This is a genomic window from Pantoea sp. Ap-967 (assembly GCF_011752565.1).
Lineage (GTDB): Bacteria > Pseudomonadota > Gammaproteobacteria > Pseudomonadales > Pseudomonadaceae > Aquipseudomonas.
Map to the genome: position 1 here is coordinate 1 of NZ_VWXK01000045.1, position 44563 is coordinate 44563.

41 protein-coding genes are annotated in these 44563 nt (G+C 64.9%); 22 read left to right on the forward strand and 19 right to left on the reverse strand.

Annotated features, from left to right (window positions below):
- Positions 1-267: 267 nt before the first annotated feature.
- The 5 genes from F3J45_RS27755 to F3J45_RS27775 all read right to left on the reverse strand — a co-directional run bounded on the left by F3J45_RS27755 (position 268) and on the right by F3J45_RS27775 (position 4620).
- Positions 268-2712: a penicillin acylase family protein gene (locus F3J45_RS27755; protein ID WP_167070541.1), complete on the reverse strand. Its 2445-nt coding sequence runs from the start codon at positions 2710-2712 to the stop codon at positions 268-270.
- Between the two features lie 244 nt (positions 2713-2956).
- Positions 2957-3160 carry an SEC-C metal-binding domain-containing protein gene (locus F3J45_RS27760; RefSeq protein WP_012313055.1) on the reverse strand — a complete coding sequence of 68 codons (204 nt, stop codon included), beginning with the start codon at positions 3158-3160 and terminating at the stop codon, positions 2957-2959.
- A gap of 7 nt (positions 3161-3167) precedes the next feature.
- Positions 3168-3644 (reverse strand): LEA type 2 family protein, encoded by a 477-nt coding sequence (locus F3J45_RS27765; protein ID WP_167070543.1) that lies wholly within the window; start codon positions 3642-3644, stop codon positions 3168-3170.
- A gap of 2 nt (positions 3645-3646) precedes the next feature.
- Positions 3647-4123, reverse strand: a complete 477-nt coding sequence (locus tag F3J45_RS27770; protein WP_167070545.1) for a YchJ family protein — start codon at positions 4121-4123, stop codon at positions 3647-3649.
- Positions 4124-4125: 2 nt separating this feature from the next.
- On the reverse strand, positions 4126-4620 hold the full coding sequence (locus tag F3J45_RS27775; RefSeq protein ID WP_167070547.1) for a DUF6231 family protein: 495 nt from the start codon (positions 4618-4620) through the stop codon (positions 4126-4128).
- A gap of 159 nt (positions 4621-4779) precedes the next feature.
- Here F3J45_RS27775 and F3J45_RS27780 point away from each other — a divergent pair, with 159 nt between their 5' ends.
- The 4 genes from F3J45_RS27780 (at position 4780) to F3J45_RS27795 (ending at position 7407) form a co-directional block, all read left to right on the forward strand.
- On the forward strand, positions 4780-5475 hold the full coding sequence (locus F3J45_RS27780) for an OmpA family protein (protein WP_167070549.1): 696 nt from the start codon (positions 4780-4782) through the stop codon (positions 5473-5475).
- 525 nt (positions 5476-6000) lie between these two features.
- Positions 6001-6282 (forward strand): OmpA family protein, encoded by a 282-nt coding sequence (locus tag F3J45_RS30645; protein WP_370526495.1) that lies wholly within the window; start codon positions 6001-6003, stop codon positions 6280-6282.
- Between the two features lie 98 nt (positions 6283-6380).
- Positions 6381-6656, forward strand: coding sequence for a DUF1145 domain-containing protein (locus F3J45_RS27790; protein ID WP_167070553.1), 276 nt, complete (start codon positions 6381-6383; stop codon positions 6654-6656).
- Entirely contained in the window at positions 6649-7407 is a 759-nt protein-coding gene (locus tag F3J45_RS27795; RefSeq protein ID WP_167070555.1) for a collagen-like protein, read from the forward strand. The genes F3J45_RS27790 and F3J45_RS27795 overlap by 8 nt, the downstream gene beginning before the upstream one ends.
- A 111-nt stretch (positions 7408-7518) precedes the next feature.
- Here F3J45_RS27795 and F3J45_RS27800 read toward each other — a convergent pair whose 3' ends face one another.
- Positions 7519-7983, reverse strand: coding sequence for a CopD family protein (locus F3J45_RS27800; protein ID WP_167070557.1), 465 nt, complete (start codon positions 7981-7983; stop codon positions 7519-7521).
- 98 nt (positions 7984-8081) lie between these two features.
- On the opposite strand from F3J45_RS27800, the gene dinG reads away from it, so the two are divergent.
- From dinG to F3J45_RS27830, 6 genes are all read left to right on the forward strand, one after another.
- Positions 8082-10226, forward strand: coding sequence for an ATP-dependent DNA helicase DinG (dinG, locus tag F3J45_RS27805; RefSeq protein ID WP_167070559.1), 2145 nt, complete (start codon positions 8082-8084; stop codon positions 10224-10226).
- Positions 10227-10307: 81 nt separating this feature from the next.
- Positions 10308-12551 (forward strand): beta-agarase, encoded by a 2244-nt coding sequence (locus F3J45_RS27810; RefSeq protein ID WP_167070561.1) that lies wholly within the window; start codon positions 10308-10310, stop codon positions 12549-12551.
- Between the two features lie 167 nt (positions 12552-12718).
- Positions 12719-13864, forward strand: coding sequence for a serine hydrolase domain-containing protein (locus F3J45_RS27815; RefSeq protein ID WP_167070563.1), 1146 nt, complete (start codon positions 12719-12721; stop codon positions 13862-13864).
- A gap of 99 nt (positions 13865-13963) precedes the next feature.
- Positions 13964-14938, forward strand: a complete 975-nt coding sequence (locus tag F3J45_RS27820) for an OmpA family protein (protein ID WP_167070565.1) — start codon at positions 13964-13966, stop codon at positions 14936-14938.
- 19 nt (positions 14939-14957) lie between these two features.
- Positions 14958-15605, forward strand: a complete 648-nt coding sequence (gene pdxH, locus F3J45_RS27825; RefSeq protein WP_167070567.1) for a pyridoxamine 5'-phosphate oxidase — start codon at positions 14958-14960, stop codon at positions 15603-15605.
- A gap of 225 nt (positions 15606-15830) precedes the next feature.
- Positions 15831-16295, forward strand: coding sequence for a glycine zipper 2TM domain-containing protein (locus F3J45_RS27830; protein WP_167070569.1), 465 nt, complete (start codon positions 15831-15833; stop codon positions 16293-16295).
- Between the two features lie 222 nt (positions 16296-16517).
- Here F3J45_RS27830 and F3J45_RS27835 read toward each other — a convergent pair whose 3' ends face one another.
- From F3J45_RS27835 to F3J45_RS27865, 7 genes are all read right to left on the reverse strand, one after another.
- Entirely contained in the window at positions 16518-18125 is a 1608-nt protein-coding gene (locus tag F3J45_RS27835) for an NAD(P)/FAD-dependent oxidoreductase (protein WP_167070570.1), read from the reverse strand.
- Positions 18126-18228: 103 nt separating this feature from the next.
- Entirely contained in the window at positions 18229-18903 is a 675-nt protein-coding gene (locus F3J45_RS27840; protein WP_167070571.1) for a COG3650 family protein, read from the reverse strand.
- A 203-nt stretch (positions 18904-19106) separates the two neighbouring features.
- The gene (locus F3J45_RS27845; RefSeq protein WP_054899483.1) at positions 19107-19808 is read right to left on the reverse strand and encodes an ABC transporter ATP-binding protein; all 702 of its coding nucleotides are present in this window, start codon (positions 19806-19808) and stop codon (positions 19107-19109) included.
- The gene (gene livG, locus F3J45_RS27850) at positions 19809-20576 is read right to left on the reverse strand and encodes a high-affinity branched-chain amino acid ABC transporter ATP-binding protein LivG (RefSeq protein ID WP_008097486.1); all 768 of its coding nucleotides are present in this window, start codon (positions 20574-20576) and stop codon (positions 19809-19811) included.
- On the reverse strand, positions 20573-21829 hold the full coding sequence (locus F3J45_RS27855; RefSeq protein ID WP_167070572.1) for a high-affinity branched-chain amino acid ABC transporter permease LivM: 1257 nt from the start codon (positions 21827-21829) through the stop codon (positions 20573-20575). The genes livG and F3J45_RS27855 overlap by 4 nt, the downstream gene beginning before the upstream one ends.
- A complete protein-coding gene (gene livH / locus F3J45_RS27860) occupies positions 21826-22749 on the reverse strand; it encodes a high-affinity branched-chain amino acid ABC transporter permease LivH (protein ID WP_167070573.1) in 924 nt (307 codons plus the stop codon). The genes F3J45_RS27855 and livH overlap by 4 nt, the downstream gene beginning before the upstream one ends.
- 187 nt (positions 22750-22936) lie before the next feature.
- Positions 22937-24049 (reverse strand): branched-chain amino acid ABC transporter substrate-binding protein, encoded by a 1113-nt coding sequence (locus F3J45_RS27865; protein ID WP_370526496.1) that lies wholly within the window; start codon positions 24047-24049, stop codon positions 22937-22939.
- A gap of 361 nt (positions 24050-24410) precedes the next feature.
- Here F3J45_RS27865 and F3J45_RS27870 point away from each other — a divergent pair, with 361 nt between their 5' ends.
- Both F3J45_RS27870 and F3J45_RS27875 read left to right on the forward strand, forming a co-directional pair.
- Positions 24411-24716 (forward strand): DUF2288 domain-containing protein, encoded by a 306-nt coding sequence (locus F3J45_RS27870; RefSeq protein WP_167070575.1) that lies wholly within the window; start codon positions 24411-24413, stop codon positions 24714-24716.
- A 169-nt stretch (positions 24717-24885) separates the two neighbouring features.
- Complete coding sequence (locus F3J45_RS27875) at positions 24886-25773, forward strand: NAD(P)-dependent oxidoreductase (RefSeq protein ID WP_167070576.1); 888 nt, start codon at positions 24886-24888, stop codon at positions 25771-25773.
- A 115-nt stretch (positions 25774-25888) separates the two neighbouring features.
- Here F3J45_RS27875 and F3J45_RS27880 read toward each other — a convergent pair whose 3' ends face one another.
- Both F3J45_RS27880 and rapA read right to left on the reverse strand, forming a co-directional pair.
- Positions 25889-27937, reverse strand: coding sequence for a bifunctional diguanylate cyclase/phosphodiesterase (locus tag F3J45_RS27880; RefSeq protein ID WP_205300712.1), 2049 nt, complete (start codon positions 27935-27937; stop codon positions 25889-25891).
- Between the two features lie 215 nt (positions 27938-28152).
- The gene (gene rapA / locus F3J45_RS27885; protein WP_167070577.1) at positions 28153-30999 is read right to left on the reverse strand and encodes an RNA polymerase-associated protein RapA; all 2847 of its coding nucleotides are present in this window, start codon (positions 30997-30999) and stop codon (positions 28153-28155) included.
- A gap of 132 nt (positions 31000-31131) precedes the next feature.
- Here rapA and F3J45_RS27890 point away from each other — a divergent pair, with 132 nt between their 5' ends.
- The 7 genes from F3J45_RS27890 to F3J45_RS27915 all read left to right on the forward strand — a co-directional run bounded on the left by F3J45_RS27890 (position 31132) and on the right by F3J45_RS27915 (position 36061).
- Positions 31132-31824 carry a M949_RS01915 family surface polysaccharide biosynthesis protein gene (locus F3J45_RS27890; protein ID WP_167070578.1) on the forward strand — a complete coding sequence of 231 codons (693 nt, stop codon included), beginning with the start codon at positions 31132-31134 and terminating at the stop codon, positions 31822-31824.
- A 100-nt stretch (positions 31825-31924) separates the two neighbouring features.
- Positions 31925-32257 (forward strand): aspartate-semialdehyde dehydrogenase, encoded by a 333-nt coding sequence (locus F3J45_RS27895; RefSeq protein WP_167070579.1) that lies wholly within the window; start codon positions 31925-31927, stop codon positions 32255-32257.
- Positions 32258-32324: 67 nt separating this feature from the next.
- Positions 32325-32486: a hypothetical protein gene (locus F3J45_RS27900; protein WP_165837386.1), complete on the forward strand. Its 162-nt coding sequence runs from the start codon at positions 32325-32327 to the stop codon at positions 32484-32486.
- A 135-nt stretch (positions 32487-32621) separates the two neighbouring features.
- A complete protein-coding gene (gene ccoM, locus F3J45_RS30425; protein ID WP_027918924.1) occupies positions 32622-32738 on the forward strand; it encodes a cytochrome c oxidase subunit CcoM in 117 nt (38 codons plus the stop codon).
- Positions 32739-33007: 269 nt separating this feature from the next.
- The gene (locus tag F3J45_RS27905; RefSeq protein ID WP_167070580.1) at positions 33008-34996 is read left to right on the forward strand and encodes an FUSC family protein; all 1989 of its coding nucleotides are present in this window, start codon (positions 33008-33010) and stop codon (positions 34994-34996) included.
- Entirely contained in the window at positions 34983-35189 is a 207-nt protein-coding gene (locus F3J45_RS27910) for a DUF1656 domain-containing protein (protein WP_167070581.1), read from the forward strand. The genes F3J45_RS27905 and F3J45_RS27910 overlap by 14 nt, the downstream gene beginning before the upstream one ends.
- An 11-nt stretch (positions 35190-35200) precedes the next feature.
- Positions 35201-36061, forward strand: a complete 861-nt coding sequence (locus F3J45_RS27915; protein ID WP_167070582.1) for an HlyD family secretion protein — start codon at positions 35201-35203, stop codon at positions 36059-36061.
- Positions 36062-36092: 31 nt separating this feature from the next.
- Here the strand turns inward: F3J45_RS27915 and F3J45_RS27920 are convergent, their stop codons facing one another.
- On the reverse strand, positions 36093-36851 hold the full coding sequence (locus F3J45_RS27920; protein WP_167070583.1) for an SDR family NAD(P)-dependent oxidoreductase: 759 nt from the start codon (positions 36849-36851) through the stop codon (positions 36093-36095).
- A gap of 113 nt (positions 36852-36964) precedes the next feature.
- On the opposite strand from F3J45_RS27920, the gene F3J45_RS27925 reads away from it, so the two are divergent.
- Together F3J45_RS27925 and F3J45_RS27930 are read left to right on the forward strand one after the other, a co-directional pair.
- Complete coding sequence (locus tag F3J45_RS27925) at positions 36965-37912, forward strand: LysR family transcriptional regulator (protein ID WP_167070584.1); 948 nt, start codon at positions 36965-36967, stop codon at positions 37910-37912.
- Positions 37913-37993: 81 nt separating this feature from the next.
- Positions 37994-38314: a DUF2025 family protein gene (locus tag F3J45_RS27930; RefSeq protein WP_167070585.1), complete on the forward strand. Its 321-nt coding sequence runs from the start codon at positions 37994-37996 to the stop codon at positions 38312-38314.
- Positions 38315-38363: 49 nt separating this feature from the next.
- Here the strand turns inward: F3J45_RS27930 and F3J45_RS27935 are convergent, their stop codons facing one another.
- Positions 38364-40952 (reverse strand): EAL domain-containing protein, encoded by a 2589-nt coding sequence (locus F3J45_RS27935; protein ID WP_167070586.1) that lies wholly within the window; start codon positions 40950-40952, stop codon positions 38364-38366.
- A gap of 55 nt (positions 40953-41007) precedes the next feature.
- On the reverse strand, positions 41008-42084 hold the full coding sequence (locus F3J45_RS27940; RefSeq protein ID WP_205300713.1) for a diguanylate cyclase: 1077 nt from the start codon (positions 42082-42084) through the stop codon (positions 41008-41010).
- Between the two features lie 127 nt (positions 42085-42211).
- Between F3J45_RS27940 and F3J45_RS27945 the strand changes: the two genes are divergently transcribed.
- Positions 42212-43306 carry an MBL fold metallo-hydrolase gene (locus F3J45_RS27945; protein ID WP_167070587.1) on the forward strand — a complete coding sequence of 365 codons (1095 nt, stop codon included), beginning with the start codon at positions 42212-42214 and terminating at the stop codon, positions 43304-43306.
- 3 nt (positions 43307-43309) lie between these two features.
- On the opposite strand, the gene F3J45_RS27950 is transcribed toward F3J45_RS27945, so the two are convergent.
- Positions 43310-44185 carry a formate/nitrite transporter family protein gene (locus tag F3J45_RS27950; RefSeq protein ID WP_167070588.1) on the reverse strand — a complete coding sequence of 292 codons (876 nt, stop codon included), beginning with the start codon at positions 44183-44185 and terminating at the stop codon, positions 43310-43312.
- Positions 44186-44563: the final 378 nt, after the last annotated feature.

Below are 44563 nucleotides of genomic sequence, written 5' to 3' on the forward strand. Positions count from 1 at the left end.
TGCGCAAGTATCTGACAGGCATCTGGGCGTGCATGCGTGGGGATGAGCCATTTGATACGGCCAAGCTTTTCAGCTCTGAACACCTCAGAAAAGCTTGACCATCAACAGAGTATCTACATCTGTTTCGATATCGAGGCATGCGCCAAGGGGCCGCGTGCGCAGGCAACATGAACACTGGCCCGAAACAAACGTAGGAGCGAGCGCAGCTCGCGAAGCGCCGCGCGGGCGGCGCTCGATCTCACAGGCGCCAAACACCCCAAACCGTACCTACCGCCCCGGCACCAATGTCAACCGCTGGCTACCGTAAGCCCGGGCAAAATTCTGCGGCTGCAACGGCAAGCTCATGAAGCGCCCCTTGAACCAGGCATCCAGCCCGTCGCTGTAATGCCCGCTGGCCGGGTTGCCCGATTGGCCGGAGCTGGTCAGCACCTGCAGCGGCTCGGCCTGGCCGAAATCGACGATCATCCGCGCCGAGGCCGGCAGGCGGGTGTCGAAGTCGCTGCCCCAGGCATACGGGGTCAGGGCCAGGGTGGTGAAGTCGCCACCGGCGGCCATCGGCGAATGGCTCAGTGCATCGCCCAGGCCGTGGTAGGCCGGTGCCGGCCAGCGGTACTGGTGCAGCTTGCCCCACTGCCAGGCGCGCATGTCACCGCCCAACTGCGCGGTGCCGGCATCCACGGCGGCAGCCAGGCTGCGGGCGAGGATGGCGGGCTTGTCTTCCTTCTGCGGCGTGGTGCGGTCATCCCAGAACGGGCTGTCCTCGCGGCCGAGCAGGTGGTCGGCCTGGGCCGAGTACGACAACCGGGCATTGCTGACGAAGGCCTGCCAGGCCGGGCTGGACTCGGGGCCCAGTTCGTCAAGGAAGGTCTGTTTGGCAAAGGCCTGGAGGAACAGCTCGTACAGCGCCGCATCCGCCGACACCGGGCTCAGGCGGCCATCGAAAGCCTTGAGCCGGGCCAGGGCGTCACGCGCCTTGTCGCGCTGTCCGGCGGGCAGCGCATCGATGGCCTGCTTGAGCGGCTGGGCCATGCCCGGGGCGTCGAACATTTGCTTGAGCTTGCCGGCCAGCAGGGTCACCTGGTCATTTTGAAGGGCCATCAGGCTGCGGCTGTCGTGGCGGCCGTTGCCGGCCAGCTGGCCCAGGCGTTCGGCACGCTCGGGGTAGTACCAGGTGTTGGACAGCTGCATGCCATAACCGCGTGGCAGGCTGCGCTGGTTGGCGTGGCCGATCCAGCCCGAGGGCGGGTCCTGGTCGTAGGGGTGCAGCATCGCATCGGCGAAACCGTCCCAGTCATAGCGCCCGTCCCAGCCCGGCGAGGGCAGCAGGCCCTGGCCTTCGCGGCGGTTGGGGTAGCGGCCGCTGACCTGCCAGCCGATGTGCTCGGGTTCGGCGAACACGAAGTTCAACGCGGCGGCGCCGATTTCGCGGGTGGTGTCGAAGGCCCGCTCCACGTTCTGCGCACGGGTCAGGTCGAACAGGGCGTCCAGGCTGCGGTCACCCTTGAGTTGCGGCAGGTTCAGGGCCAGGCCAAGGCTGGGGTTGCCGGGCTGGGGCAGCAACGTGCCATGGCGGGTGTCGTACATCACCTCGCGCAGGGGGCGCTGGCCGCGCACGAAGAAGGTTTCGCTGCGCGCGCGCGCCGCTTGCCACTTGCCATCGGCCAGGTAGCTGACTTGGCTGCCGCTGTGGCGCAGTTGTTCCAGGTACAGGTCCTGGTTGTCGGCCATCACCGCGCTGCTGCTCCAGGCCAGCTTGCCGTTGTAGCCGGCCAGCACGATGGGCAGGCCCGGCAACGACAGGCCGGCAACCTGATACTTGCCGGTGTGGATCTGCACCGGGCTCAGGGCCCAGGCGGCGCGGCTGTCGCTGGCCAGCAGGCTTTTGCCGCTGCGGCTGCGCTGTGGGCCCAGGGCCAGGTTGGCCGAGCCTGGGCTGCCGAGCAGGTCCAGGTCGGCAAGCTTCTGGCTGGCGGCGGCCAGGGCGGCCAGGCCCGGCAGTTGGCTGTTCAGATTCAGGCCCTTGAGCTTTTCAGCTTCGCCTTCGGCCAGCGGCTCGTCCGGTGCGCCGGGCAGCAGCCAGGCGAGTTTGTCGCTGCCGGCTTTCTGCGCCAGGGTCAGGGCGCTGAGTTCTTCCTGCAGGTTTACCGACTGGCTGAAGGCATACAGGCTGAAGATCAGCGCCGAGTCCTCGGGCTTCCAGTATTCCGGGCGGTAGCCACTGCTGGCGAGGTCGGCGGGCAGTTTGTCGCGGTAGCGGAACAGGTAGGCGTTGACCCCACGGGCATACACCTCGAAGAAGCGCTTGAGCCGCGGCGAGGCGTCGGCGTACTGCTGGGCGGCGGTTTGCTTGAGGTTGGCGGCGCGCATCAGCCGGTCGATGTCCAGCGCTTCGCTGCCGGCCAGCTCCGCCAGGCGGCCCTGGGCGAGCAGGCGCATGGCGAGCATCTGCTCGATGCGATCGCCCGCATGCACGTAGCCGAGGCTGAACAGGGCGTCGTGGAAGCTGCTGCTTTCGATCAGCGGCGCACCCATGGCATTGCGCCGCACCGACACGTTCTGCGCCAGGCCCTTGAGCGGCTGCACGCCGGTGGTCGGCGGCACGCTGTCCTGGTAACCGCCCATCTGGCAGCCGGCGAGCCCGAGCATGCCGAGCAACGTGGCGGCGGCGGTGGCGAACCGCGGGCGGAAGGGAGGAAGGACGGGGGCGGCCATGACAGGGGCTCCTGCGAGATGTGGCGGGGTTGGAAGGCGGTAAAGGTAGCATGCCGGTGTGGGGGGCGGCGTGCTTGGCGTGAGGGTTGTGTGAGGCGCAAATCGAACGCCGCCTGCGCGGCGTATCGCAGGCAAGTCGGGTCGCCGCACCGTTGCTCCTACAGCGAAACAGATGTAGGAGCGAGCGCAGCTCGCGATGCGCCGCACGCGCGGCGCTCGATCTCCCAGGCGCTACAGGGCGCCCTCAGGCGCCGTGGCACTTCTTGAATTTCTTCTCGCTGCCGCACGGGCATGGGTCGTTGCGGCCAACGTCCTTCAGGGCGTTGCGCACCGGCTCCTGGTGGCCGTGGTTGCAGTGCGGGCCGTGTACATGGCCGTGGTCGTGATCGTGGTGGTGATCGTGACCGTGGTTGCAGTCAGGGCCATGAACATGGGGTTGTTGGGTCATTGCAGGGTTACTCCGGTATGAAATCGCCGGGGATTATCTCACCACTGCGCGACAAGTGCAGGTCCCGATGGATGAGCAGCCCGGTTTCCAGCTCGCCCTGCAGCCGGTACTGCAGCGGTTGCCCACTCTTGAGCAGCTTGGCCAGTGGCTTGAGGTGCTGCCACAGGTTGGTCCGCGCGGTGACCTTGAAGGTGCGCCGGGCATGCCCGCCGACACTGCGCCAGACGCTGACCTCGTCCTCGGCCAGGCGCAGGTCGTTGAGCCACAGGGTGTAGTTCAGGCTGCGGATGAACAGGCGGCTGTCGTTGGGGTTGTCGATGCGCAGGTGCAGCACGAACTCTTGTTGCAGCAGGCGCGCCTTGACCGTTTCGATTTCTACCAGGTGCACCTGGGGCTCGCGCCAGTTGTCGCTGCCCCAGCTCGCGCAGCCCGCCAGCAGTGCCAGCAGGGCGCTGAGCAGGAGCAGGCGGGGGGCGCTTGGCATGTTCAGTTACCGACGTAGCTGGCGCAGCATTTCTTGAACTTCTGCCCGCTGGCGCAGGGGCACGGGTCGTTGCGGCCGGCCTTGAGCCCTACGGTGGGGTCGATGAAGTACCAGCGCTGGCCGTGCTGGACGAACGCCGAGCGCTCGCGGTGCTGGTGGTCGCCCTCCTGGTCGTGCCAGCGTGCGGTGAAGGTGACGAACGCATGTTCGGGCTGGCCGCCCAGCACCTCGGCGCCTTCCACTTCAAGGCCGAGCCAAGTGCTCTGCGCGCTCCAGGCCGCCATGGCGGCGCGGTCCAGGCCTTGCTGCTGGGCGGGCAGGGTGGTGACCACCAGGTAGTCGACCAGGCCCAATACATAGGCGCTGTAGCGCGAGCGCATCAGCGTTTGCGCGTCTGGCGCCGGGGTGCCGGCGTGGTAGTGCCCGCAGCAGGCGTCGAGCAGGTTGCCGCTGCCACAAGGGCAGACCGAGACACTCATCATCACCACCAATACTTGCCAAAGTTTTCAGGGTTGGCCCAGAACCTGGCGTTGAGCCAGTCCGGGACTTGCTTGTAGTCATGTAGATCATAGGTGAACAGGCTCAACACCTGCTCGTCGCGGCGGAATTTCTCGCTGGCCGACAGGGCCAGGGCGAAGAAGTCGGTGTCCTGCCAGCCGCTGGCCGCCAAGTCGGCCAGCACCGCGACACGGCTGGCATTGAGGTTGCGGATGCCACCGAGCAATTCAAGGCCGCTGCGCTTGGGCAGGTGCTCCAGGCAGTCGACCAGCAACGCCAGGTCGAAGCGCTGGGCCGCCAACGCTGGCGGCAGCGGCCCTGGCTCGCAGGTTTCGAGGGTGGCCTGGGGGTGCGCCTGGGCAAAGGCCTCCAGGGCGGGAAAACGGGTGCCTACCAGCAACAGGCGTTGCGGGGCGAAGCGGTCGAGCAGGGCCGCCAGGGCCTGCTGCGGGGTGCGTTGGGAAAAACCGTCGGTCATTGCCAGTCCTCGTTCAGGTCTTCCAAGACTAGCGGGCCGGCGCGCGCGGGCAAAGGGGCACGTGGCCCCGTCATGGCTTATCGCTGGCAGGGATGGATGGCGCGGTCTTTACTCCCTCAGATCGGCCTTATGCCGATTCCCCCTAGGAGACGCAACGAAATGAGCATAGTTCGCACAGCAATCCCCCTGGTACTGCTCACCAGCGTGTTGACTGGATGTGCAGGTTTGCAAAAAACCGACTGGCCGAAGTGTGCGGCCGTCGGGGGCGTCGGCGGCGCCGCATTGGGTGCCATCGAGAGCTCCAGCTGGGCCGGCTGGGGTGCGCTGCTGGGCGGTGGCCTGGCAGCGGGCTACTGCTGGGCCCATGGCGATGGCGACGACGACGGCGACGGCGTGTTGAACAGCCGCGACAAGTGCCCGGGCACGCCGCACGGGGTGAAAGTCGATGCCACCGGCTGCCCGCTGCCACCCCCACCACCGGTGGTGGAGGAAGTGGTGGTGCAGAAGGAGGAAGTGATCGTCATCCGTGACGTGCACTTCGAGTTCAACTCCGCCCGCCTGACCGGCACCGACAAGCAGCGCCTGAGCACCGTGGCCACGCGCCTGAAACAGGAAGCGCCCAGCGCGCGCCTGACGGTCACTGGCCACACCGACAGCGTCGGCTCCGACCACTACAATCAGAAACTGTCCGAGCGCCGCGCCCATTCGGTCACCGACTACCTGATCGAGAGCGGCGTGCCGCGTGCCAGCTTCGTTTCGGTGGTAGGTGCCGGGGAAACCCAGCCAGTGGCCGACAACGCCACGGCCGAGGGGCGCGCCATGAACCGTCGCACAGAGATCAAGATTCAGCGCTGACGATGTGCGCTCGCGCCTTGAGAAGTGGCGCGGGCGCGTCTTTACTCCAGCGAGCCGTTCATGGCCGCGGACAAAGGAGCATTCATGATGAGTGTGATGTCGAAGGCAGCGTTGCCGTTGCTGGTGGCAGCTAGCCTGCTTACAGGTTGCGCCACCCACAGCGATGGCAGTGCGCCGCTTAATCAAAGGACCTGGCCCCTCTGCAGCCTGATCGGCGGCGTGGTCGGTGGTGGCCTTGGCGCCATCGAGAGTTCCAGCTGGGCTGCAGGCGGCGGTGCCCTCGGCGTGATCGCCGGTGGCCTGATCTGCTATGCCCACGACGGTGACGAGGATGGCGACGGCGTGTTCGACCGCCGCGACCGCTGCCCCGACACCCCCGCCAACACCCCGGTCGACCACATGGGTTGCCCGTTGCCCAACTACCCGCCGTCCCAACCTGCCCCCGAACCTGAAGCCAAGGCCGAGGTCATCAGCCTCGACGACCAGGGCCAGGTGATGTTCGCCTTCAACTCCGCCGACCTCAGCATGGCCGCCCAGCAGCGCCTGCAAAGCCTGTTGCCGCGCCTCAATGGGCTGGGCGTGAACAAGATCAAGGTGGTGGGCCACACCGACAGCGTAGGCTCCGATGCCTACAACCAGAAACTCTCCGAACGCCGCGCCGCCAGCGTCGCCGAGTACCTGATCAGCCAGGGCCTGGCGCCGCAGAAGGTGACCAGCGAAGGCCATGGCGAGAGCGAACCGGTGGCCGACAACGACACCGAGGAAGGCCGGGCCCACAACCGACGGGTGGACCTGCACCTGAACTGACCTGCGCTGGCGTGTTCTGCGCCATGCAGGTACTGTTGGCGCGCGGCCCACAGGCGTGGGCCGCGTGGTCACAACAATAAAGCAGTAGGGGCGGGGTTATGAAGGTGATCCTGGGCCTGGGCAAGGTCCTGACTGTGGCTTTCTGGGGCGTGGCGCTGTTCAACCTGCTGATGCCACAGCCGTTGCCGTTCAACCTGTTGCTCAATGCCATCGGCGCCTTCCTGCTCGGCCTGCACCTGCTCGAAGTGCTGTTTTTCAATGGCAGCCTGCGTGGGCGCAGCCACCGCTGGTTCGACCGTTTGCAGATCTTGCTCACGGGTATCTTTCATGTCATGTCCATTCCGCGTCCGCAGGAGGCGCCCCGCCGTGCGTAAATTGATGTTGATGGCGGCATTGGCCGCACCGATGGCCCAGGCCCAGAGCCTGGAGGTGGCCAGCCATTCCATGCTGCGCCTGCCCAACAAGTCGGCCAGCGTGCACCTGGAGCAACTGCGCGTGGCCGATTCAGCCACCTTGCTGTTGCCGGCTTCGCTCGCTGAATTGAAGATCGACCACCTGGAACTGGGCCGGGACGCGCGTATCGCCATTGCCCCTTCGGACACGCCGCTGCGTATCGAGGCGCGCGCTGCCACATTGGCCGAGGGCAGTGAGTTCAGCGCCCCGGGCGCCCCTGGCAGCTATGAGCGCCCGGCACGCTCGGGCCGCAGCCTGGACCTTCGGTTCGTTGAAGTGGAGGCCGAGCGCCTGGCCATCGACGTCCGCGGTGGTGCGGGTGCGCCTGGCTATGTGGGCCTCGACGGTGCCAACGGCCAGGCCGGGGGCTGCACCTGGGGCCAGGCCAGCCGTGGCGCCAATGGTGATGACGGTGGCAATGGCCACGATGGTGCGCCCGGTGGGCGGATTCGCCTGAGCGTGCCGCAAGGTTTCCCGCAGGAGCGCATTGCTGTGCGCCTGGATGGCGGGGCGCCGGGCAAGGCCGGGGCTGCGGGCAAGGCCGGTAAGGGTGGGGCGAGCAAGGGGTGCCTGGTTTATCGTACCGATGCCGGGGCCAATGGCAGGCCGGGGCAGGCGGGGCAACCGGGGCTGGCAGGGGCCGAGGGGGAGTTGATTCTGCAGCGCTTGTGAGTTCCTGGCTTTGGAGGTGTGGGGGCTGTGAGATCGAGCGCCGCCCGCGCGGCGCTTCGCGAGCTGCGCTCGCTCCTACGTTTGTTTCGGGCCAATGTTTATGGCCGCCCTTTACACCACCAACCGCGAACTGGCCACCGCCACCACCGCCAACCCCAGCAGCAAATTCACCCCCACCATCCGTCGGATCCGCCCCAGCACCGCCGCACCCGTCGGCCAATCCTCGGCCTGCACCGCCGCCTTCAGCTCCGGCAGCAACAACGCCTGGATGCGCATGAACAGGGCAAACATGGCGATCCCGCCGCCGATCATCACATGCACGTACTTGGGCGCTGTCTCGAAGCCGCTGAAGCGCAGGTGCAACATGCCGATACCACTTATCGCCAGAATCGCCACCGCCAGCCAGACCCAGACGAAAAAGCGTCGGAAAACTTCCACCCACAGGCGCAGGCGGGCAGGCCCTTCAAGGGCTGCAACCGTTGCCGGGCGCAGCACCAGCCAGGCGAAGAACATGCCGCCGACCCAAACCAGGGCGGCAACAACATGCAGTGTGTAGGGCAGGGCAAAGGCAAGCATCCGGATCTCCATGCGGCACAAAGGGCAATAGCGGGGTATGATAGCCGCCCCATGCGAAACACTGAAAATATATCCAGCCCTCCGGGCGCCTGCAGACCATGATCAGCAACGAACTCAAAGCCACCATCCAGGGCGCCTATTCGCGTTTTCTCGAAGCCAAGAGCCTCAAGCCACGCTATGGCCAGCGCCTGATGATCGCCGAAGTGGCCAAGGTGCTGGGCGACATCGCCTGCGACGACGAAGGCCGCCGTGCCGGTGAGCCTGCCGTGGTGGCGGTGGAGGCGGGCACCGGTACCGGCAAGACGGTCGCCTACAGCCTGGCCGCCATTCCGGCCGCCAAGGCGGCTGGCAAGCGCCTGGTGATCGCCACCGCGACCGTGGCCCTGCAGGAACAGATCGTGTTCAAGGACCTGCCCGACCTGATGCGCAACAGCGGCCTGAACTTCAGCTTCGCCCTGGCCAAGGGGCGTGGCCGCTACCTGTGCCTGTCCAAGCTCGACATCCTGCTGCAGGAAGGCCATGCCCAGTCGGCCACCGCCCAGCTGTTCGAGGAAGAAGGCTTCCGTATCGAAGTCGACGAGCGCAGCCAGAAGCTGTTCAACAGCATGATCGAGAAGCTGGCCGGCAACCGCTGGGACGGTGACCGAGACAGCTGGTCCGAGGCCATCGAGGACCAGGACTGGGCGCGCCTGACCACCGACCACAGCCAGTGCACCGGCCGCCACTGCCCGAACTTCCAGCAGTGCGTGTTCTACAAGGCCCGCGAAGGCATGGGCAAGGTCGACGTGATCGTCACCAACCACGACATGGTCCTGGCCGACCTGGCCCTGGGCGGCGGCGCGGTGCTGCCCGACCCGCGCGACACGGTGTACGTGTTCGACGAAGGCCACCACCTGCCGGACAAGGCCATCGGCCACTTCGCCCACTATTCGCGCCTGCGCTCCACCGCCGACTGGCTGGAGCAGACGGCCAAGAACCTGACCAAGCTGCTGGCCCAGCACCCGCTGCCGGGCGACCTGGGCAAGTACATCGAGCAGGTGCCGGAGCTGGCGCGGGAAGTGCGTACCCAGCAGCAGTTCATGTTCACCCTGTGCGAACAGATTGCAGATTTTCGCCCCACCGAGGACACCGAAGGCCGCGAACGCCCGCGCTACCGCTTCGAAGGCGGCGTGGTGCCCGAGCAGATCCGCGAGGTGGGCATCGAGCTGAAAAAGGGCTTCGCCCGCCTCAACGACCTGTTCACCCGCCTGGCCGACCTGCTCAAGGAAGGCATGGACGGCGAGGTCAATATCGGCATCGCCAGCCACCAGGCCGAAGAGTGGTACCCGCTGTTCGGCAGCCTGGTCACCCGTGCCCAGGGCAACTGGGAGCTGTGGACCGCCTTCACCGCCGAAGACCCGCAAGACAGCCCGCCCATGGCGCGCTGGCTGACCCTGGCCGAAAGCGGCGCGCTGTTCGACATCGAGGTCAATGCCAGCCCCATCCTCGCCGCCGAAATGCTGCGCCGCAGCCTGTGGAGCGTGGCCCATGGCGCCCTGGTCACCTCGGCAACGCTCACCGCATTGGGCAAGTTCGACCGCTTCCGCATGCGCTCGGGTTTACCGCGTGATGCCGTTACCTGCGTGGTGCCAAGCCCGTTCGTGCACGGCGACGCCGGCTTGCTGCGGGTGCCCGACCTCAAGGCCGACCCCCGCGATGCGGCGGCGCACACGGCCGCGATCATCCGCGAGCTGCCGAACATCGTCGAGGACGCCCGCGGCGCGTTGGTGCTGTTCTCCTCGCGCAAGCAGATGCAGGATGTGTTCGATGGCCTGGACCGGGATTGGCGCAAGCTGGTGCTGATCCAGGGCAACCTGTCCAAGCAGGAAACGCTGAACAAGCACAAGGCGCGCGTCGATGACGGCCAGCACAGCGTACTGTTCGGCCTGGCCAGCTTTGCCGAGGGTGTCGACCTGCCGGGTGCCTATTGCGAGCACGTGGTCATCGCCAAGATTCCCTTCTCGGTTCCCGACGACCCGGTCGAGGCGGCGTTGGCGGAATGGATCGAGGCCCGTGGCGGCAACCCGTTCATGGAAATTGCCGTGCCCGACGCTTCACTGAAGCTGATCCAGGCCTGTGGCCGGCTGCTGCGTACCGAACAGGACCGCGGCGTCATCACCTTGCTGGACCGGCGCCTGGTCACACAGCGCTACGGCAAGGCTATCCTCAATGCGCTGCCGCCATTTCGGCGGGAGATTTCCTGACGGCCGGAGCATGATGCGCCGGCCCGTTGTCCACTACTCAGTCGCGGGCTCATGAGGGTCCGGAAGGAGAACTCCAGCCCTATGATCCGCCGCACCCTGCCCGCCGTAATCACCCTGTTGTTCTGCTCGCCACTGCTGGCCGGGCAACAGACGCTGTTCAGTTTCGTGCGCCCGGCATCGGTGGTTGCAGTGGCCACCGAAGGCACCGGCATGCCCCAGTACAACGCCGAGCAGACAGCCGAGGGCGAGGTGCTGCGGCGGGTGGTGTTCAACCCTGTGGAACGGCCCACCCTGCGCCTGAGCCCACAGGGCGGGGCGGGGGCGTGGGATTGGTCCGCCGGGCAGTTTCTGACCTTGCGCATGCAAAGTGCCCAGGACTGGGCCTTGACCGTCGACGTCACGGTGCAAGGCAGCGACGGGCGCACCCTCACCAGCCGCATCGACCTGCCGGCCGGCCCTGCGCAAACCGCGATGGTGCCGCTCAAGGCCCGCTCGCCGCAGAGCCAGGGCATGCGGGCTGGCCCACCGATGCCGTGGTCCTACGAGGGGCAGCGGGTGTTGTTGACCAGCAGCGTGGGTGAGGTGGACCTCAAGCAGGTGGCCTCGGTCAGCTTGAGCATTCCCAGCCCGAAAGCCGCGCAGAACCTGTTGATCGAGAAGGTCGGCCTGCAGGATGACGACCAGGCCTACCAGGCCGCCTACCGCGAGCTGATCGACGGCTATGGCCAGTCCACCCGCGGGCACTGGCCTGAAAAAATCGCCAGCGACGAACAACTCAAGGCCGCCGACAACCGCGAACAGCAGCAGCTCAAGGGCTGGCTGGCCGAGCGCCAGAAGTTGCAACTGGACAGCTACGGTGGCGTGGTGGTTGGGCAGCCGTTCGCCGCCAAGGGTTTTTTCCGCACCGAAAAGCGTGACGGGCGCTGGTTCCTGGTCACCCCCGAAGGCCATCCGTTCTTCTCGCTGGGGGTCAACGCCGTGGCTGATGACGGCGGGCGCACCTACATCGAGGGCCGCGAGGCCATGTTCAAGGCCCTGCCAGGCGCAGCCGATGGCCTGTCGGCCTTCTACGGCGGGGGCAACAACGACGACGGCAACACCTCCTCGCAAGGCCGCGGGTTCAAGAAGGGGCGCTGGTTCGACTTCTACGCCGCCAATATCCAGCGTACCTATGGCCAACCTTGCCCGCCCGCCGTGCAAGGCCAGGCCGCAGCGCCGTGCCCGGCACCGGCGCTGGATGCCGAGCGCTGGCAGGCCCACGCCCTGGACCGCCTGCAGGGTTGGGGTTTCAACACCCTGGGCAACTGGAGCGACCCGGCCCTGGCCCAGGCCAAGCGCATGCCCTACACCCTGCCGCTGTCGATCGTCGGCGACTATGCCAGCATCAGCACGGGCATGGACTGGTGGGGGCGCATGCCCGACCCGTTCGACCCGCGTTTCGCCATGGCCACCGAGCGCGCCGTGGCCATCGCGGCGCGCGACCACCGCGACGACCCTTGGCTGATCGGCTATTTCGCCGACAACGAGTTGGCCTGGGCCGCTCCCGGCAACGACCCCAAGGCCCGCTACGGCCTGGCCTATGGCACCCTGCGCCTGACCACCGACGTGCCGGCCAAGCGCGCCTTCCTCAAGCAGCTGCGTGACAAGTACCGCAACCAGGAGGGACTGTCCAAGGCCTGGGGTATCGAGCTGCCGGCCTGGGAATTGATGGAAGACCCGGGCTTCGAGGCGCCGCTGCCTAACCCGGAGCACCCGGAAATCGAACGGGACTATCAATATTTCCAGCAGGTGTTCGCGGAAACCTACTTCAAGACCATTGCCGATGCACTGAAGTGGCATGCGCCCAACCACCTGCTGCTGGGTGGGCGCTATGCCGTGAGCACGCCGGAGGCGGTCAAGGCCTGCGTCGAGTTCTGCGATGTGCTGAGTTTCAACTTCTATACCCTCAAGCCCGAGGACGGTTACGACTTCGCCCGCCTGGCCGAGCTGGACAAGCCGGTGCTGGTGTCCGAATTCCAGTTCGGTTCCCGCGACCGTGGGCCATTCTGGCCGGGGCCGCTGGAGGTGGCGCATGAAGAAGACCGCGGGCCGGCCTATGGCAATTTCCTCAAGGCGGCGATGGCGCAACCGATGATCGTCGGCGCGCACTGGTTCCAGTACCTCGACCAACCGGCCAGCGGGCGCCTGCTCGATGGGGAGAACGGGCACCTGGGCTTGGTGGCGATCACCGATGTGCCGTACCCAGGGTTCGTCGAGGCCGTGCGCAAGGGCAACCTGCAAGCCATTGGTCAGTTGCGCAGCCAACTGGAAAAAAGCAAGCCTTGAGCGCGGCAAGCTCTCTGTGCAAGCGGCCTCACTCGCGAACAGGCCGCAAGATCCCTCCACAGAGGGGGATTTTCAGCGCGACCACACAGCTATAGCCAGTTTGCAAAACCGCCAACTACTGAAACAATGCACGCCTTTGTCAGCCAGGCAGTACGGAGAACAGGCGGGTGCAGATCCAGGGTCACTATGAGCTGAAGTTCGAAGCCGTGCGCGAAGCGTTCGCGGCGTTGTTCGACGATCCCCAGGAGCGTGGCGCGGCGCTGTGCATCCAGGTTGGCGGCGAAACCGTCGTCGACCTCTGGGCCGGCAGCGCCGACAAGGACGGCCAGCAGGCCTGGCACAGCGATACCATCGCCAACCTGTTCTCCTGCACCAAAACCTTCACGGCAGTCACCGCGCTGCAGCTGGTGGGCGAGGGCAAGCTGGCCCTGGATGCCCCGGTGGCGCGCTACTGGCCTGAATTCGAGCAGGCCGGCAAGGGAAGCATCACCCTGCGCCAGTTGCTCAGCCACCGCGCAGGCCTGCCGGCCATTCGCGAGCTGCTGCCCGCCGAAGCCCTGTACGACTGGCAGGCCATGGTTGCTGCGCTGGCCGCCGAAACGCCCTGGTGGGCGCCCGGCACTGAGCATGGCTATGCCGCCATCACCTACGGCTGGCTGATTGGCGAGCTGATCCGCCGCGCCGATGGCCGTGGCCCTGGTGAGTCGATCGTCGCGCGCACCGCGCGGCCGCTGGGGTTGGACTTCCACGTGGGCCTGGCCGATGAGGAATTCTACCGCGTTGCCCATATCGCCCGTGGCAAGGGCAACCCTGGCGATGCCGCCGCCCAGCGCTTGTTGCAGGTGACCATGCGCGAGCCTGAAGCGCTGTCGACCCGCGCCTTCACCAACCCGCCAGCGATCCTTACCAGCACCAACAAGCCGGAATGGCGGCGCATGCAGCAGCCAGCGGCCAATGGCCACGGCAATGCCCGCAGCCTTGCAGGTTTTTACGCCGGCCTGCTCGACGGCAGCCTGCTCGAATCGGAACTGCTCGACGAGCTGACCCGCGAGCACAGCCTTGGCCAAGACCGCACCTTGCTGACCCAGACCCGTTTCGGCCTGGGCTGCATGCTCGACCAGCCTGCTGTCGCCAACGCCACCTTCGGCCTGGGCGCCCGTGCCTTCGGCCACCCAGGTGCCGGCGGTTCGGTGGGGTTCGCCGACCCGGAGCACGACGTGGCCTTCGGCTTCGTGGTCAACACCCTCGGCCCCTACGTGCTGATGGACCCCCGCGCCCAGCAGCTGGTGCGTGTGCTGGGCACTTGCCTTTGATCGGGTAATGCGGGTATTACGCGACCCCTTTGACTATCCTCAATGCCAACGCCAGAAGTGCGTTGGCAAAATATCTTTCTAATTCATGGTGTATCGCTGATGTCTTCACATAAAACCTTAGCTCTTGCCCTTTGCCTGGCCGCCATGACCGGTTGCGCCAGCCATTCCCAGGACGCCTCCGAGGACAGTAGCAGCAGCTGGTGGCCCTTTGGTTCGGACAAAGTGGCCGACCAGGAAGTGAAGGCCGCTGTCACCGAGAACGTGGCCAAGGCCGATGCCAAGTCCGAGAGCGCCAGCCACTGGTGGTGGCCGTTCGGCAGTGATGAGCAGGCGGCCAAGGGGCCGGTCGTACCGAAGATCGACGAGAAGGCCACCCAGGCCTGGCTCGACCAGTACGAGCCCAAGCTGCGTGAAGCCGTCAAGGACAGCAAGCTGGAACTTGAACGCCGCGAAAACGTGCTGGTGGTGATCATTCCGGTCGACAGCTCGTACAACCCAGACCGCCCGAACATGCTGCTGCCGATGACCCTGGCACCGATCACTCGCGTGGCCAAGGCCGTCGAGGGTGACTCGAAAACCGCTGTACTGGTACTCGGCCATGCCGACAGCAGCGGCGTTGCGGCGGCCAACCAGAAACTGAGCCTGGAGCGCGCCGCCTCGGTGTCGGCCATTTTCCGCCTGAGCGGCCTGCAGCGTGACCGCCTGTCGCTCAAGGGCATGGGCTCGGAAATGCCACGTGCCGCCAACGACAGCGCCGAAGGCCGCGCCCTGAACCGCCGTGTGGAAATGCTGCTGACGCCGCAGAACACCATGCTCGCCCTGCTGGCCAAGTACCAGAAGGCTGTGCCTGTGCAAGCCCCGGCCGCAATGGTGGCGGTACAGGATGCCAAGCCCGTCGCCAAGCCCGCTGAAACCAAGAAACCAGCCGCCAAGGCTGCCGCCAAGCCTGTGGCCAAGAAAGCCGCGGCCAAGCCTGCTGCCAAGAAAAAGGCTGCGCCCGCCAAGCCCGCGGCCAAGAAAGCGGCGGCCACCGACAAGAAAGTAGCCGCCAACAGCCCTGCGAAGACCAACTGATCGTCAAGGAAACGCAGCCATGACCCAATCCCTGGCCGATATGCGCCGCGACTACACCCGTGATGGCCTGGCCGAGGCCCAGGCCCCGGGTGAGCCGTTCGCGCTGTTTCACCAGTGGTTCGCCGATGCGGTGAAAACCGAGCAACCTCCGGTGGAGGCCAATGCCCTGACCCTCGCCACCGTCGATGGCGAGGGCCGCCCGCATTGCCGCGTGCTGTTGCTCAAGGGCCTCGATGCACGCGGTTTCACCTTCTTCACCAACTACGACAGCGCCAAGGGCCAGCAACTGCTGGCCAACCCGTTCGCGGCGATGACCTTCTTCTGGCCGGCGCTGGAGCGCCAGGTACGGATCGAGGGGCGGGTGGAGAAAGTCACGGCCCAGGAGTCGGATGACTACTACCAGGTGCGCCCGCTGGGCAGCCGCCTGGGAGCCTGGGCTTCGCCGCAAAGCCGGGTGATTGCCAACCGCGAGGAGCTTGAAGGCCTGGTCAAGGCCACCGAGGCCCGCTTCGCCGATACCCAGCCGCACTGCCCGGAGCATTGGGGCGGCTACCGCCTGGTGCCCGAGCGCATCGAGTTCTGGCAAGGCCGCGCCAGCCGACTGCACGACCGCCTGAACTACCGCCTGGTCGAGGGCCAGTGGGCCCGCGAGCGCCTGGCGCCGTAACCTCCCAAGGGGCTGCCTGGCAGCCCCTTTTTCATGCAAACGCCGCAACTTCTCGCACAACGATGAAGTAATCGGTGGCTATGCTTGGTCTGACGCTGTAATGCCCGTTTACCAGCCCATCGAGGCTGTACAAGGGCTGAATGGAAATAAATATATTGCGTCAGCGCCGTGACAGCGGTCATTGGGCGGCGTCTAATGGACACCTGTTTTCTGGAGATTGTACCCATGCGTAAATCCGCTTTGCTGGTGGCAACTTTCACCGCCATGTCGTTGCTGCTGGGGGGCTGTGCCTCCAGCCTGACCGGCGACAGCTACTCCCGTGATGAAGCCCGTCGCGTGCAGACCGTGCGCATGGGGACCATCGAATCCCTGCGCCCAGTCAAGATCGAAGGCACCAAGACCCCAATCGGCGGTGGTGCTGGCGCTATCGTCGGTGGCGTGGCCGGTAGTGCCGTGGGCGGTGGCCGTGGCAGCCTGGTGGCCGCTGTGATCGGCGCCGTGGCCGGTGGCCTGGCGGGTTCGGCTGCCGAGGAAGGCATCACCCGTACCCAGGGCGTGGAAATTACCGTGCGTGAGGATGACGGCAGCATGCGCGCCTATGTGCAGGCGGTGCAGCAGAATGAAATCTTCCGCGTTGGCGACCGTGTTCGCATCATGACCGTTGACGGTACCAGCCGCGTTTCGCACTGATTGCCGCGGTAAAACAAAACCCCGAACAGGTTTGGCCTGTTCGGGGTTTTTTGTTGGCCTGGGCCAGCTGGGTTTACGCCTGGTAGGAGCGAGCGCAGCTCGCGATGGGGGCGCGCAGCGGCCCCGGGTTTTCAGCTTCGCGGCACAGAATGCCGGGGCTTCTTTGCAGCCCATCGCGAGCTGTGCTCGCTCCTACCGAGCCACGTCGTCAGGGCGGCCTCGTTAAAGGCCGAGCATGTCGCGGGCCACGGCCTCGGCAATGCGAATGCCGTCAACACCGGCCGAGAGAATCCCCCCGGCATATCCTGCGCCTTCACCGGCCGGGAACAGCCCTTTCATGTTCAGGCTCTGGAAGTCCGCGCCACGGGTAATGCGCAGCGGCGACGAGGTGCGTGTTTCGATTCCGGTCAACACCGCGTCATGCAGGTTGTAGCCCTTGATCTGCCGGTCGAACGCCGGCAGCGCCTCGCGGATGGCCTCGATGGCGAAGGCCGGGAGGCTCGGCGCCAGGTCGCCCAGGGTGACCCCCGGCTTGTACGAAGGCTCGACGCTGCCCAGGGCGGTAGAGGGCTTGCCGGCGACGAAGTCGCCCACCAGCTGGGCCGGTGCCTGGTAGTTGCTGCCGCCCATCACGTAGGCATGGGCCTCCAGGCGCTCCTGCAACTCGATACCGGCCAGCGGGCCACCTGGGTAGTCGCGCTCAGGGTCGATACCTACCACGATGCCGGAGTTGGCATTGCGCTCGTTACGCGAATACTGGCTCATGCCGTTGGTCACGACCCGGCCCGGTTCGCTGGTGGCGGCAACCACGGTGCCGCCTGGGCACATGCAGAAGCTGTACACCGAGCGGCCGTTCTTGGCGTGGTACACCAGCTTGTAGTCGGCTGCGCCCAGCTTCGGATGGCCGGCGTACTTGCCCAGGCGTGCCTTGTCGATCAGCGTTTGCGGGTGCTCGATACGGAAGCCGACCGAGAACGGCTTGGCTTCCATGTACACGCCCTTGGCATGCAGCATGCGGAAGGTGTCGCGGGCGCTGTGGCCCAGGGCCAGCACCACATGGCGCGAGTGCAGCTGTTCGCCGCTTTCCAGGACCACGCCGGTCAGTTGGCCGTCTTCGCACAGCAGGTCGGTGACCTTTTCCTGGAAGCGCACTTCGGCGCCCAGGGCGATCATGTCCTGGCGCATCTGCTCGACCATGCCGGTCAGGCGGAAGGTGCCGATGTGCGGCTTGTTGATGTACAGGATCTCGTCCGGCGCACCGGCCTTGACGAACTCTTCCAGGACCTTGCGGCCATGGTGGTTCGGGTCCTTGATCTGGCTGTACAGCTTGCCGTCGGAGAAGGTGCCGGCGCCGCCTTCGCCGAACTGAACGTTGGACTCGGGGTTGAGCACGCTTTTACGCCACAGGCCCCAGGTGTCCTTGGTGCGCTGGCGCACTTCCTTGCCGCGTTCGAGGATGATCGGCTTGAAGCCCATCTGGGCCAGCAGCAGCCCTGCGAAAATGCCGCAGGGGCCAAAGCCCACCACGATCGGGCGCTCCTTGAGCTCGGCAGGGGCTTGGCCTACGAACTTGTAGGTAACGTCCGGGGCCGGGCCGATATTGTGGTCGTCGGCGAACCTTTGCAGCAGTTCGGCTTCGTTGCTGGCGTGCAGGTCGATGGTGTAGATGAACAGCAGTTCGCTGTTCTTCTTGCGCGCATCGTAGCTGCGCTTGAACAGGTTGAAGCTGAGCAGTTGCTCGTCGCGGATGCCCAGGCGCTGAACGATGGCTTCACGCAGCGCTTCGTCGGGATGGTCCAGGGGCAGCTTCAGTTCGGTGATTCGTAGCATGGCAGGGTCCAGTATCCCGGCCATGGGCGGCCGGCGGCTTTACACAAACCGCCAAGTATAAGCTGTTAGCCGCCCGGACTGGCAGGATAAAAGCGCCCGGCGATCAGTTGTCGCGGGCACCGCCGTAGTAGCCGCAGCCCTGCACGGTCTTGCCGTCGATACGCAGTTCGGCGCGCAGGTGGCGCACGGCACCGGTGGTGCTATCGACGCAGCGCTGCGGGGCTACCCACAGTTCCACGTGCTCGCCGTTCGCTTCGCTGGTGAGGGTCAGGCCGCCGCCGGGCACTTCTTCTTCGAGGAACGGCAGGGGCAGCGGTTCCTTGCCGGCCCGGTTGAGGACCATGCCCTTGCCGCTGGCCTTCACGTCCCAGTCCGGCCCATGGCCGTTGGCACGCAGGGTCAGCTGCTTGAAGTTTGGGTCGTCGCAGGCGTGGGTGGACGGCTCCAGGCGGTACAGGCGGCTGAGCTCCAGCTGGCCGTCGTTGTCGGCCTGCTTGGCGCCGGTGAGGCGGCCGCGCACGTCGGCGAACAGCTTGGCATTGGCGTCCTTGGCCAGGCTGGCCGACTCCTGCAGGATGCCGGTGCCGGCGGCGTCATTGATCACGAAGCGGCGTGCTTCGCTGCAGGGCTTGAACAACAGGCGCCCGCCATTGGCGCTCAGCTCGCCCTGCATGCGCGTGGTGCCGATGTTCGGGTCACGGGGTTGCTCGGCCAGCAGTTGGCAGCCGGCGAACAAGGGCAGCAGGGCGCTGAGCAGCAGGGTAGGGGTGAGGCGCATGGGGCGGGCTCCGGGGAATCTTCGGCAAAGAGCTGGCCACGTTACGCAGGCTGGCGGCGGATCTCAAGTTAATGGTTGCCTGTGCGGGCCTCTTCGCGGGGCAAGCCCGCTCCTACAGGCTAAGGTGATCCCTGTAGGAGCGGGCTTGCCCCGCGAAGAGGCCGGCACAGGCAGAAAAAAAGGCCCGAAGGCCTTTTTCCCAATCAACCCCCCAGGTACGCGTCGCGCACCTTCGGGTCGGTCAGCAGCGCTTCGCCGGTGCCCTGCATCACCACCCGGCCGTTCTCCAGCACATAGGCCCGGTCGGCGATCTTCAGCGCCTGGTTGGCGTTCTGCTCCACCAGGAACACCGTCACGCCGTCGCGACGCAGTTGCTCGATGATGTCGAAGATCTGCTGGATGATGATAGGCGCCAGGCCCAGCGACGGCTCGTCGAGCAACAGCAGTTTGGGCTTGCTCATCAGCGCCCGGCCGATGGCCAGCATCTGCTGCTCGCCGCCGGACATGGTGCCGCCGCGCTGGTTGTAGCGCTCCTTGAGCCGTGGGAACAGCTGCAGGACTTTGTCCAGCTGCGCCTGATAGTCGCCTTTGTCGGTGAAGAAACCGCCCATGGCCAGGTTTTCCTCGACGGTCAGGCGGGCGAACACGCGGCGGCCTTCGGGCACGACCGCGATGCTCTTGCGCATGATGTGCGAGGACGGCTGGCCGACCAGCTCTTCACCCAGGTACTTGATGCTGCCGCTGTGCGCCTGGGGCGAGCCGCACAGGGTCATCAGCAAGGTCGACTTGCCGGCACCGTTGGCGCCGATCAGGGTGACGATCTCGCCCTGGTTGATCTCCACGTTGACGCTGTGCAGTGCCTGGATCTTGCCGTAGAAGGTGGAAACGTTCTCGAACTTCAGCATTTACGCTTCCCCCAGGTAAGCTTTGATCACATCAGGGTTGTCGCGAATTTCCTCCGGCGTGCCGTGGGCCAGGGGCGTGCCCTGGTTGATCACGACGATATGGTCGGAAATGCTCATCACCAGCTTCATGTCGTGCTCGATCAGCAGCACGGTGACGTTGTGCGACTCGCGCAGGTAGGCGATCAGCGCCTTGAGGTCTTCGGTTTCCTTCGGGTTCAGGCCAGCGGCCGGCTCATCGAGCATGATGATGCGCGGCTGGGTCATCATGCAGCGGGCGATTTCCAGGCGGCGCTGCTGGCCGTAGGCGAGGGTGCCGGCGGTGCGGTTGGCGAATTCGGTCAGGTTGACCTTCTCCAGCCAATACTGCGCGCGCTCCATGGCCTCCTTCTCGCTGCGGCGGAAGTTCGGGGTTTTGAACAGGCCGGCGAAGAAGTTGGTGTTCAGGTGACGGTGCTGGGCGATCAGCAGGTTTTCCAGCGCGGTCATTTCCTTGAACAGGCGCACGTTCTGGAAGGTCCGCACCACACCCTTGCGGGCGATCTGGTGGCCGGCCAGGCCCTGGATGGGCTGGCCGTCGAGCAGGATGGTGCCGCCGCTGGGCTTGTAGAAGCCGGTGAGGCAGTTGAACACCGTGGTCTTGCCGGCGCCGTTCGGGCCGATCAGCGCCACCACTTGTTTTTCCTTGACGGTCAGGGCCACGCCGTTGACCGCCAACAAGCCGCCGAAGCGCATGCTCAGGCCGCTGACTTGCAGAATTTCACGGCTCATCGATGCAGCTCCATGTGGGGGCGTTGCATAGGCAGCAAGCCTTGCGGGCGCCAGATCATCATCAACACCATCAGCGCACCGAACATCAACATGCGGTATTCGCTGAACTCACGCATCAGCTCCGGCAGCAGGATCATCACGATGGCCGCGAGAATCACGCCCAGTTGTGAGCCCATGCCGCCGAGCACGACGATGGCGAGGATGATCGCCGACTCGATGAAGGTGAACGACTCCGGCGTCACCAGGCCCTGGCGCGCAGCGAAGAAGCTGCCGGCGAAACCGGCGAAGCAGGCACCCAGGGTGAAGGCCGAGAGCTTGATCACGGTGGGGTTCAAGCCCAGTGCGCGGCAGGCGATTTCGTCTTCACGCAGCGCTTCCCAGGCACGACCGATCGGCATGCGCAGCAGGCGGTTGATGACGAACAGTGCCAGCAGCGCCAGCAGCAGGGCCACCAGATAGAGGAAGATGACTTTGTTGATCGAGTTGTATTGCAGCCCGAAGAACTCGTGGAAGGTCTGCATCCCCTCGGCAGCCTTGCGCTCGAAGGTCAGGCCGAAGAACTCAGGCTTGGGGATGTTGCTGATGCCGTTGGGGCCGCCGGTCCAGTCGGTGAGGTTACGCAGGAACAGGCGGATGATCTCGCCGAAGCCGAGGGTCACGATTGCCAGGTAGTCACCGCGCAGGCGCAGCACCGGGAAACCGAGCAGGAAGCCGAAGGTGGCGGCCATCAGGCCGGCGATCGGCAGGCACACCCAGAAGCTCCAGCCCAGGTAGTGCGAGAGCATCGCGTAGCTGTAGGCGCCGACGGCATAGAAACCGACGTAGCCCAGGTCCAGCAGGCCGGCCAGGCCCACCACGATGTTCAGGCCCAGGCCCAGCAACACGTAGATCAGGATCAGCGTGGCGATGTCCACCGCACCGCGCGAGCCGAAGAACGGCCACACCAGGGCAGCGACGATCAGGCCAATGATCACGTAGCGCTGGGTTTTCGGCAGGGTCAGGTAGTTGCTCACCGCCGGCGGGATCAACTTGCGGTCCGAGCGACGGCCCATCACCGCGCTCCACTGCTTGTCGAACAGCACGCGCAGGAACATCAGCACCGAACACACGGCAATGATGCTGAGGGTGAACGACCCTTGGCTGTGCACCGCCAGGCTGATGCCGTCGATGCTCAGTTTCAGGCCCAGTACCGGGAAGGCCACGGCCCAGACCAGCAAGGCGCTGAAGAACGCCTGTTTGAGATTTCTGTTCATACTTTTTCAACCTCCGGGCGGCCGAGGATGCCGGTCGGCCGGAACAGCAGGACAAGAACCAACAAGCCGAATGCCACCACGTCCTTGTACTGGTCGCCGAAGATGTCGGCGCCGAAGGCTTCGGCCACGCCCAGCACCAGCCCGCCGAGCATGGCGCCCGGGATGCTGCCGATGCCGCCCAGTACCGCCGCGGTGAAGGCCTTCAGGCCCACCAGGAAACCGGCGTTGGGGTTGATGACCCCGTACTGCATGCTCAGCAGCACGGCCGCCACGGCTGCCAGCGCGGCACCGATGACGAAGGTCAGGGCGATGATGTTGTTGGTGTTGATGCCCAGCAGGTTGGCCATCTTGATGTCCTCGGCGCAGGCACGGCAGGCGCGCCCCAGGCGGGAACGGGAGATGAACAGGGTCAGGCAGGTCATGGCCACCAGGGTGACCACGAACACCAGGATCTGCATGTAGCTGATCAGGACTTCCTCGGCACCGCCTGGCCCGAAGGAGAAGGCGCCCGGAATCAGGTTGGGGATGGATTTGTCCTTCGAGTCCTGCGACAGCAGCACGGTGTTCTGCAGGAAAATCGACATGCCGATGGCGGAAATCAGCGGGATCAGGCGGTTGCTGTTGCGCAAGGGGCGGTAGGCAACCCGTTCGATGCTGTAGCCGTAGGCACTGGTAACGCAGATCGTCGCGACGAAGGCGACGGTCATCAGGATCGGCAGCGAATGGATACCCATCATGGCCAGGCCCGCCAGGGCGATGAAGGCCACGTAGGAACCGATCATGTACACCTCGCCGTGGGCGAAGTTGATCATGCCGATGATGCCGTACACCATCGTATAGCCGATGGCGATCAAGGCGTAGGTGCTGCCGATGGTCAATCCATTAACCAGTTGTTGGAAGAAATGGTAGATCTCAGGCATTACAGCGCTCCTAAAAACCTGATTTGCATTTCACTGGCCGGGGTACGGCCAGGAAACCGCGGGTGACGGTTTTAAGATTTTCAGGTGGGTCGGCCCCCGGATCGCGGGGATCTGGCCCATGAACCTCGTAAAACAAAGCCCACTGCTCGCACAGTGGGCTTTTTACGGTCAGCTATTAGTCACGCAGTTACTGAGGGGAGACTTCGGTCTTTGGCTTGCCGAAGTGCCATTCGTAGACCACGAACTTGAAGTCTTTCAGGTCGCCTTTCTCGTCGTACGACAGCTCGCCGGTCGGGGTCTTGAACTTGCCGGCGTGGATGGCCGCGGCCACCTTGTCGGTGTCTTCGGACTTGGCCGCTTCGATGCCCTTGGCAATCAGCTCCACGGCGGAGTAGGCCGGGAACACGAACGGGCCGCTTGGGTCCTTGCCGTCAGCCTTGATGGCGTCGACGATGGCCTTGTTCTCAGGGTCGGCGTCGAAGGACTTCGGCAGGGTCACCAGCAGGCCTTCGGAGGCACCTTGGGCGATCTGCGAAATGGAGTCGTTACCCACGCCTTCCGGGCCCATGAACTTGGCTTTCAGGCCTTTTTCCTGGGCTTGGCGCAGGATCAGGCCCAGCTCTGGGTGGTAGCCGCCGTAGTAGACGAAGTCGACGTTGTTCTGCTTGAGCTTCTGGATGATCGAGGAGAAGTCCTTGTCACCGGCGTTCAGGCCTTCGAAGACGGCAACCTTGGTGCCTTTCTTCTCCAGGGTCTGCTTGACCGCGGTGGCGATGCCTTCACCGTATTGCTGCTTGTCGTGCAGCACGGCAACCACTTTCGGTTTGACGTGGTCGGCGATGTAGTTGCCGGCCGCCGGGCCCTGGGCGCTGTCCAGGCCGATGGTGCGGAAGATCAGCTTGTAGCCACGGGCGGTGATTTCCGGCGAGGTGGCCGCCGGGGTGATCATGATCACGCCTTCGTCTTCATAGATGTCGGACGCAGGCTGGGTGGAGCTGGAGCACAGGTGGCCAATGACGAACTTGACGCCGTCGTTGACCACCTTGTTGGCAACGGCCACGGCCTGTTTAGGGTCGCAGGCGTCGTCGTATTCCTTGGCTTCAAGCATTTTGCCATCGACGCCGCCCTTGGCGTTGATGTCCTTGATGGCTTGGTTGGCGCCGATGAACTGCATGTCGCCGTACTGGGTCACTGGGCCGGTCTTCGGGCCTGCGATGCCGATCTTGATGGTATCGGCGGCAAACGAATGGCTGGCTACCCCGGCCAGTACCATTGCAGCGAACAGCTTGGAAATCTTGATCATAGTGCTCCACTCATTCTGTTGTAATTCTTATAGTCCTGGCGGCCAGGGCTACAGACCGGGCGGGATTTGCGGCATGGCCACGCCACGCTGCATGCCCACCTTCCCCCGGAACATGTCCCGGAACTGTACCGGTACAGTGTAGAGCGCTGTTCACGCGCTTGAAAAGCGGGCGAAAAGTGCCAACTTCCAGGGTTGTCGCTTGATCGAAAGAAAGATACAGAAAAGCGCCATCACTTTGCCTGCACTCCTGGCCCCACCCCACGTGTTCGGGGCCAATCGACCAAATTACGTATTTGAAACCGGGTTTTTCTGCAAAAATGCCGACCTTTTTTCATTGGCCGAATGTGCGTACAAACCCATGACTGATCAAACAAGCACCCTCTATGCCAAATTGCTGGGTGAGACGGCGACAATCGAGTGGAAAGCGCTGGAGCGTTTCTGGGCCAAGGGTGACCTGATTTGGGTCGACCCAAGCCTGGACCTGATCGCGGTTGCCGAGGCAATGGCCGAGAATCGCAGCGAGATCTTCGCCAAGTGGCGCAGTGATGGCACCGTCGGGCCAGTGACCACCGAGCAGGCATTGGACCTGCAAAGCCGCGACCCAGAGATCTGGGCCGTGGTGGTTTCGCCGTTCATCGTGATCCAGGCCAAGGCCGCTGAATGACCGCGCTTCATTTTGGTGCGTGAAAACGCACAGGTGCCTCATCCTGGTGCTCGATGGCGTTCAGGCGGGGTGGCGGTCGGTAACAATTTGGCGTGGCGGTAACAGTTTACGGGATGCGTAATGGGGTACCTGTAGGCTTTCAGATCATTGCAACCCTGTGGAGTCGTTGATGAGTACTGCATTACCTTCGCTTGGATTCGCCGGCATCGGCCTGATGGGCCTGCCCATGTGCCGTCGCCTGCTGGCGGCGGGCTACCCGCTGACCGTATGGAACCGCAGCCCGGAAAAATGCTCGGCGCTGGTGGCCGAAGGCGCGAAGCTGGCCACCAGCCCCGCCGAATTGAGCCGTGGCAGCGACATGGTGCTGTTGTGCCTGGCCGACACGGCGGTAGTGCGCGAGGTGGTGTTCGGTGAACAGGGCATTGCCCAGGGCGGGCGCAGCGGCCAGCTGTTGGTCGACCTGTCGAGCCTGGAGGCCACGGCCACCCGTGAAATGGCCGCCGAGCTCGCTGCCCTGTGCGGCATGGCCTGGCTGGATGCCCCGGTTTCCGGGGGCACTGCGGGGGCGCAAGCGGGCAGCCTGGCGATCATGGTCGGGGGCGAGGCCAGCGACTTGCAGCGTGCGCGGCCGGTGCTGCTGAGCCTGGGCCAGCGGGTGACGCACATGGGCGGCGTGGGCGCAGGGCAGGTGACCAAGACCTGCAACCAGATGATCGTTGCCTGTAACGCCCTGGTGATTGCCGAAGTGGTGGCCCTGGCCGAGCAGTCCGGGGTCGACGCCACCTTGATCGCCGAGGCCCTGGCGGGCGGCTTTGCCGACTCCAAGCCGTTGCAGATCCTGGCGCCGCAGATGGCCGAGAACCGTTTCGAACCGGTCAAATGGCACGTGCGCACCCTGCTCAAGGACCTCGATGGCGCGGTCAAGCTGTCCCGCGAGCAAGGCGCGGCTACACCGCTCAGCGGGCTCGCTGCGCAAATGATGCGCCTGCACGGTAGCCAGGGCTATCTGCAAAAAGATCCGGCGACCCTGGTCGAGCTGTATCGCAACAAGGGCTGAGCACGGCTTCCTGGCGGTCGAGCCGGTCGAGGATCGGCCGCAGGTCGGCCAGGGGCACCGGCCGGCTGAGCAGGTAACCCTGCAGGTAGTCGCAGTGGTTGGCTGCGAGGAATTCCTACTGTTCGGCGGTTTCGACGCCTTCGCTCACCACCTGCAGGTGCAGGGTGTGGGCCATGGCAATGATGGCCTGGACGATTTCCCGGTCCTTGAGGCTGCCGGGCACATCCTGCAGGAAGGTGCGGTCGATCTTCAGCACGTCCAGCGGCAGGCGCTTGAGGTAGGCCAGCGATGAGTAACCGGTGCCGAAGTCATCGATCGACAGCGCCACGCCCTGGCTGCGGATGCGCTTGAGCAGGCAAACCGTGTGCTGGATATCGCCCATCAGCGCATTCTCGGTCACTTCCAGTTCCAGGTGCTGCGGCGCCATGCCGGCGTGACGCAGCGCCATCTCCACCTCGTTGGGCAGCGCATCGTGGCCCAGGGTCACCGCCGAGCAATTGACCGTGACCTTGAGGTTGGCGAACCCGTGGCGCTGCAATTGGGCCAGGTCTTCGCAGGCGTGGCGCAGCACCCACAGGTCGAGGTCGACGATCAGGCCATTGGCCTCGGCGATGCCAATGAAACGGTCGGGCCCGAGCAGGCCGTGCTGGGGGTGTTGCCAGCGCACCAGGGCCTCCAGCTTGGCCACCTGGCCACTGCGCAGGTCGAAGATCGGCTGGTAGTGCACGCGCAGGCCGCGTTCTTCGAGCAGGGCGATGCGCAGTTCTTCTTCCAGTTGCAACTCCAGGGTGGCCCGGCTTTTCAGGCCAGCGTTGAAAAAGTGCAGGCTGTTGCGGCCACTGCCCTTGGACTGGTAAAGCGCAAGGTCGGCGTGCTTGAGCAGTTCCTCGGCGCTTTGCCCGTCATCGGGAAACAGGCTGATGCCGATGCTGGTGGTCATCACCATGCGCCGGCCGCCGACGTCGATGGGGTCTTTCATTCGCTGCATGATGCGCTGGGCCAGGTGGCGCGCTTCCTCGGGGTGATGCAGGCTGGTGACCACGCAGAACTCGTCGCCGCCGAAGCGTGCCACCAGGTCCTGGCTGCGGGTGGCAGCCTTGATGTGGTCGGCGATGACCTTGAGCAATTCATCGCCTGCGGCGTGGCCGAGGCTGTCGTTGATGCGTTTGAAATGGTCGATGTCCAGGAACATCACCGCCAGGCGGTTGTGGCTGGGGTCCTGTTCGGCCAGGCGTTCGGCGAACAGCTGGTTGAAGCCGCGGCGATTGACAAGGTTGGTCAGGGCATCGTAGTGCGCCGCCTGTTGCAACGAGGCGCGGGCCTGGTCCAGCTGGCTGAGCAGCAGGCCGTAGCGGCGCAGGTCGTCTTCCTTGCTTTGCAGCTTCTTGTCGGCCAGTGCGGCGCTGATGCTGCTGCCACTGATCAGCAAGGTGATGAAGGCCACGGTCAGGCCCAGTTGCAGGCTGTTGTCGCCGGAGGGCAGGCGCAGTGCGGTGTCGGCAGGAATCACCAGGGTCATGGCGGCCATGCCGGTGAAGTGGGTGGCGACGATACCGCCTGCCATCAGCAGGCTGGCGCCATATTTCATGGCCTGGTGCCGGGTGCCGCTGCCGTTGCGAAAGTAGCGTGCCAGCAGCAGTGCGGCCAGGCTGGTGAGCAGGGCGATGGCGGCGCTGGCCAGTAGCAGGTTGGTTTGGTAGTACTGCTGGGCGCCGGTTTGCAGCGCCGCCATGCCCACGAAGTGCATCAGCACGATGCCCATGCCGATCAGCAGCGCGCTTTGCAGGTAGTGGTGCGGGCGCATGTAGAGGCGGTCGAGGCTGTTCATCGCAAGCCAGGCCACCAGCAGGGCAATCAGCAGGGACAGGCCGGTCAGCGGCACGTCGTAATGCATCTCCAGCGGGGCCTGAAACGCCAGCATGCTGATGAAGTGCATGGCCCAGATGCCACCGGCCAGGCAGCAGGCGCCCAATGCGCGCCATTGACGCTGCGCGGCGGGGTGTTCACTGTGGGATTGGCGCTCGGCCATGTCGAGGGTGGCGAAGCAGGCGGCGCTGGCCACCGCAATGGCAATGAGGATCAGCAAGGGCTCGTGGCGGCAGTCGATGACGATACGCCCGTTTACCGGCAGTTGCGCGAACAGTTGCAGTCCCAGCCATTCCATAGCATGCCCTTCACTCGATTTCGCACGATCGAAAGGCAGTATAGGAAGAGGTGTTTAAACCTTCCTGAATAATGGCACTTTGGATGTAATGATTTGGATATGAGCGTGATAGCCAGTAGCAATATGGCGCTGCCATCACGACCTACGGGTGTTCACTATCCCTGTGGGAGCGACCGCAGGTCGCGAAAAGGGGCGCGACGCGCCCCTTCGGCCAATCACCCTGCCACAAGCACGCGAATCGCTTCCAGGCGCAACGCTGCCTTGTCGAGCATCGCCAACCCTTCCTCACGCAGCTTGCGCAGCGCCTCGATCTCGCTGTCACGCACGCTCGGGTTCACCGCTTGCAACGCGGTCAGGCGCGCCAGCTCTTCATCGGCCTCGGCGCTCAGGCGGCGCTGGGCTTCGGCCACACGCTCCACGTGGGTGGGCATGACCTTGGCCTCGCCACCACTGATGCGCTTGGCCAGCACGTCGCGCTGGGCCTGGACGAACTTGTTGGCGCTGGCCCGTGGCACGCTTTCGAGCTGGTCGTTGAGTGTTTCGAAGGCCACCCGCGAGGCCAGGTCGTTGCCGTTGGCATCGAGCAGGCAGCGCAGCGCCGCCGGCGGCAGGTAACGGCCCAGTTGCAGGCTGCGCGGTGCCACCACTTCGCTGACGAACAGCAGTTCGAGCAACACGGTGCCGGGCTTGAGCGCCTTGTTCTTGATCAGCGCCACGGCGGTGTTGCCCATCGAGCCGGACAGCACCAAGTCCATGCCGCCCTGGACCATCGGGTGTTCCCAGGTCAGGAACTGCATGTCTTCGCGCGACAGTGCCTGGGCGCGGTCGTAGGTGATGGTCACGCCCTCGTCGTCGCCCAGCGGGAAGCTGGCGTCGAGCATCTTCTCGCTTGGCTTGAGGATCAGGGCGTTTTCCGAGTGGTCTTCGCTGTCGATGCCGAACGCATCGAACAGGGTTTCCATGTAGATCGGCAGGGCGAACTGGTCGTCCTGTTCAAGAATCGCCTCGACCAGGGCCTGGCCTTCACCGGCGCCGCCGGAGTTCAGTTCCAGCAGGCGGTCACGGCCGCTGTGCAGCTCGGCCTCCAGGCGCTCGCGCTCGCCACGGGCCTCGGCCACCAGTGCGCTCCAGGCCTTGGCTTCGCTGCCTTCGAGCATCGGCAACAGGCGTGGGCCGAATTGATGCTGCAGGGCGTTGCCGGTCGGGCAGGTATTGAGGAAGGCGTTGAGGCCTTCGTGGTACCACTGGAACAGGCGCTCTTGCGGGCTGTCCTGCAGGTACGGGATGTGCAGTTCGATGGTGTGCTTCTGGCCGATGCGGTCGAGGCGGCCAATACGCTGTTCGAGCAGGTCGGGGTGGGCTGGCAGGTCGAACATCACCAGGTGATGGGCGAACTGGAAGTTGCGGCCCTCGCTGCCGATTTCCGAGCAGATCAGCACCTGGGCGCCGAACTCTTCGTCGGCGAAATAGGCGGCGGCGCGGTCACGTTCGAGAATGCTCATGCCCTCGTGGAACACCGTGGCCGGGATGCCGGAGCGCACGCGCAGGGCGTCTTCCAGGTCCATCGCGGTTTCGGCGTGGGCGCAGATCACCAGCACCTTGGTGCGCTTGAGCATCTTCAGGGTGTCGATCAGCCAGTCGACCCGCGGGTCGAAGCGCCACCAGCGGTCTTCGTCACTGACCTCGTTCTGCGCCTGGAAGGCCACTTCCGGGTACAACTCGGCACGCTCGCCAGCGGGCAGCGCCTGGTACTGCTCCGGGTTGGCCAGCGGGTAGGGGTGCAGCTGGCGCTCGGGGAAGCCCTGCACGGCGGCGCGGGTGTTGCGGAACAGCACGCGGCCGGTGCCGTGGCGGTCGAGCAGTTCGCGGATCAGGCGGGCGCTGGCCTGGGTGTCGCCGTCATTGACCGCGGCCAGCAGCGCTTCGCCCTCGGCGCCGAGGAAGCCCTGGATGGTGGCGTGGGCCTTGGGCGACAGGCGGCCTTCGTCGAGCAGTTCCTGCACCGCTTCGGCCACCGGGCGATAGTGCTCGCTTTCGGCGCGGAAGGCGGCCAGGTCGTGGAAACGGTTAGGGTCGAGCAGGCGCAGGCGTGCGAAGTGGCTGTCCTGGCCGAGCTGTTCCGGGGTGGCGGTGAGCAGCAATACGCCTGGAATCACCTGGGCCAGTTGTTCGACCAGGCCATACTCGGCGCTGACCTGGTCTTCATGCCAGACCAGGTGGTGGGCTTCGTCGACCACCATCAGGTCCCAGCCGGCGGCGAACAGGGCGTCCTGGGCCTTTTCGTCATCGACCAGCCACTCCAGGGCGACCAGCGCCAGCTGGGCATCCTCGAACGGGTTGCTGGCGTCGCTTTCGATGAAGCGCTCGGCGTCGAACAGGGCAACCTGCAGGTTGAAGCGCCGGCGCATTTCCACCAGCCACTGGTGCTGGAGGTTTTCCGGCACCAGGATCAGTACACGGCTGGCCCGGCCAGAGAGCAGTTGGCGGTGAATCACCAGGCCCGCTTCGATGGTTTTGCCCAGGCCCACTTCGTCGGCCAGCAATACCCGTGGCGCGCTGCGGTCGGCCACTTCGCGGGCGATGTGCAGCTGGTGGGCGATCGGTTGCGCACGGCAACCACCCAGGCCCCACAGCGACGACTGCATCTGCTTGCTGGTGTGGTGCAGGGTGTTGTAGCGCAGGCTGAACCACGACAGCGGGTCGATCTGCCCGGCGAACAGGCGGTCGCTGGCCAGGCGGAACTGAATGAAGTTCGACAGCTGGGTTTCCGGCAAGGTGCGTGCCTGGTTCTGCCCATCGAGGCCGTGGTAGACCATCAGGCCGTCGATGTCCTCGACCTCGCGCACGGTGAGTTTCCAGCCTTCGAAATGGGTGATCTGGTCACCTGGCGAGAAACGCACGCGGGTCAAGGGTGCATTGCGCAGGGAATACTGACGGGTGTCGCCAGTGGCCGGATAGAGCACGGTCAACAGGCGGCCATCCTGCGCCAGGATGGTTCCCAGGCCGAGCTCTGCTTCGCTGTCGCTGATCCAGCGTTGCCCCGGTTGATACTGCTGCGCCATACTGCCTGAACTCCCGCGATGAAAAAGCTGGCTATGGTAACGGATAGGCCGGACGGACCATAGACCAGAAGTCCATCAGTCTAGCTGTTTCATCGCAGATTACCGTCAGGCTGACGAGGGCTACGCAACGATATGCCGCTCAAGCACCGCTGGTTGAACGTCTCCATGGCCATGGGCAGCATGCTGCTGGCCGCCTGTGATCAGAAAAACTTTGAAACCCTGCCGCCCATTCCGGTCGAGCAGCTTGAAGTGCTGGGCGTGCAGACGCCGATCAAGAGCGTGCACTTCCACGACCGCGACGGCGAAGGGCTGCTGGTGCTAAGCCGCAGTGACGGCCAGGCGGTGGATGCCGAGTCCGAGCAGGAAGTCGACAAGGTGGTGCTCAAGGCCACCCTGTACGGGCGCACGTCGGCCAGTGACGCCTTCAAGCCGCGCTGGCAGATCGAGCAGGAAACCACCTGCCCGGGGCTGGACCTGGATGTCGACTTCTACAGTGATGTCAGCGACGTCACCGACCTGAACAAGGACGGCGTTGCCGAAGTGACCGTGGCCAGCCACGCCTTCTGTGGCGGCGGCATCGACCCGCACGACATCGCCATCGAAATGCGCGAAGGGCAGGCCAGCTACACCATCACCGGCCATTCGCTGATTACCCCGGCGGGTGAAGAGCCGATCGGCGGCGACCGGGAAGACAGCGCCTCGTTGAAAAACGCCCCGCAGGTGCTGCGCGATCACCTGGACGCGGTGTGGCAGCAGGTTTACAAGCGGCCCTGGAGCGAAACCAGCCCGCCGCCGGACGACGAACCGGACGACGACGCCCAATAGCGGCTGTCTATACTGGCAGGGCGCGACCGATACCGGGCGCGCCTGTTTTCCCTAAAGCTGGCTCAAGGATGGCCGATACAGTAGGCACAGGAGAATTTCCATGTTGCCGCCGATCATTCCGCTCAGTGCCGCCCCCGTGACCTCGCAGCAGGACCCGGTGAAACCGCCACCCGACATCAAGCCGGTGGTGCCGGTACAGCCGTCGTCCAATGAAAGTGCCATCGACCTCAAGCAGCAGCGCGACCCGCAAGAGCAGGCCTTGTTGCTGCGAGAAGAACAGCGCCGCCAGCGCCAGCGGCGCAATGGCAAGGGCGATGCCGAGCGCTACAGCGCCGTGCCGGGTGATGAGGTCAATGCTGACAATACCGTGCCGGTGGCGCCCCTGATGGGCGAGCACCCGCGCCAGGGTCTGCTGGTGGATATCGAAGTCTGACGCGGGGCTGGTCACGGCCGGCCCCTGGCTTCATCATGCAGCTCTCTGTTGATCGTCGAGCCCACCCATGAGCCAAGACAACCTCATCGATTTCGATGCCGAGCGCGCCAAGCGCATCCATGACCTCAAGGAAAAGCGCCTGAACGAAGTGCGCCAGGCCTTCGAGCAGGCCATGCCGCTGGCCACGGCGAAGAAGAAAAAGCCCAAGGGCAAGCCCAAGAAGCGCTGAAACTTGACGCAGGTCAACCCTGCGCCCGCCTCGCGTGCCCGGTCCCGGGCACCATTGATCCCGGTCAATTTTCCCCGCCCTCGAATTCGTTACCTTGCATCCATCGGACAACGGCGAACGAATCGGGAGGCCAGCATGTTCTTCGACAATGTGGTTATCGCGGGTGTGGTAACGGTCGGGTTGATGTTCGCATTCTTTGCCGGTCTGGGCATTTTCATCTGGAAGGACTCGCACAAGCGCAAGCCGCGCTGACCTTTCGGGTACACGAGCACGCAAGGCATTTAGGGCGACTTCGGTCGCCTATTTTTTTGCCTGAATGATTTGCATGGGCTGTGCCGGCCCTATCGCAGGCAAGCCTGCTCCTACAGGGACAGTGAATGCCGGGGATCACGCGATCCCTGTAGGAGCAGGCTTGCCTGCGATAGGGCTATAGATGATTAGCTAGCTAATTATTCGTCCCCGCATTATCCTCCCCCAGGTTGTCTATCGTTTAACTAACCTCCACCCGCAAGGTCCGATTCGTGCCCATCACCTTCCAGGCCCTGTTCGCACCCAGCAGCCCAGCCCTGAAGTTCGCCATCAAGACCGTGCTCGGCGGCGGCCTGGCGTTGTGGCTGGCCATGCGCTGGGGGTTGGAGCAGCCATCGTGGGCGTTGATGACCGCGTTCATCGTGGCCCAGCCGCTGTCGGGCATGGTGGTGCAGAAGGGCCTGGCGCGGCTGGCCGGCACCCTGGTCGGCACCTTCATGTCGGTGGTGTTCATCGGCCTGTTCGCCCAAACGCCTTGGCTGTTCCTGATAACCCTGGCGCTGTGGCTGGCCCTGTGCACGGCAGCCTCGACCCAACTGCGCAGTGCCTGGGCCTATGCCTTCGTGCTGGCCGGTTACACCGCCGCAATCATCGCCCTGCCATCGATCGACCACCCCCTGAACGTGTTCGACCAGGCGGTGGCCCGGTGTACCGAAATCAGCCTGGGCATCTGCTGCGCCACGGCCACCAGCGCCTTGCTCTGGCCCATGCGCGTGGAGCAGCAACTGGCCGGGCAGGCGCGCCAGGCCTGGCAGAACGGGCTACAGGCAGCCAGCGCCATGCTCGCCGGCGAGGACGAGGCGCGCAAAGGCCTGCTCGATAGCCTGGGGCGTATCGTTGCCATCGATACCCAGCGCGAGCACGCCTGGTTCGAAGGCCCGCGCGGGCGCCTGCGGGCCAAGGCCATCAGCAGCCTGAGCCAGCAACTGATGGTACTGCTGCGCATTTCGCGCTCGGTGCGCCGGCAATGGCGGCAACTGGACCCACAGCAGGCCGGGCGCCTGGCGCCGTGGCTGGGCGATGTGCGTGCGCAACTGGCCAGCCCCGATTCGGCCAGCCTGCTGGTGCTGCGCCAGCGCATCTGGGACGCCGCCCAGGCCGAGCACATCAGCTCTGCCGAGCATTACTGCCTGGCCCGCATGGCCCTGCTGCTCGATTACGCCATGGCCGCGACCCAGGCCATGGACGCTGTGGAGGCGGGCAGGGCGCCCCGGGATACCGCCCAGGGCCTGGCGGTGCACCGGGACTGGTCGTTGGCGTTGCTGTTCGGTTCCCGCAGCGCGTTGGCCTTCCTGGTGATGAGCAGCTTCTGGCTGGCCACGGCCTGGCCCTCGGCGCCCGGCGGCCTGGTGCTGACCTGCGTAGTCTGCAGCCTGTTCGCCAGCCGTGAGAACGGCGCGCAGATCGGCCTGAGCTTTCTGCGCGGGATTTTCCTGGCGATTCCGGCGGCGTTCCTGGTGGGGCAGATCATCCTGCCGCAATGGAGCAGCTTCGCCTTGCTCTGCCTGGGCATGGGCGTGCCTCTGTTTCTCGGCGCCCTGGGCATGGCCCACCCGCGCACCGGGGCTACGGCGACGTCCTACTGCCTGCATTTCATCGTGCTGGTGGCACCGCTGAACCACATGAGTTTCGGCGTTGCCAGCATGCTCAACAGCGCCTTGGCCATGCTGATGGGCGTGGGCGCGGCGGTGTTGGCGTTCAGGCTGCTGGTGTTCCGCCACCCGGCCTGGCTGGGCCGGCGCCTGCGGGCAGCAACCATGGGCGACCTGGTGCGGCTTACCCGGCGCGACCTGCGCGGCGCCGACAGTTGGTTTGGCGGGCGCATGGCCGACCGCCTGATGCAGTTGGCGCGCCATGCCAGTGAATTGCCGGCCACCGAACGCAAGCGCTGGGACGATGGCCTGCACAGCCTGGACATCGGTGACGAGCTGGTACACCTGCGCATGTGCCTGGCCGTGGCCCAGGCGCCGCTGGGCGGTGCCGAGCGGGATTTCCTGCAGCAGGTGGAAGCAGTGCTGGCCAAGGGCCCGGCGGTTGGCCGCGAGCAGCGCCTGGACGGCGCCAGCGAGCAGTTCCTGGCCGCCTTGCAGCGCCAGCCGGCCAGCGACCCTTTGCGCCTGGCCCAGGGCGCGGTACTGCAGTTGCGCAAGAGTTGGGGCAAATGGTGCCGTGCCCAGGAGGATGCCCATGGGGCTGCGTGAATGGGCGTTGGGCGGTGTGCTGCTCAGCCCGTTTCTGATTTATGTACTGATGGCGCTGGCGCTCACCGGGGTGTTGCGCCTGTTGGTGCAAGCCACCCCCCTGGGGCGCTGGATCTGGCATGAGGCGCTGTTCGACGCAGCGCTGTTCGTGTGTGTGCTGTACCTGGTGGTTCGCCTGCTGGGGCCTTTGTAAGGAGTGATTCGATGCGTGCCGTGGTGCGTACCCTGGTGACCCTGTGTGTGGTCGCCCTTGCCGTTCTGGCCGGCTATGAACTCTGGCGCTACTACATGCTCACGCCCTGGACGCGCGATGCGCGGGTGCGCGCCGATGTGGTGGTGATTGCCCCGGACGTGTCGGGCTGGGTGCGCGAGCTCAAGGTGCAGGACAACCAGCCGGTCAAGGCGGGCGACCTGTTGATGAGTATCGACCGCGAGCGCTTCCAGGCGGCCTTCGACCAAGCCAGTGCGGTGGCCGAAACCCGCGCCCAGCAGTTGCACCTGCGCGAGCGTGAAGCCGCCCGGCGCAAGGCCCTTGGGCCGGAGGCGATCAGCGCCGAGCTGCGCGAGAATGCCCAGATCAACGCCGCCATCGCCCGTGGCGACCTGCACGAGGCTGAGGCGCAATTGCAGGTGGCCAAGATCAACCTCGCCCGCAGCGAAGTCCGCGCGCCGCGCAACGGCCATATCACCAACCTGCGCCTGGCCCAGGGCAACTACGTCAATACTGGGCAGTCGGTGATGGCCCTGGTGGACGATTCGACCTTCTATATCCAGGCCTACTTCGAGGAAACCAAGCTGCCGCGCATCCGCGTGGGCGATTCGGTGAAGGTCTGGCTGATGGGGGCGGGCGAACCGATGCAGGGGCATGTCGAGAGCATCAGCCGCGGCATCACCGACAGCAACAGCAACCCGGATGGCCAACTGTTGCCGGTGGTGGAGCCGACCTTCAACTGGGTGCGGCTGGCCCAGCGCATACCGGTGCGCATCCGCCTGGACCAGATTCCCGAGGGCATGACCCTGAGTGCAGGTATGACGGCCAGCGTGCAGGTGCATGAGGACCAATGAGGTGGCAGCCCGTAGGCGCGAGCAACAGGCCCTACAGGAACATCCCGCCAGAAACCTCCAGCCGCTGCCCGGTAATCCAGCCATTACCCTCATCCAGCAACAGGGCAATCGCTGCGCCGATGTCGTCCGGCAACCCGGCCCGCCCCAGGGCGGTATTGCTGGCGACGAAGGCATTGAGCTGGCGATTGTCACGCACGGCGCCACCACCAAAGTCGGTTTCGATCGCCCCAGGTGCCAGGATGTTCACCCGAATTCCCCGCGCACCGAGTTCCTTGGCCTGGTAGCGGGTTAGCACCTCCATGGCGCCCTTCATCGCCGCATAGGCGGCGTACCCCGGCAGCGAGAAACGGGCAAGCCCGGAGGAGATGTTGACGATCCGCCCGCCATCGACCAGCAGTGGTAGCAGGTGCTGGGTGAGGAAGAACGGCCCTTTGAACTGGATGTTCACCAACTGGTCGAACTGCGCCTCGCTGGTTTCGCTGAAGGGGGCATGCAGGCCGATACCGGCGTTGTTCACCAGAAAGTCAAAGTCTTTGCGGCCGAATTGCTGCTGCAGGGTGTTCCCCAAGCGTTCGGCAAAGCCGCCGAAGCTGCTGCTGTCACTGACATCGAGCTGAAGCATGGCGGCGTTCGCTCCGGCCTGTTGCAGTTGGCCGGCCACCGCCTGGGCCTCGTCGGCCTTGCTGTGGTAGGTGCCGATGATGTCGATGCCGCGGGCGGCCAGGTGCTCGGCAGCATTGCGGCCCAGGCCGCGGCTGGCGCCGGTGATCAGTGCAATTTTGCGGGTCATGGCGATATCCCTCATGGGTGGCTGATGAGGCACAGGTTATTGGTCGTCATGGGGCTGTTAAATCCAGCCAAACCGGAAATACTGTTCCTTTAAACCGAACAATTGGGCGGCTGATGAACAAGCTTGAGCTGTTGCGTACCTTCGTTCGTGTCAGCGAGGTGAGCAGTTTTACCGTGGCGGCCGACAGCCTGGGCCTGCCGCGCTCAACGGTGTCCGAGCAGGTGAGGGCGCTGGAGCAGCTACTTGGCACGCGCCTGTTCAACCGCACCACGCGGCGCGTTCAGGCCACCCAGGACGGGGCGTTGCTGTATGAACGCAGCAAGGACCTGCTGTCGGGCATGGACGAGATCGAGAGCCTGTTCCGCGCCGACGACGTCGAACTGACCGGCTGCCTGCGAGTGGACATGCCAACGATGATGGCCCGGCGCGTAATCATTCCAGCCCTGCCGCAGTTTCTTGAGCGCTTCCCACGGCTGGAGGTGGAAATCAGCTGCACCGACCGCCAGGTCGACCTGCTGCGCGAGGGCTTCGACTGCGTGATGCGTATCGGTGCGCTCAGCGACCTGGACGTGGTGGCCCGGCCAGTGGGCCAACTGAGCATGCGCAACTTCGCAAGCCCGGGCTACCTGGCCCGCCACGGTGTGCCACTGGCCCTGGCGGACCTGGCCGAACACCGGCTGGTGCATTACGTGCGTAACCTGGGCGCACGCAGCGCCGGTTTCGAATACCAGCTCGATGGCCAGGTTCATTACCAGGCCATGGCCGGTGTGGTCACGGTGAACAATGCCGAGGCGTACTCGGCGGCCTGCCTTGCCGGGCTCGGGCTGATCCAGGCGCCGGCGGTGGGCGCGGCGGAGCACATGGCCCGGGGCGAACTGGTCAGCGTGCTGGACGCCTGGCACGCGCCGGCCATGCCGGTGTCGTTGCTGTATGCCCGGCAACGCCATGTGCCGCGCCGGGTGCAGGCGTTCATGAACTGGCTGGCGGCACTGCTGGCGCCACAGGTCGACCGGCTGGCCGGTGAGGAAAAACCTTGGCGAAGCGAAGGCCATCTGCGCTAGGCTGGCACCGTGCATCGCCCATCAGAGGCGAGCGCTACCTGCCTGGCGTGCGTCACTTCCATTGAATTGCGAGGTTACGTCATGGCCATCACTTCCCAGGACATCTGCAGCGCCGCCGACCGGCTAAAAGGCTTTGTCGGTTTTCATGGCAAGCGCGGTGTTCATATCGTGCGGTTTTCCGAGGACGCGTTCGGCATGGACGTGGCGGATGACAGCATCACCCCATGCAACGAGTTCGTCTGGCGGCCCGAGCAGGGCGCGCGCATGGCGCTGTGCAGGGCGCGGTTGGGGCTGTTGCTGGAGCAGCATGTGGATGACCGGTTGAACATTGGTGAGCCGCTGCGTATTTACCTGCGGCGGGAGGATCTGCCGGAAATCGTCGCCGAACGTTCGTTGCGCTGAACCTGTGCTGGCCTTTTCGCGGGGCAAGCCCGCTCCTACAGGCCGGTGATTACCCTGTAGGAGCGGGCTTGCCCCGCGCAAGGGCCACCCCTGGCCCCTGCTGCAACAATGCCTCGAACGCCGCCCGCTCCACGGGCCGACTCAGGTAGTACCCCTGCACCTCATGGCACCTGTCCCGGGTCAGCGCCTGCAACTGTTGCTCGGTTTCCACCCCTTCGGCCGTTACCGTCAAACCCATCGCCTCGCCCAGGTTGATGATCGCCTGCACCACCGCCCGGTCGGTGCTGTTGGCATTGCCCAGCCCGGCAATGAAGCGCTTGTCGATCTTGATGCTGTCGAACGGGTAGGTGCGCAGGTAACCCAGCGATGAATAGCCGGTGCCGAAATCGTCCATGTTCAGCCGTACGCCCAGTTCCTTGAGGGCGAGCATGGTGCCCAGGGCGCCCTCGATATCGTTGAGCATCACGTTCTCGGTAATCTCAAGTTCCAGGCGCTGGGCCGGGAAGCCGGTTTCCAGCAGGATATCGCGCACATCGCTGACCACGTCGCTGCGCAGGAACTGCGCCGGCGACAGGTTCACCGACACCAGCAGCGGCTGCGGCCACCCCTGGGCGCTGCGGCAGGCCTCGCGCAGCACCCAGCGGCCGAGGGTCACGATCAGCTCGCTTTGCTCGGCCAGCGGGATGAAGGTGTCGGGGCCCAGCAAGCCCTCCTGCGGGTGCTGCCAGCGCAGCAGCGCCTCGACCGATACGATGCGCAGGTCGCCCAGGCGGTAGCGGGGCTGGTAATAAAGCACGAATTCGTCGTGCTTCAGCGCCCGGCGCAGGTCGTTTTCCAGCTGGCGACGGTACTGGATCTGCTGGTTCATTTCCGGTGCGAAGTAGCGCCAGGTGTTCTTGCCGTCAGCCTTGGCCTGGTACAGGGCGATATCCGCGCAACGAATCAGCTCGCCCGCATCGAAGCCCTGGGTGCGGGTTTGGGCGATGCCGAGGCTGGCACCCACCTGCAGGGGCTGGTCCTCGAAGGTGATCGGTTGCCGCAGCAATTCGATCAGCCGCCGGCACATCCGGTCGACCTCGCTGCGGTTGTCCAGGCCAGCCAGCACCAGGACGAATTCGTCGCCTCCCAGGCGCGCGACCAGGTCGCCGTCGCGGGTGGTGTCGCGCAGGCGTGCGGCTACTTCCTGCAGCACGGCATCGCCGGCGCCATGGCCGAGGGAGTCGTTGATCGGCTTGAAGTCGTCCAGGTCGAGCAGCAGCAAGGTCAGTGGCGCTGAATCAGCGCCGCGCAGCAACGCCTGTTCCAGGTGGCGCGCCAGCTTGTTGCGGTTGGCCAGGCCCGTCAGCGGGTCGTGCAGGGAAAGGTGCTGGATGCGTGCGTGGGCGGCCACTTCGTCGGTGATATCGCTGGCTGTACCGCGAAAGCCGGCGAGCTTGCCGTCATACAGGATCGCCCGTGCCGAAATTCGGCAGTAGCGGTTCTGGCCGTTGTGGTCGCGGTAGGCGCAGCGCAGGTTGGCGGGCTGCTCGTTGTCGGCGTCGGCCTGGGCGTCGAGCCAGGGCGAGAGGGGCGTGGTGTCACAGCTGAGCAGCAGGTTCAGGGGCTGGCCCAGCCAGGTGTCTACCGGGTTGCCGGTTACCCTGACAAACCGTTGCGACAGATAGGTCAGCCGTTGCTGTCGGTCGGTTTCCCAGATCCAGTCGGAGGCCGCTTCGGCGACTGCACGAAAACGCTGCTCGCTGGCCTCCAGGGCGTGGTTGCTCTGGCGCAGGTGTTCAAGGCTGGTGTCGATGGCGCGCGAGCTGCGCAAGGCATGGCGGAACAGGTAGAGCATCACCAGGCCCAGCACCAGCAAGGCGCAGACCAGCGGTGGCAGCAGGGCCCAGAGCAGTTGCCGCCCCGGCAGCGGGCTGGCCCAGGCCAGGCGGTAACCGGTATCGCCCAGGGCAATGTGCTGGTGGCCCGGTTCGTTGGCCTCGTGCTGTTCCACGTGCATGTGCGCAAGGCCAGCGCTGGCGCCCAGGTGTTCAAGCTTCTGCTCGGTCAGTTGGTCGACGAACAGCATCACCGGTGCCTGGCTGACTTCCTGGGCGGTGACCTCGCGGTCAGGCCGTACTGCCGCCGCCGTGAGCACGGCAGGGCGGTTGTTGAAGATGACGAAGCGGGTGATCTGCTCACGGCTGCTGGCGGCTGCGCGGGCCTGGGCGATGATCGGCCCCAGGGGCGCCTCGATGAAGCTGTCGGCTGCGGCCTGGGTTGGCGCGCCCTTGAACAGGGCGTAGGAGGTGCGCTGGTCGTCGATCACGAACACGCCTTCGTAACCACTGGCGCTGTACAGCGACTCGCCGACATTCTTCTGCTCAAAGGCCCACTGCCAGTCGACCTTGCCTGCCAGGTGCTCATAGGCGGCGTCCCACACGGCGTAGCTGGACAGGAACTGGCGCGAGGCCAGCAGCCGCTGTTCCAGGGCCTGGGTGGCGTGGAAGGCGCTGCGCTGCTGTTCCTGCTGGTCGAGGGTGCTGGCAATGTTGAACAGGGCACCAAGGGTGACCAGGCAAGCCAGGCCAAACACGGCGCAGAAGCCGGCAATCAAGCGGCGGACGGGTAGACGAGGGGTAGGGCTGGCGGTCCTGGCCATGCGCGAGCGGCTCCGTGCTGACTGCAGTCCCTCGCCGAGTGGTCAGCCTAGGGATTCAATCAGGATAGGCCAGGCGCAGCGTAGTGACCTCGCCAGCGGCGAAATTGACCTGATCGCGGCCACGGCGCTTGGCGCTGTAGAGTGCCTGGTCGGCCTGCTCCAGCCAGTGTTCGGGCGACTGCAGCTGCGGTTGGAAGGCCGACAGGCCGATGCTCAGGCTGATGCGCAGGTGTGGCAGTTGCGGGTTGCGGTAATTGCCAACCCGTTCGCGCAGGCGCTCCATGGCCTGGCAGGCCTGGTCTTCGCGGGTGCCGGGCAGGATCACGCAGAACTCGTCGCCACCATAGCGCCCGGCCTGGTCGCCCTCGCGCAGGTTGCGCTTGAGCTCTTCGCTGAGCTGGCGCAGTACGCAGTCGCCCACCACGTGGCCGAAGGTGTCGTTGATGGTCTTGAAGTGGTCGATGTCGATCAAGGCGATCACCGCTGCCTGCTGTTGCTGCTGGCAGGCCTGGAAGCGCAGCAGCAGCAAGTCTTTCCACGCGCCGTGGTTGAGCAGGCCGGTCAGGCTGTCGGTGAGGGTCAGGGCGCTGAGGCGGCGTTTGTGTTCGGCGAGCTTGATCGCCAGGCGAAAGCACACCCAGCCAAGGGCCAGCGGGTACAGCGTGAGCATGGGCAGGCAGGCGTACACCTGCAGTTGCGAGGTGTTCAATTGCAGGCCAGTGCCCAGCATCAGGCTGGCCAGCAGCATACCGGCCACCTGCGCCGCGGCGCCACGCAGCACCATGCGCCGGCCACCGGCAGCTACATTGTTCATGGTCATCATCGACAGCACGGTGACGGTGGGCAGCGGGTTGAAATGCATCGCCGCCGTCCAGAAGCCGCCCATCAGCGAGTCCAGCACCAGGTTGCGTTGTTCGGCCTGGTACGGCAGCGGAGCACGCAGCGCCCATTGGTAGGCCACATGGGGCCAGAGCAGGCCGTTGAACAGCAGCAGCACCCAGGCCCACAGCGGCAGCGACAGCGGCGCAACGGCGGCGGCCACGCTGATCAGGCCGATTCCCAGGCCAATGATGCGCGGTATATAGATACGTTTGACGAAGGAAAGGCCCTTGCCGGTGCGGTTGTCCATCATGGTTGTCGTTCTTCTGCCTTGGCGCCGTTTATCGCATAACTTGCGTGAATATTGTTGAACAGTGTTTCATCTTGGAAAAATGACCTTACAAGCCAATTCACGGTTGGTGCGATCACTGTGGGGTAACATGAAGGCTTTCCTCTTGCTTGGAGTGCTGCTGATCATGGCTCCCATGGCTAACCCTGCCGGCGAATCGGCGCCACAGCGCGATGGACGTTTTCACAACCAGGCCAGCCTGCCCCAGGACGGCGTGCTGAAGAAGCTGCGCATCGGCCTGAAGTACCTGTTCCTGCGCAAGCCGCCAGAAACCCGGCCGGCCACGGCCATCAGCGTGCAACCGATGGCCCGCCAGCAGGTGCTCGATGCACCGGACCACAGCCTATGGCGCCTGGGCCATTCCACGGTACTGCTCAAGCTGCGCGGGCGCTACTTCATTACCGACCCGGTGTTCGCCGAGCGCGCCTCGCCCGTGCAATGGGCCGGGCCCCAGCGTTTCCATGCGCCACCCCTTGGCCTGGATGAACTACCGCCGCTGGCGGCGGTGATTCTATCCCACGATCATTTCGATCATTTGGACGAGCAGGCCATTCGCCACCTGGCCACGCGCGCCGAGCGTTTCCTGGCGCCGCTTGGTGTGGGCGACCTGCTGATCGACTGGGGCGTGCCGTCGGCCAAAGTCACCCAGCTGGACTGGTGGCAGGAGGCAGAAGTGGGGGGTGTGCGCTTCGTCGCCACCCCGGGCCAGCACTTCTCGGGGCGCGGGTTGTTCGACAGCAACCGCACGCTTTGGGCATCCTGGGTGATGATCGATGACCAGACCCGGGTGTTCTTCAGCGGCGATACCGGTTACTTCGAAGGCTTTCGCCAGATTGGCGAGCGTTTCGGGCCGTTCGACCTCACCCTGATCGAAACGGGGGCCTACAACGTGGCCTGGCCCAACGTGCACATGCAACCCGAGCAGAGCCTGCAGGCGCACTTGGATTTGCGCGGGCGCTGGATGCTGCCGATCCATAACGGCACCTTCGACCTGTCGACCCATACCTGGCAGGAGCCGTTCGAGCGCATCGTCGCGTTGGCGGCGGCGGCCCAGGTTCGCTTGAGCACACCGCAGATGGGCGAGCGGGTCAGCATCGACTCACCCCACGAGGGCCAGAACTGGTGGCAGCCTCGGCCGCTCAGGGAGCGGGGCAGGGCGGCCGAGCGTGCGGTAACGGCGCGCTGAGGTTCAAGGCTGCTGTTTGTCGTTACCTTTCAATAGTTGCGACGGCGGCTTGCCGCTGTCGCTGCGTACTTGGGCGTGGCTGATCAGGGCGAAGATGAAGCTGCCGCCGATGATGTTGCCGGCCAGGGTGGGCAGGGCGAATTGCAGCCAGAAGCTGCGCCAGGTTTCTTCGCCGGCCCAGACCAGGTAAGACACTTCCACCGAGCCGACGACGATATGGGTGAAGTCGCCCAGCGCCATCAGGTAGGTGATCATCAGGATGATCCAGATCTTGGCATGCTCCATGGACGGGATCATCCACACCATGGTGGCGATCATCCAGCCCGAGACAATGCCTTTGGCGAACATCTGGCTGATGTCGTTCTTCATGACCTTGCGCCCGACTTCAAGGAAGGCCACGTCGGTTTTACTGTCGAAGATCGGCAGCTCAAGCATTACCCAGGCCACCAGCAGGGTGCCAGCCAGGTTGCCGAACAGCACTACGCCCCACAGCCGCAGTAGCCGCCCGAGGTTGGCCAGGGTTGGCGTGGTCATGACCGGCAGCACGGCAGTCAGGGTGTTTTCGGTAAACAGTTGCTGGCGCGCCAGGATCACGGCAAGAAAGCCTGCGCTGTAACCGATGCTGGCGATGACCTGGGCGCTGTCGCCTTGTGGCAGGCGGGCATAGAACAGCCCCATGGCCATCAACGAAAGGCCCATGGTCAGGCCCGCCGCCAAGGCCGACCACCACAGGGCGGCGAGCGTTCGTTCCAGTTCCTGGTCGCCCTGGTAACGAATGATCTCGTGCAGTACCGCTGCCCGAGGGGGCTGGTTGTGGCTGACCTCCTTCTCCTCGGCTGCAGACAGGCCGGGGGTTTTCTCGCTCTGGGCATCGCTCATGGCCGCTTCGCTCCGGGGGTGGTTTCTCTACAGAGCAAAGGTTCATGCATTTAGTTGCCAAGTGGCCCTGGATGAAGATTGAAAGTTTTTTCAGAACAGGGTGTTGACTCTGATTTCAAAGCGCGTATTATTCGCCTCCTCGCAGCGTTGAACGCAACGAGGCAAGCGGTAAGTTGTTGAAGTTGAACGCTTTTGAAAGAAAGCAGCTTCGAAAAAACTTCAAAATAAACGCTTGACAGCAAATGAGGAAGGCGTAGAATGCGCGCCTCGGTTGAGACGAAAAGCTCTTAACCAAACGCTCTTTAACAAATCGAATCAAGCAATTCGTGTGGGTGCTTGTGAGTACGGACTGATAGTCAAAAAGATTATCAGCATCAC

Coding starts and splice junctions, on each gene's coding strand:
- F3J45_RS27945 (WP_167070587.1), top strand. CDS start 42,212: ATGAAGGCTTTCCTCTTGCTTGGAGTGCTGCTGATCATGGCTCCCATG.
- F3J45_RS27920 (WP_167070583.1), bottom strand. CDS start 36,851: ATGACCCGCAAAATTGCACTGATCACCGGCGCCAGCCGCGGCCTGGGC.
- F3J45_RS27900 (WP_165837386.1), top strand. CDS start 32,325: ATGAGCCAAGACAACCTCATCGATTTCGATGCCGAGCGCGCCAAGCGC.
- livH (WP_167070573.1), bottom strand. CDS start 22,749: ATGCCTGAGATCTACCATTTCTTCCAACAACTGGTTAATGGATTGACC.
- F3J45_RS27855 (WP_167070572.1), bottom strand. CDS start 21,829: ATGAACAGAAATCTCAAACAGGCGTTCTTCAGCGCCTTGCTGGTCTGG.
- F3J45_RS27950 (WP_167070588.1), bottom strand. CDS start 44,185: ATGAGCGATGCCCAGAGCGAGAAAACCCCCGGCCTGTCTGCAGCCGAG.
- F3J45_RS27895 (WP_167070579.1), top strand. CDS start 31,925: ATGTTGCCGCCGATCATTCCGCTCAGTGCCGCCCCCGTGACCTCGCAG.
- F3J45_RS27835 (WP_167070570.1), bottom strand. CDS start 18,125: ATGCTACGAATCACCGAACTGAAGCTGCCCCTGGACCATCCCGACGAA.
- F3J45_RS27755 (WP_167070541.1), bottom strand. CDS start 2,712: ATGGCCGCCCCCGTCCTTCCTCCCTTCCGCCCGCGGTTCGCCACCGCC.
- F3J45_RS27890 (WP_167070578.1), top strand. CDS start 31,132: ATGCCGCTCAAGCACCGCTGGTTGAACGTCTCCATGGCCATGGGCAGC.
- ccoM (WP_027918924.1), top strand. CDS start 32,622: ATGTTCTTCGACAATGTGGTTATCGCGGGTGTGGTAACGGTCGGGTTG.
- F3J45_RS27760 (WP_012313055.1), bottom strand. CDS start 3,160: ATGACCCAACAACCCCATGTTCATGGCCCTGACTGCAACCACGGTCAC.
- F3J45_RS27790 (WP_167070553.1), top strand. CDS start 6,381: ATGAAGGTGATCCTGGGCCTGGGCAAGGTCCTGACTGTGGCTTTCTGG.
- F3J45_RS27800 (WP_167070557.1), bottom strand. CDS start 7,983: ATGCTTGCCTTTGCCCTGCCCTACACACTGCATGTTGTTGCCGCCCTG.
- F3J45_RS27765 (WP_167070543.1), bottom strand. CDS start 3,644: ATGCCAAGCGCCCCCCGCCTGCTCCTGCTCAGCGCCCTGCTGGCACTG.
- F3J45_RS27875 (WP_167070576.1), top strand. CDS start 24,886: ATGAGTACTGCATTACCTTCGCTTGGATTCGCCGGCATCGGCCTGATG.
- F3J45_RS27915 (WP_167070582.1), top strand. CDS start 35,201: ATGCGTGCCGTGGTGCGTACCCTGGTGACCCTGTGTGTGGTCGCCCTT.
- F3J45_RS27845 (WP_054899483.1), bottom strand. CDS start 19,808: ATGCTGAAGTTCGAGAACGTTTCCACCTTCTACGGCAAGATCCAGGCA.
- F3J45_RS27910 (WP_167070581.1), top strand. CDS start 34,983: ATGGGGCTGCGTGAATGGGCGTTGGGCGGTGTGCTGCTCAGCCCGTTT.
- F3J45_RS27775 (WP_167070547.1), bottom strand. CDS start 4,620: ATGACCGACGGTTTTTCCCAACGCACCCCGCAGCAGGCCCTGGCGGCC.
- F3J45_RS27840 (WP_167070571.1), bottom strand. CDS start 18,903: ATGCGCCTCACCCCTACCCTGCTGCTCAGCGCCCTGCTGCCCTTGTTC.
- F3J45_RS27870 (WP_167070575.1), top strand. CDS start 24,411: ATGACTGATCAAACAAGCACCCTCTATGCCAAATTGCTGGGTGAGACG.
- F3J45_RS27780 (WP_167070549.1), top strand. CDS start 4,780: ATGAGCATAGTTCGCACAGCAATCCCCCTGGTACTGCTCACCAGCGTG.
- F3J45_RS27925 (WP_167070584.1), top strand. CDS start 36,965: ATGAACAAGCTTGAGCTGTTGCGTACCTTCGTTCGTGTCAGCGAGGTG.
- F3J45_RS27940 (WP_205300713.1), bottom strand. CDS start 42,084: ATGATGGACAACCGCACCGGCAAGGGCCTTTCCTTCGTCAAACGTATC.
- F3J45_RS27880 (WP_205300712.1), bottom strand. CDS start 27,937: ATGGAATGGCTGGGACTGCAACTGTTCGCGCAACTGCCGGTAAACGGG.
- F3J45_RS27830 (WP_167070569.1), top strand. CDS start 15,831: ATGCGTAAATCCGCTTTGCTGGTGGCAACTTTCACCGCCATGTCGTTG.
- dinG (WP_167070559.1), top strand. CDS start 8,082: ATGATCAGCAACGAACTCAAAGCCACCATCCAGGGCGCCTATTCGCGT.
- F3J45_RS27935 (WP_167070586.1), bottom strand. CDS start 40,952: ATGGCCAGGACCGCCAGCCCTACCCCTCGTCTACCCGTCCGCCGCTTG.
- F3J45_RS27820 (WP_167070565.1), top strand. CDS start 13,964: ATGTCTTCACATAAAACCTTAGCTCTTGCCCTTTGCCTGGCCGCCATG.
- livG (WP_008097486.1), bottom strand. CDS start 20,576: ATGAGCCGTGAAATTCTGCAAGTCAGCGGCCTGAGCATGCGCTTCGGC.
- F3J45_RS27770 (WP_167070545.1), bottom strand. CDS start 4,123: ATGAGTGTCTCGGTCTGCCCTTGTGGCAGCGGCAACCTGCTCGACGCC.
- F3J45_RS27810 (WP_167070561.1), top strand. CDS start 10,308: ATGATCCGCCGCACCCTGCCCGCCGTAATCACCCTGTTGTTCTGCTCG.
- pdxH (WP_167070567.1), top strand. CDS start 14,958: ATGACCCAATCCCTGGCCGATATGCGCCGCGACTACACCCGTGATGGC.
- F3J45_RS30645 (WP_370526495.1), top strand. CDS start 6,001: ATGGCCGCCCAGCAGCGCCTGCAAAGCCTGTTGCCGCGCCTCAATGGG.
- F3J45_RS27930 (WP_167070585.1), top strand. CDS start 37,994: ATGGCCATCACTTCCCAGGACATCTGCAGCGCCGCCGACCGGCTAAAA.
- rapA (WP_167070577.1), bottom strand. CDS start 30,999: ATGGCGCAGCAGTATCAACCGGGGCAACGCTGGATCAGCGACAGCGAA.